The 56,394-nt window shown below is 62.5% G+C and carries 54 protein-coding genes and 1 pseudogene (2 of these 55 running past the window's edge); 30 read left to right on the top strand and 25 right to left on the bottom strand.

Features of this window, described 5'->3' with window-relative positions; all coding sequences use genetic code 11:
* Positions 1-1,439, bottom strand: the 5' portion of a protein-coding gene (locus tag CRO75_RS08495) for a 5-guanidino-2-oxopentanoate decarboxylase (RefSeq protein ID WP_097134977.1). Its footprint begins 199 nt before the window's first position; only the first 1,439 of its 1,638 coding nucleotides appear in the window; it begins with the start codon at positions 1,437-1,439; its stop codon lies off the left edge, out of view.
* A 153-nt stretch (positions 1,440-1,592) separates the two neighbouring features.
* Here CRO75_RS08495 and CRO75_RS08490 point away from each other — a divergent pair, with 153 nt between their 5' ends.
* Positions 1,593-2,474, top strand: coding sequence for a LysR substrate-binding domain-containing protein (locus tag CRO75_RS08490; RefSeq protein WP_097135011.1), 882 nt, complete (start codon positions 1,593-1,595; stop codon positions 2,472-2,474).
* A 156-nt stretch (positions 2,475-2,630) separates the two neighbouring features.
* Here CRO75_RS08490 and CRO75_RS08485 read toward each other — a convergent pair whose 3' ends face one another.
* Both CRO75_RS08485 and CRO75_RS08480 read right to left on the bottom strand, forming a co-directional pair.
* Positions 2,631-3,245 (bottom strand): NAD(P)-dependent oxidoreductase, encoded by a 615-nt coding sequence (locus tag CRO75_RS08485; protein ID WP_097134976.1) that lies wholly within the window; start codon positions 3,243-3,245, stop codon positions 2,631-2,633.
* Between the two features lie 76 nt (positions 3,246-3,321).
* Positions 3,322-4,206, bottom strand: coding sequence for an MBL fold metallo-hydrolase (locus CRO75_RS08480; RefSeq protein ID WP_097134975.1), 885 nt, complete (start codon positions 4,204-4,206; stop codon positions 3,322-3,324).
* Positions 4,207-4,333: 127 nt separating this feature from the next.
* On the opposite strand from CRO75_RS08480, the gene CRO75_RS08475 reads away from it, so the two are divergent.
* Positions 4,334-5,239 (top strand): LysR family transcriptional regulator, encoded by a 906-nt coding sequence (locus CRO75_RS08475; RefSeq protein WP_009045331.1) that lies wholly within the window; start codon positions 4,334-4,336, stop codon positions 5,237-5,239.
* 138 nt (positions 5,240-5,377) lie between these two features.
* A complete protein-coding gene (locus CRO75_RS32985; protein ID WP_009045332.1) occupies positions 5,378-5,554 on the top strand; it encodes a hypothetical protein in 177 nt (58 codons plus the stop codon).
* A 15-nt stretch (positions 5,555-5,569) separates the two neighbouring features.
* Here CRO75_RS32985 and CRO75_RS08470 read toward each other — a convergent pair whose 3' ends face one another.
* A complete protein-coding gene (locus tag CRO75_RS08470) occupies positions 5,570-6,460 on the bottom strand; it encodes a helix-turn-helix domain-containing protein (RefSeq protein WP_085532135.1) in 891 nt (296 codons plus the stop codon).
* A 186-nt stretch (positions 6,461-6,646) separates the two neighbouring features.
* Here CRO75_RS08470 and pobA point away from each other — a divergent pair, with 186 nt between their 5' ends.
* Positions 6,647-7,831: a 4-hydroxybenzoate 3-monooxygenase gene (gene pobA / locus CRO75_RS08465; protein WP_177409736.1), complete on the top strand. Its 1,185-nt coding sequence runs from the start codon at positions 6,647-6,649 to the stop codon at positions 7,829-7,831.
* Positions 7,832-7,908: 77 nt separating this feature from the next.
* Positions 7,909-9,426: an MDR family MFS transporter gene (locus tag CRO75_RS08460; RefSeq protein ID WP_097134973.1), complete on the top strand. Its 1,518-nt coding sequence runs from the start codon at positions 7,909-7,911 to the stop codon at positions 9,424-9,426.
* Positions 9,427-9,476: 50 nt separating this feature from the next.
* Here CRO75_RS08460 and CRO75_RS08455 read toward each other — a convergent pair whose 3' ends face one another.
* From CRO75_RS08455 to CRO75_RS08440, 4 genes are all read right to left on the bottom strand, one after another.
* Positions 9,477-10,313 carry a cache domain-containing protein gene (locus CRO75_RS08455; protein WP_097134972.1) on the bottom strand — a complete coding sequence of 279 codons (837 nt, stop codon included), beginning with the start codon at positions 10,311-10,313 and terminating at the stop codon, positions 9,477-9,479.
* A 133-nt stretch (positions 10,314-10,446) separates the two neighbouring features.
* Positions 10,447-11,283 carry an ATPase gene (locus CRO75_RS08450; protein ID WP_085532139.1) on the bottom strand — a complete coding sequence of 279 codons (837 nt, stop codon included), beginning with the start codon at positions 11,281-11,283 and terminating at the stop codon, positions 10,447-10,449.
* 107 nt (positions 11,284-11,390) lie between these two features.
* The gene (locus CRO75_RS08445; protein WP_009045338.1) at positions 11,391-12,383 is read right to left on the bottom strand and encodes an NAD(P)-dependent oxidoreductase; all 993 of its coding nucleotides are present in this window, start codon (positions 12,381-12,383) and stop codon (positions 11,391-11,393) included.
* A gap of 84 nt (positions 12,384-12,467) precedes the next feature.
* Positions 12,468-13,361 (bottom strand): LysR family transcriptional regulator ArgP, encoded by an 894-nt coding sequence (locus tag CRO75_RS08440; protein ID WP_009045339.1) that lies wholly within the window; start codon positions 13,359-13,361, stop codon positions 12,468-12,470.
* A 96-nt stretch (positions 13,362-13,457) separates the two neighbouring features.
* Between CRO75_RS08440 and CRO75_RS08435 the strand changes: the two genes are divergently transcribed.
* From CRO75_RS08435 to CRO75_RS08390, 10 genes are all read left to right on the top strand, one after another.
* Positions 13,458-13,859, top strand: coding sequence for an ACT domain-containing protein (locus CRO75_RS08435; RefSeq protein WP_097134971.1), 402 nt, complete (start codon positions 13,458-13,460; stop codon positions 13,857-13,859).
* Positions 13,860-13,864: 5 nt separating this feature from the next.
* Positions 13,865-14,467, top strand: coding sequence for a LysE/ArgO family amino acid transporter (locus tag CRO75_RS08430; protein WP_009045341.1), 603 nt, complete (start codon positions 13,865-13,867; stop codon positions 14,465-14,467).
* Positions 14,468-14,643: 176 nt separating this feature from the next.
* Positions 14,644-15,240 (top strand): Fe-Mn family superoxide dismutase, encoded by a 597-nt coding sequence (locus CRO75_RS08425; RefSeq protein ID WP_007929765.1) that lies wholly within the window; start codon positions 14,644-14,646, stop codon positions 15,238-15,240.
* A 305-nt stretch (positions 15,241-15,545) separates the two neighbouring features.
* Positions 15,546-17,597 carry a GGDEF domain-containing phosphodiesterase gene (locus tag CRO75_RS08420; protein ID WP_007929764.1) on the top strand — a complete coding sequence of 684 codons (2,052 nt, stop codon included), beginning with the start codon at positions 15,546-15,548 and terminating at the stop codon, positions 17,595-17,597.
* A gap of 163 nt (positions 17,598-17,760) precedes the next feature.
* Positions 17,761-19,104, top strand: a complete 1,344-nt coding sequence (locus tag CRO75_RS08415) for an imelysin family protein (protein ID WP_097135010.1) — start codon at positions 17,761-17,763, stop codon at positions 19,102-19,104.
* A 312-nt stretch (positions 19,105-19,416) separates the two neighbouring features.
* A complete protein-coding gene (locus tag CRO75_RS08410; protein WP_097134970.1) occupies positions 19,417-20,844 on the top strand; it encodes a di-heme oxidoredictase family protein in 1,428 nt (475 codons plus the stop codon).
* A 30-nt stretch (positions 20,845-20,874) separates the two neighbouring features.
* The gene (locus CRO75_RS08405) at positions 20,875-21,939 is read left to right on the top strand and encodes an imelysin family protein (protein ID WP_062824796.1); all 1,065 of its coding nucleotides are present in this window, start codon (positions 20,875-20,877) and stop codon (positions 21,937-21,939) included.
* A 2-nt stretch (positions 21,940-21,941) separates the two neighbouring features.
* Entirely contained in the window at positions 21,942-23,039 is a 1,098-nt protein-coding gene (locus CRO75_RS08400; RefSeq protein WP_097134969.1) for a DUF1513 domain-containing protein, read from the top strand.
* Positions 23,040-23,174: 135 nt separating this feature from the next.
* Positions 23,175-24,326: an efflux RND transporter periplasmic adaptor subunit gene (locus tag CRO75_RS08395; RefSeq protein ID WP_097134968.1), complete on the top strand. Its 1,152-nt coding sequence runs from the start codon at positions 23,175-23,177 to the stop codon at positions 24,324-24,326.
* 13 nt (positions 24,327-24,339) lie between these two features.
* Complete coding sequence (locus CRO75_RS08390) at positions 24,340-27,363, top strand: multidrug efflux RND transporter permease subunit (RefSeq protein ID WP_097134967.1); 3,024 nt, start codon at positions 24,340-24,342, stop codon at positions 27,361-27,363.
* Positions 27,364-27,424: 61 nt separating this feature from the next.
* On the opposite strand, the gene CRO75_RS08385 is transcribed toward CRO75_RS08390, so the two are convergent.
* The 5 genes from CRO75_RS08385 to colR form a co-directional block, all read right to left on the bottom strand.
* The gene (locus CRO75_RS08385) at positions 27,425-27,661 is read right to left on the bottom strand and encodes a hypothetical protein (RefSeq protein WP_087090164.1); all 237 of its coding nucleotides are present in this window, start codon (positions 27,659-27,661) and stop codon (positions 27,425-27,427) included.
* A gap of 2 nt (positions 27,662-27,663) precedes the next feature.
* On the bottom strand, positions 27,664-28,377 hold the full coding sequence (locus tag CRO75_RS08380; RefSeq protein ID WP_097134966.1) for a lipopolysaccharide kinase InaA family protein: 714 nt from the start codon (positions 28,375-28,377) through the stop codon (positions 27,664-27,666).
* Positions 28,378-28,381: 4 nt separating this feature from the next.
* On the bottom strand, positions 28,382-29,062 hold the full coding sequence (locus CRO75_RS08375) for a class I SAM-dependent methyltransferase (protein WP_007932714.1): 681 nt from the start codon (positions 29,060-29,062) through the stop codon (positions 28,382-28,384).
* A gap of 189 nt (positions 29,063-29,251) precedes the next feature.
* Positions 29,252-30,532 (bottom strand): HAMP domain-containing sensor histidine kinase, encoded by a 1,281-nt coding sequence (locus CRO75_RS08370; protein ID WP_097134965.1) that lies wholly within the window; start codon positions 30,530-30,532, stop codon positions 29,252-29,254.
* The gene (colR, locus tag CRO75_RS08365; RefSeq protein WP_009050537.1) at positions 30,522-31,205 is read right to left on the bottom strand and encodes a two-component system response regulator ColR; all 684 of its coding nucleotides are present in this window, start codon (positions 31,203-31,205) and stop codon (positions 30,522-30,524) included. Before colR ends, CRO75_RS08370 begins: the two co-directional genes overlap by 11 nt.
* Before the next feature lie 218 nt (positions 31,206-31,423).
* Here colR and CRO75_RS08360 point away from each other — a divergent pair, with 218 nt between their 5' ends.
* The gene (locus tag CRO75_RS08360; RefSeq protein ID WP_097134964.1) at positions 31,424-32,167 is read left to right on the top strand and encodes a phosphatase PAP2 family protein; all 744 of its coding nucleotides are present in this window, start codon (positions 31,424-31,426) and stop codon (positions 32,165-32,167) included.
* A gap of 153 nt (positions 32,168-32,320) precedes the next feature.
* On the opposite strand, the gene groL is transcribed toward CRO75_RS08360, so the two are convergent.
* From groL to CRO75_RS08340, 4 genes are all read right to left on the bottom strand, one after another.
* A complete protein-coding gene (gene groL / locus CRO75_RS08355; protein ID WP_007932705.1) occupies positions 32,321-33,964 on the bottom strand; it encodes a chaperonin GroEL in 1,644 nt (547 codons plus the stop codon).
* 49 nt (positions 33,965-34,013) lie between these two features.
* Positions 34,014-34,307, bottom strand: coding sequence for a co-chaperone GroES (locus CRO75_RS08350; protein WP_007932704.1), 294 nt, complete (start codon positions 34,305-34,307; stop codon positions 34,014-34,016).
* Between the two features lie 253 nt (positions 34,308-34,560).
* On the bottom strand, positions 34,561-35,037 hold the full coding sequence (locus CRO75_RS08345; RefSeq protein WP_009045354.1) for an FxsA family protein: 477 nt from the start codon (positions 35,035-35,037) through the stop codon (positions 34,561-34,563).
* Between the two features lie 66 nt (positions 35,038-35,103).
* Positions 35,104-35,835: a HugZ family protein gene (locus tag CRO75_RS08340; protein ID WP_097134963.1), complete on the bottom strand. Its 732-nt coding sequence runs from the start codon at positions 35,833-35,835 to the stop codon at positions 35,104-35,106.
* A 164-nt stretch (positions 35,836-35,999) separates the two neighbouring features.
* On the opposite strand from CRO75_RS08340, the pseudogene CRO75_RS08335 reads away from it, so the two are divergent.
* Positions 36,000-36,743: pseudogene (locus CRO75_RS08335) on the top strand (SDR family oxidoreductase); the annotation flags it as partial.
* A gap of 86 nt (positions 36,744-36,829) precedes the next feature.
* Here the strand turns inward: CRO75_RS08335 and apbC are convergent.
* Positions 36,830-37,924 carry an iron-sulfur cluster carrier protein ApbC gene (gene apbC / locus CRO75_RS08330; protein ID WP_009045357.1) on the bottom strand — a complete coding sequence of 365 codons (1,095 nt, stop codon included), beginning with the start codon at positions 37,922-37,924 and terminating at the stop codon, positions 36,830-36,832.
* A gap of 195 nt (positions 37,925-38,119) precedes the next feature.
* Here apbC and metG point away from each other — a divergent pair, with 195 nt between their 5' ends.
* The 8 genes from metG to CRO75_RS08290 all read left to right on the top strand — a co-directional run bounded on the left by metG (position 38,120) and on the right by CRO75_RS08290 (position 45,223).
* On the top strand, positions 38,120-40,171 hold the full coding sequence (gene metG / locus CRO75_RS08325; RefSeq protein WP_009045358.1) for a methionine--tRNA ligase: 2,052 nt from the start codon (positions 38,120-38,122) through the stop codon (positions 40,169-40,171).
* A gap of 132 nt (positions 40,172-40,303) precedes the next feature.
* Positions 40,304-40,891 carry an Rnf-Nqr domain containing protein gene (locus CRO75_RS08320; protein WP_062824789.1) on the top strand — a complete coding sequence of 196 codons (588 nt, stop codon included), beginning with the start codon at positions 40,304-40,306 and terminating at the stop codon, positions 40,889-40,891.
* Entirely contained in the window at positions 40,888-42,108 is a 1,221-nt protein-coding gene (gene rsxB / locus CRO75_RS08315) for an electron transport complex subunit RsxB (protein ID WP_097134962.1), read from the top strand. The genes CRO75_RS08320 and rsxB overlap by 4 nt, the downstream gene beginning before the upstream one ends.
* Positions 42,095-43,090 carry an RnfABCDGE type electron transport complex subunit D gene (locus CRO75_RS08310; RefSeq protein WP_097134961.1) on the top strand — a complete coding sequence of 332 codons (996 nt, stop codon included), beginning with the start codon at positions 42,095-42,097 and terminating at the stop codon, positions 43,088-43,090. Before rsxB ends, CRO75_RS08310 begins: the two co-directional genes overlap by 14 nt.
* On the top strand, positions 43,087-43,698 hold the full coding sequence (locus CRO75_RS08305; RefSeq protein ID WP_097134960.1) for an RnfABCDGE type electron transport complex subunit G: 612 nt from the start codon (positions 43,087-43,089) through the stop codon (positions 43,696-43,698). Before CRO75_RS08310 ends, CRO75_RS08305 begins: the two co-directional genes overlap by 4 nt.
* Positions 43,691-44,290 (top strand): Rnf-Nqr domain containing protein, encoded by a 600-nt coding sequence (locus CRO75_RS08300; RefSeq protein WP_097134959.1) that lies wholly within the window; start codon positions 43,691-43,693, stop codon positions 44,288-44,290. Before CRO75_RS08305 ends, CRO75_RS08300 begins: the two co-directional genes overlap by 8 nt.
* 7 nt (positions 44,291-44,297) lie before the next feature.
* On the top strand, positions 44,298-44,936 hold the full coding sequence (gene nth / locus CRO75_RS08295) for an endonuclease III (protein ID WP_007922445.1): 639 nt from the start codon (positions 44,298-44,300) through the stop codon (positions 44,934-44,936).
* Between the two features lie 107 nt (positions 44,937-45,043).
* Entirely contained in the window at positions 45,044-45,223 is a 180-nt protein-coding gene (locus CRO75_RS08290) for a hypothetical protein (RefSeq protein ID WP_007922443.1), read from the top strand.
* A gap of 192 nt (positions 45,224-45,415) precedes the next feature.
* On the opposite strand, the gene CRO75_RS08285 is transcribed toward CRO75_RS08290, so the two are convergent.
* From CRO75_RS08285 to CRO75_RS08275, 3 genes are all read right to left on the bottom strand, one after another.
* Positions 45,416-46,042, bottom strand: coding sequence for a response regulator transcription factor (locus CRO75_RS08285; RefSeq protein WP_007922442.1), 627 nt, complete (start codon positions 46,040-46,042; stop codon positions 45,416-45,418).
* A gap of 349 nt (positions 46,043-46,391) precedes the next feature.
* A complete protein-coding gene (locus CRO75_RS08280; protein ID WP_009045364.1) occupies positions 46,392-47,609 on the bottom strand; it encodes an argininosuccinate synthase in 1,218 nt (405 codons plus the stop codon).
* A 126-nt stretch (positions 47,610-47,735) separates the two neighbouring features.
* Positions 47,736-48,644, bottom strand: a complete 909-nt coding sequence (locus tag CRO75_RS08275) for an OmpA family protein (RefSeq protein WP_009045365.1) — start codon at positions 48,642-48,644, stop codon at positions 47,736-47,738.
* A gap of 156 nt (positions 48,645-48,800) precedes the next feature.
* Between CRO75_RS08275 and pyrC the strand changes: the two genes are divergently transcribed.
* Both pyrC and rnt read left to right on the top strand, forming a co-directional pair.
* Positions 48,801-49,847: a dihydroorotase gene (gene pyrC / locus CRO75_RS08270; RefSeq protein ID WP_009045366.1), complete on the top strand. Its 1,047-nt coding sequence runs from the start codon at positions 48,801-48,803 to the stop codon at positions 49,845-49,847.
* Positions 49,844-50,518: a ribonuclease T gene (rnt, locus tag CRO75_RS08265; RefSeq protein WP_007922434.1), complete on the top strand. Its 675-nt coding sequence runs from the start codon at positions 49,844-49,846 to the stop codon at positions 50,516-50,518. Before pyrC ends, rnt begins: the two co-directional genes overlap by 4 nt.
* A 70-nt stretch (positions 50,519-50,588) precedes the next feature.
* Here the strand turns inward: rnt and CRO75_RS08260 are convergent, their stop codons facing one another.
* Positions 50,589-51,191: a peroxiredoxin gene (locus CRO75_RS08260; RefSeq protein ID WP_007922432.1), complete on the bottom strand. Its 603-nt coding sequence runs from the start codon at positions 51,189-51,191 to the stop codon at positions 50,589-50,591.
* 326 nt (positions 51,192-51,517) lie between these two features.
* On the opposite strand from CRO75_RS08260, the gene CRO75_RS08255 reads away from it, so the two are divergent.
* Complete coding sequence (locus CRO75_RS08255) at positions 51,518-51,736, top strand: bacterioferritin-associated ferredoxin (RefSeq protein ID WP_097134958.1); 219 nt, start codon at positions 51,518-51,520, stop codon at positions 51,734-51,736.
* A 201-nt stretch (positions 51,737-51,937) separates the two neighbouring features.
* A complete protein-coding gene (gene bfr / locus CRO75_RS08250; RefSeq protein ID WP_007922427.1) occupies positions 51,938-52,411 on the top strand; it encodes a bacterioferritin in 474 nt (157 codons plus the stop codon).
* Positions 52,412-52,534: 123 nt separating this feature from the next.
* Here the strand turns inward: bfr and grxD are convergent, their stop codons facing one another.
* The 3 genes from grxD to CRO75_RS08235 all read right to left on the bottom strand — a co-directional run bounded on the left by grxD (position 52,535) and on the right by CRO75_RS08235 (position 55,498).
* The gene (gene grxD / locus CRO75_RS08245) at positions 52,535-52,873 is read right to left on the bottom strand and encodes a Grx4 family monothiol glutaredoxin (RefSeq protein ID WP_007922425.1); all 339 of its coding nucleotides are present in this window, start codon (positions 52,871-52,873) and stop codon (positions 52,535-52,537) included.
* A 96-nt stretch (positions 52,874-52,969) separates the two neighbouring features.
* Entirely contained in the window at positions 52,970-55,078 is a 2,109-nt protein-coding gene (locus CRO75_RS08240; RefSeq protein ID WP_097134957.1) for a molybdopterin oxidoreductase family protein, read from the bottom strand.
* 126 nt (positions 55,079-55,204) lie between these two features.
* Positions 55,205-55,498 carry a hypothetical protein gene (locus CRO75_RS08235; protein ID WP_097134956.1) on the bottom strand — a complete coding sequence of 98 codons (294 nt, stop codon included), beginning with the start codon at positions 55,496-55,498 and terminating at the stop codon, positions 55,205-55,207.
* A gap of 507 nt (positions 55,499-56,005) precedes the next feature.
* Between CRO75_RS08235 and argF the strand changes: the two genes are divergently transcribed.
* On the top strand, positions 56,006-56,394 hold the 5' portion of the coding sequence (argF, locus tag CRO75_RS08230; protein ID WP_009045370.1) for an ornithine carbamoyltransferase. Its footprint extends 532 nt past the window's final position; the window shows 389 of its 921 coding nt (coding positions 1-389); the start codon lies at positions 56,006-56,008; its stop codon lies off the right edge, out of view.

Below are 56,394 nucleotides of genomic sequence, written 5' to 3'. Positions count from 1 at the left end.
ACCATGTATTTCTTGATCTCTTCATAGCCCTGGTTATTCCACAGCAGCACGATGATTGGCGTGTGTGCTTCCACCGCGCAGGCCAGTTCCGACAGGGTGAACTGCAGGCCGCCGTCGCCGATCAGGCACGCCACCGGGCCCCGGGCGTTGCGTTCGGAAGCGCCACCGAGCCAGGCGCCGATCGCCGCCGGCAAGGCATAACCCAAGGTGCCGTAGCCAGTCGAGGAGTTGAACCAGCGGCGCGGACGCTCGGGGTTGAAGGTCAGATTGCCGCTGTACACCGGCTGCGTGGAGTCGCCGACGATGACGATCTGCGGCAGCTCCTGCAGGACGGTTTCGAGGAACAGAGTCTGCGCCCGGGTCGGGGCGTCCCACTGCTGCTCCAGTGTGCTACGCAGGGCAGCGGCACGGGCCGCGCCCCAGGCGCTGTCGCGCTCGCTCAGCGATTGCTTGCCCAGCTCGGCCAGCAAGGCTTCGGTTGCGCTGTGCGCGTCGGCCACCAGCGCCACTTTCGGCGGATAGTTGCGCACGGTCTGGTCAGGGTCGATGTCGATGCGCAGCAGGGCGCCAGGAATCTCGAAACCACCGGCGAAGGTCACGTCGTAATCGGTTTCGGCCAGCTCGGTGCCGATGGCCAGGACCACGTCGGCATCGGCCACCAGGGCACGGGTCGCCACCAGCGACTGGGTCGAACCGATCAGCAACGGGTGCCGGGACGGCAGCATGCCCTTGGCATTGATGGTCAGGGCCACGGGCGCCTGGAGCCATTCGGCGAGGCGGGTCAGGGACGCGGCGGCATCGATCGCGCCACCGCCGGCGAGGATCAGCGGACGCCTGGCGCCGGCCAGCAGCTGGCTCATCCGCGCGATGGCGGCGGGCGCGGCACCGGCCCGGGCGATGCTCACCGGCTCGCTGTCGAGCAGGTCGTCGGCCTCCTCCACCAGCACGTCGAGGGGGATTTCGATGTGCACCGGGCGCGGGCGGCCGGCCTGGAACAACGCGAAGGCGCGGGCCAGCACACCCGGCAGTTCCCCCGCGGACATCAGGGTATGGGAGAACGCCGCCACGCCGCCCACCAGGGCGCCCTGGTTCGGCAGTTCATGCAGCTTGCCGCGGCCGCCGCCGAGCTGGCTGCGCGATTGCACGCTGGAGATCACCAGCATCGGAATCGAGTCGGCATAGGCCTGGCCCATGGCGGTGGTGATGTTGGTCATTCCCGGGCCGGTGATGATGAAGCACACCCCCGGCTTGCCACTGGTGCGGGCATAGCCGTCGGCCATGAAACCGGCGCCCTGCTCGTGGCGGGGCGTGACATGCCGGATGCTCGAACGGGCCAGGCCGCGATACAGCTCGACGGTATGCACCCCGGGAATGCCGAAGACCTGCTCGACGCCATAACCTTCGAGTAACTTGACCAACACTTCGCCGCACGTCGCCATGTCTTGCCCTTCTTGTTCGCTTGAGACGGTGTGCCTGGCTGGCCGCTGCATGGCCAGGCACGGGGAAGGCGTCATTGGAACGGGCCGCGTGTAGCGGGAACAATGGATAAAAAGTCATACTCGCCATGTCCTCACGTCATGCCTTGGCCCTTTATGAAACGCCTCCCGCCCCTACCCGCGCTGCACACCTTTCTGATCACCGCGCGCTGCTGCAACTTCACCCACGCGGCCGAGCAGCTGCATATCACCCAGGGTGCGGTGAGCCGGCAGATCGCCGGCCTGGAGAGTCACCTGGGTTATGCCTTGTTCCAGCGCCAGGCCCGCGGCCTGAGCCTGACGGCCGAAGGACGGGAATGGCTGCCACGGGTGGAACAGGTATTCGGCCTGATCAGCGAGGGGGTGGAACAGGTCGGGGTGAACCGCGACACCCTGCAACTCAAGGCGTCCACCTGCGTGATGCGCTGGTTGTTGCCACGCCTGATGCAATGGCAGAAGGAGCGTCCGGACGTTCCCGTCCGGCTGACCACCACGGTGCAGCACGGGGTGGACTTCAGCCGCGAGCAGTTCGACGCCGCGGTGATTTACGGTGCCCCGCCCCCTTCCACCCTCGGGGCCTATCACCTGTTCGACGAACAGCTGACGCCGGTGTGTTCACCTGCATTGCTCGAAGGGGCGATACCGCTCCAGACCCCGACCGACCTGCAGCAACACATGCTGCTGCATCCGACCCTGGATACCCATGACTGGAGTACCTGGCTGAAAGCCTCTGGGACGGTGCTGAACAACATCGACAAGGGGCAGCATTTCGAAACCCTGGACCTGGCGATGTCGGTCGCCTCCCAGGGGACGGGAGTGGCCATTGGCGATTGGGCATTGATCGGCGAAGACCTGAGCGCCGGGCGGCTGGTCATGCCATTTGAACTGAAGGTCCGTACGGGGCTGGGTTATTACCTGGTGCACCCCGATCGCTCGGCACCGTCGCCGCAGTTGCGGGCGTTGCTGGACTGGCTGGTGGAACAGGCCCGGGCCAGATAGCCCTGTAGCCGCTGTAACCCTGTAGCCGCTGGCGCAGCCTGCGATCGGCTGCGCAGCAGTCGTAAAACCAGACACCGCGCTCTTGCAGGTATCACCGCGGTGCCTGGATTACGAGCGCTACGCGCTCGATCGCAGCCTGCGGCAGCGGCTACAGGCTCAGTAACCGACCGTGAAACGCTGGCGGGAATGCTTCGGTGTTTCCAGCTCATCGATCATGGCGATGGCGTAGTCGGCGAAGGTGATCCAGCTCTTGCCTTCGGCGCTCACCAGCAGGTGATCCTGGCCCAGGCGGAACTGCCCGCGGCGCTCGCCTTCGACGAACTCCGCCGATGGCGACAGGAAGGTCCAGTCCAGCTCTTGTTCCTGGCGCAGGGTATCGAGGAACGCTGCGCCGGCACTGGCTTCGGCCTTGTATTCGTCCGGAAAACCGACGGCATCGATCACCCGGCTGCCGTCGGGCAACAGCAACGAACCGGCACCGCCCACCACCAGCAGGCGTTTGACCCCAGCCTTCTTCACCGGATCGATCACGGCCTTGGGCGCGATGGTGGAAAAGTGCGCCGCGCTGATCACTGCATCGTGACCGGCGATCGCCGCTTGCAACGCCGCGCCGTCCAGCACGTCGACCGCCTTGCTCACCACACCGGCGCGATTGCCGATTTTCGCCGGGTTACGGGCAATCGCGGTAACGCTGTGACCACGACGCAGGGCTTCTTCCAGCAGTTGGCTACCGGCACGGCCGGTGGCCCCAATGATTGCGATCTTGCTCATGACAGTTCTCCAGTTTCGACAAGTGATACAAAGCCATACAGGAAATGCCCCCGCGCCAGGCGCGGGGACGGTCGAGTCACCACTTCATTTCGCCCTTGGCGACCTTGGCGCTCAGTTCCAGGGAGCTGTCTTCGCCCAGGTCCGGGTAACGTTTTTTCATTGCCGCGATCAGTTCGGCGGAATCCTTGGTCTTGGCGGTTTCTTCATCGAAGGCCTTGATGTAGTCGGCGGTGAAATGCACGGCAGCCAGGGAGCGGGCGCTTTCGCCAAGGTAATGGCCGGGCACCACGGTCTGGGGTTTCAGCGCGGCGATGGTGTCCAGGGTCGTCAGCCAATCCTTGTGGGATTGCGCGGTCTGGGTGTCGGCCATCCACACATGGATGTTTTCCGCGACCACCACGCCACCGACGACCGCCTTGATCGACGGGATCCAGACGAAGGTACGGTCAGGTTGCTTGCCGTCCAGGCCGATGATGTCCAGCTTCTGCCCTTCCAGGCTCAGGCTGTGGCCCTTGAGCACGCCCGGCACGATGGTCTTGGCCGGCACGTCGGCGCCCATTTTCGGGCCCCAGAATGCGAGCTTGCCGTCGACCGTGGCCTTGATGTGCTCGACGGTCGGCTGCGAAGCCACGACCTTGGCCTTGGGGAAGGCCTGGGTGATGGTGTCCAGGCCGAAGTAGTAGTCCGGGTCACCGTGGCTGATGTAGATGGTGGTCAGTTGCTTGCCGCTGGCGCGGATCTTTTCCACCAGTTGCTCGGCCTGGGATTTGCCGAACTGCGCATCCACCAGGATCGCTTCCTTCTTGCCGCTGACCAGCACCGAAGTCACCGGGAAGATCGCCGCGGCGCCCGGGTTGTACACATCCAGGCTCAGGGCCGGCTCGACGGCGGCGGCATGGGCGGCGAAACCCAGGGTAGCGGTGGCCAGCAGCAGGCGCTTGAGTGAGGTGAATCCGATCATGTGCAGCTCCGATGGTCTGTCGGCCGTAAGTGGCCAGGGGTAGGCGATGGAGATGAAGCTTAGTTGCCGCACTCGTTACAAAAAATGCGATGCTTGGACATAGTTTGTTTCTGAAAGCGGGCAAATCATGGATCGTCTTCAAGCAATGCGCGTCTTCGTCACCGTAGTCGATCTCGGCAGCCAGTCGGCCGCCGCCGACCACCTGGACCTCTCGCGGCCGGTGGTTTCGCGCTATCTGGCGGAACTGGAGGACTGGGTCGGCGCCCGGCTGATGCACCGCACCACCCGCAAGCTGAGCCTGACCGCGGCAGGCACGGAGATCCTGCCCCGCTGCCGGCAGATGCTCGAGTTGTCGACGGACATGCAGGCCGCCGTCAGCGAACCCGACGACGCGCCCCGCGGCTTGCTGCGCATCAGCGTCAGCACCTCGTTCGGCCAGGCCCAGCTGGCCGATGCCATGGCCACCTACGTCAAGCGTTACCCCGGCGTCAGCATCGACCTGCAGATGCTCGACCGCACGGTGAACCTGGTGGACGAGCGCATCGACCTGGCGATCCGCACCAGCAACGACCTGGACCCGAACCTGATCGCCCGGCGCCTGACGGTCTGCCGCTCGGTGATCTGCGCCTCGCCGGATTACCTGCGTGAGCACCCGGCGCCGCAACGCGTCGAGGAACTCAGCCAGCACAACTGCCTGACCCACTCCTATTTCGGCAAGAGCTTGTGGCATTTCGAGCAGGACGGCGAACAGGTTTCGGTCCCGGTGCAGGGCAATATCAGCGCCAACGAAGCCAGCACCCTGTTGCGCGCGACCATGGTCGGGGCCGGCGTGGCCATGCTGCCCAGCTTCCTGGCCGGGGTGCATATCCACAGCGGCGAACTGGTGCGCCTGCTGCCCCACGCAGAACCCCGGCAAATGAACATGTACGCGGTCTACGCCTCGCGCAAGCACATGCCGGCGGCCCTGCGCAGCATGCTGGATTTCCTGGTGCTGCGTTTCCCCGAGGAGCCGGAGTGGGACAAGGGCCTTTAAAGCCCAATAAGACCGCTGAATACCCCGTCAACACGCTGCCCGCGACCTGGCCGGCGGCCATGGCTGATCCCTATGGCTGATCTATGCTGATAACAGTACCCCCACACGCGCAGGGGTATTCGTTCAGAGGTGTTTGCCATGAACATCAAAACAAGAAGATACCTGGCCATTTTCGTTACCTGCACCGCGACCCTGGCGCTGTATGGAACAGCGGCCTATCGCGTCGAGCAGGCCCGGCAACAGCCCCGTGTCTACGCCAGTTGCAACGTCGACCAGTGCATCCCGCATACCGCGACCCTCAACTCCCTGAAATGATGCAGGCGCGCGGCGTCACTGTTCGTGATCGGTCTTCAGCCGGTCGCGGAAGGCCTTGGGCGAGATCCCGACCCGGCGGCGGAACAGCCGGGTGAAGTTGGTGGGATCGGAAAACCCCAGGGTGTCGGAAATCTCGTAGATGGTCATGCTGGTGTAGGTCAGCAGGCGCTTGGCCTCCAGCAGCTGACGCTCATGCATGATCTGCAGGGCCGGCTGGCCCGCCAGTTCACGACAGGTGCCATTGAGGTGGGAAACGGAAATCCCCAGCTTGTGCGCCAGGTCCTCGACCTTCACATGCTCGCGATAGTGAGCCTCCACCAGTTGGATATACCCATTGAAATACTCCCGTGCCCGCTGCGGTCGCTGGCTGGCGCTGCGGCGCCGGATCGCCTGGCGGCTGACCCACACCATGATCACGCTGACCAGCGAGTGCATGAGCATTTCCCGCGCCGGCTCACGTCCCTGGTACTCGTTCTGCAACGCGGCAAACAGGCTGTTCAGGTAGTCGCCGTCGGCGCCCGCCGGGTAGCTCTCGGCCACGGCCAGGGCATTTACCGAATGCCCCAGCTGGGCTTGCAGATGGGCCATCAAGGGCGCCGCCAGGGTCACCACATAACCGTCGATGTCTTCGGAAAAACGAAAGCCGTGCACCGACAGGGCCGGCAGGATCTGTAGCGCCGACTCTCCCAGCAGCGTGCGCTGGCCTTCGATCTCAAGCTCGGCCTGGCCGCGATGCACGAACAGTAATTGACAGAGATCGGCATGCCGATGCGGCTTGATTTCCCAATGGTGCTCGCGGCTGCGCTTGGAAATGGTTTCGCAGTGCAGCAGGTCCGGTGTCGGCCAATCCAGGCTTTCCCCATAGAGTTTGAACACCGGAATTGAAGGCAAGGCAGGCTTATTCATAACTGCAATCCAGGCCTCTGGGTGACGGGCGATAATCGCACCGATTGGTGAAATGAACAGGTATCGGCTCAGTTTTCACCTTCAACTGACAGCATCACAAGTGAAAAATGCAGGCACTCGAAACATAAAAATCAGTCAGCGAACCTGTTCGCGTGAAGCTTGCGAGTCATAAAAACAATGAAAACCCTGAAAACTCAAGTCGCCATCATTGGCGCCGGCCCCTCCGGACTCCTGCTTGGCCAACTGCTGCACAAGGCCGGCATCGATACCCTGATCCTCGAACGACAAACCCCGGATTACGTACTCGGACGCATCCGCGCCGGGGTGCTGGAACAAGGCATGGTCGACCTGCTGCGCCAGGCCGGGGTCAGCCAGCGCATGGACGCCGAAGGCCTGGTGCACGGCGGCTTCGAACTGGCCCTCGACGGCCGTCGGGTGGCCATCGACCTGCACGCCCTCACCAATGGCAAAAGCGTGATGATCTACGGCCAGACCGAAGTCACCCGCGACCTGATGCAAGCCCGCCAGGCCGTCGGCGCCCAGACCCTGTACCAGGCCGACAACGTGCGCCCTCACGACATGCACAGCGACCAGCCCTACCTGACCTTCGATTACCAGGGCGAACCCCATCGCCTGGACTGCGACTACATCGCCGGCTGCGACGGTTTCCACGGAGTCGCCCGGCAGTCGATCCCGGCCGACAAGCTCAAGGTGTTCGAACGCGTCTATCCGTTCGGCTGGCTCGGCATTCTCGCCGACACCCCGCCGGTCCACGACGAACTGGTCTACGCCCGCCACGAACGCGGCTTTGCCCTGTGCAGCATGCGGTCGACCACCCGCACCCGCTACTACCTGCAAGTACCGGCAGAGGAAAATGTCGCCGACTGGTCCGATCAACGCTTCTGGGACGAGTTCAAGAAGCGCCTGCCCGAGGAGCTGGCCGAGCGCCTGGTGACCGGGCCGTCGATCGAGAAAAGCATCGCGCCGCTGCGCAGCTTCGTGGTCGAGCCGATGCAATATGGGCGGCTGTTCCTGGTCGGCGATGCCGCGCACATAGTGCCGCCCACCGGGGCCAAGGGCCTGAACCTGGCCGCCAGCGATGTCAGCACGCTGTTCAACATCCTGCTCAAGGTCTACCGCGAGCAACGCACCGACCTGCTGCAGAAGTATTCGCAAATCTGCCTGCGGCGGATCTGGAAGGCCGAGCGTTTCTCCTGGTGGATGACCGCGATGCTGCACCGTTTCCCCGACTCCGACGACTTCAGCCAGCGCATCGCCGAGTCGGAGCTGGCGTACTTCGTCGACTCCGAGGCCGGGCGCAAAACCATCGCGGAAAATTACGTCGGCCTTCCTTACGAGGCTATCGAGTAGGAGCCTATCGAGTACACTGGCGAGCATTCCCGCTCGCCTTGCACCCTGCGGGTCAATCACTGCCCGCAGGTTATTTCGTGTCCAATCCCAACCAGCCTGGCCAACCCCAATTGGCTCTTCGCAGCGTACTGATCGCCCTGATGCTGGCGATCTTCCTCGGCGCCCTGGACCAGACCATAGTCGCGGTCTCCATGCCCGCCATCTCCGCGCAATTCAAGGATGTCAGCCTGCTGGCCTGGGTGATTTCCGGCTACATGGTGGCCATGACCGTGTCGGTGCCGATCTACGGCAAGCTCGGCGACCTCTATGGGCGGCGCAAGCTGATGCTGTTCGGCATGGGCTTGTTCACCCTGGCGTCGCTGTTCTGCGCCATGGCGCAGAACATGGAACAGCTGGTGCTGGCGCGGATCTTCCAGGGCATCGGCGCCGGCGGGATGATTTCGGTCAGCCAGGCGATCATCGGCGACATCGTGCCGCCTCGCGAGCGCGGGCGTTACCAGGGTTACTTCAGCAGCATGTACGCGGCGGCCAGCGTCGCCGGCCCGGTGCTCGGCGGCTACATGACCGAATACCTGTCCTGGCGCTGGGTGTTCCTGATCAACCTGCCCCTGGGCCTGGGCGCCTGGTTGGTGGCCCGGCGCAACCTGCGGGGGCTGCCGATTCCGCAGCGCAAACCGATCATCGACTACCTCGGCACGCTGCTGATGATCATCGGCCTGACAGCCCTGCTGCTGGCGATCACCCATTTCGGCCAGGGTCACGCCTGGCGCAGCAGCGAAGTGCTGGGCCTGCTGGCGTGTGCCGTCGTCGCCCTGGCCCTGTTCGCCTGGCATGAACGGCGCACGCAAGAGCCGCTGCTGCCCATGCACCTGTTCGCCAATCGCAACGCCATGTTGTGCTGGTGCACGGTGTTCTTCACCAGCTTCCAGGCCATCTCGCTGACGGTGCTGATGCCGTTGCGCTTTCAGAGCGTCACCGGCGCCGGTGCCGACAGCGCCGCCTTGCACCTGCTGCCGCTGGCCATCGGCCTGCCGATGGGCGCCTACTTCGCCGGACGCATGACCTCGGTGACCGGTCGCTACAAGCCGATGATCCTCAGTGGCGCCCTGCTGATGCCGCTGACCGTTCTCGGCATGGCCTTCAGCCCGCCCCAGGCGGTGCTGCTGAGCAGCGTGTTCATGTTGTTCAGCGGGATTGCCTCCGGCATGCAGTTCCCGACGTCGCTGGTGGGCAGCCAGAACTCGGTGGAACAACGGGACATCGGGGTCGCCACCAGCACCACCAACCTGTTCCGCTCCCTGGGCGGTGCGGTAGGCGTGGCCTTGATGTCGGCACTGTTGCTGGCGCTGTTGCAGGATTCCAGCTTCACCCAATTGAGCGGCTCGGCGCTGATCGGCGAAGGCCACTCGGGCAATGTGCTGCTCGACGGCTTGAACGCCGCGCCGGGTCCGGAACAGGGAGCCTTGCGGGCTGAGTTGCTGCTGACCTTCAAACACTTGCTGATGGTCAGTGCGGCGGTGTCGTTGCTGGGGTTGGCGGCGGCGCTGGCCATGCCCAACGCGCTGCTGCGCGGGCGCGAAGACAAGGTCAAATAACGGCATCGCCAGCCAGCTCTGCTACAGGCGAGCTGGCTGGCGACCGACCGTCACGGGCTGTAGTACCCCACCGCCACCAGGAAGTGCCCGACCTTGCGCAGGTAGGCGTGCTTGTCTTCCACCTTGGCCGTCACCGGGTTCTTCCAGCGGTACTCATACTCGCCCTGATCCTGGGTGGCCATCAGCGCCAGGATCGGCTCGCCCACCGGTTTGCCATCCGGGTCCTTGACCTTGCCGAAGTCGGTATTGATCAACCGCAGATTGGTGCCGTGGGCCACGTAGCGCTGGTTGTCCAGGTCGACCACGAACACATACAGGTCGTCCTGCAGGAAGCCGCCCTTGAGCGAGTTGATCGCTGTCAGCGTGCCCTTCTCGTCCTTGACCAGTTCGGTCGCCGCCTTGTCCAGCAAGGCTTTGGCCTGCTCGGCGGAAGCCCGTGGCAGGTAATAGCCGACCGCCAGGATCCGCTCGCCGACCCGCTGGTAATACACATGCTTGCGCTCGACCTTGCCGTCGGCCCAGTTCTGCCAGCGGTATTCGGCTTGCTGGATGCCATTGCCCTCGGGAATCTTCAGCGCGTCCTTGAAGGCCTTTTGCAGATCCGGCCCGAGCACCTCGGAAACATCGCGGCCGATCAGCGCCGACGACGGCCCGCCACTGGCCAGCATCACCCCCTGGGTGTCGACCACAAACACATAGCGGTCCTTGTCGACGAACTCGCCCTGCCGGCTGAACGCGGCGAAGGCCTTGTCACCGTGGTCGTGGTAATAGGCCAGGGCCTTCTCCAGCAGGGCCTTGGCCGCCGTGGCATCGTCCGCCGCCTGGAGCTGGCTGGCGCAGAACATCAGCAACCCTCCCAGCACCGTGGCTCTAAGCAATCCCCTCATTGCGCGTCCCTCGTTCTTGTTGGTGTTTCAAGAGCGTAGACGGCTGCGGGATATGGTCGAGTATTCAGCGAAGCAGGGAGGCGAGAAGCAAAACCGCGACCTTCCCACGCCACGCGCGGGAAGGTCGCCAGGGTCAGGGACGGGTATTGAGCTGCTGCTGCAGATTCTGGATCTGGCTCTGCAGAGTATTGATGTTGCGAGTGACCTGGCCGCGGAAAGCGTCGAACTCGGCGGTGTTGGTGCCGCCCTGGGCCGCGGCGGGACGATTGTCCTGCTGGCTCTTGAGCACGATGATGTCCTGCTCCAGACGCTCGATGGCGGCGCTCGGGTTGCCCTGTTTCTTCAAGGCGGCGATCTCGGCGTTCAGGCTCTTGAACTGGGCATCGACCTTGCTGGTGTCGGCAGGCGCGCTTTTCAGGGCGGCCAGTTCGCTGCCCAAGGTTTTCACCTGTGCCTGCAACTGGGTATTGGCCGCTTGCTGCTCGGTGGCTTGCGCGGTCATCTGGGCCAGGCGCTTGTCCAGGTCCGTGGCCTGCCCGGCCACGCCTTGCTGCTGCTTGCCCTGGTCCTGCAGGCGGCTTTCCAGCTGCTTGATCTGCAGCTTCAAGGCTTCGCTGTCGCTGTTGACGCTGGACTGGCTGGCCACCACCTTGCCGGAAATATCCTGCAGGCGTCCCGCCGCTTCTTCGCTGATGCGGGCGAAACTTTCCTGGGTAGCGACCAGTTGCTGCTCCATCAGCGAGATCTGCTGGAAGCTCCACCAGGCCAGGCCGATAAAGGCGAAGAACAAGGCGCCGACCAGCGCCCAGAGCGGCCCGGCACTCGGCGCCTTGACCTTGGCTGCCGGCACGCTGCGCGAATGCACCGAAGTACGCGCGCGCCCCGCGGCGGTGGTCGGAAAATCATCGTCGAGGGTATCGGCACGCAGGCTTGGAACATCGTCGAAGTCGTCGTTGGCATCGTTACGCATGGGGCAACCTTTCTAAAACCGCGGTGATAGCTGAATGCGGCGAGTATAAACCGCTAACCCGCCGCCCTGATCGACCCTGAACCCCGAACTCGGTTCAGTGTTTATTTTCAGCGTATGTCCTGGGCCTTCCACCAGCCACAGAACTCATCCAGGGCCGTCCACAGGCTGACCTTAGGTTCGTAATCCAGATAATGGCGGGCGCGGCTGATATCCAGGGTGAAGTTCTTGTTCATCACCTGCATGCCCAGGCGCGACAGGGTCGGCTCCGGACGGCCCGGCCAGAGCTTGCAGAAGCCTTCATTGAGGGCCGCCACGCTGTAGGCCAGGCCAAAGGAGCGGTAGCGCGTGACCTGCGGCACGCCCATCTGGCGCATCACGTAGTTCACCACGTCCCACAACGGCACGGGCGCGCCGTTACTGATGTTGTAGGCCTTGCCCAGGGCTGAGCCGCTGGCCAGCAGACTGCTGAGCAGCGCTTCGTTGAGGTTCTGCACACTGGTGAAATCGACCTTGTTCAGGCCGTTGCCGATGATCGCCAGGCGGCCCTTGCGCTGCATCTTCAACAGGCGCGGGAAAATGCTCATGTCGCCGGCGCCGGTGACAAAGCGCGGGCGCAGCGCCAGCACCTCCAGGCCGAACTCCTGGGCGCCGAACACCTTCTGCTCGGCCAGGTATTTGGTGGCGGCATAAGGGTGCTTGAAGCGCTTGGGCACCTGCTCCTCGGTCAGACCCAGATGGTCGCGACCGTCGAAATAGATCGACGGCGACGACAGATGCACCAAGCGCCGGACATGGCGCTTGAGGCAGGCTTCGACCACGTTTTCGGTGACCAGCACGTTGCCCTGATGAAAGTCCTGATAGCGCCCCCAGAGCCCCACCGCCCCCGCGCAATGCACCACTGCGTCGACGTCGCGACACAGGTCGCGCACCAGGTCCGCGTCGCTCAAGTCGCCCTGGACGAACTCGGCCCCGCGCCGCACCAGATGCTCCACACCTTCGGCCCGACGCCCGTTGACCCGTACATCCAGGCCCTGCTCAAGGGCAAAACGCGCGAAGCGTCCACCAATGAAGCCGCTTGCGCCGGTGACCAGAATTTTCATGACTTGCTCCGATTGCTTTCGTGTTTCATGCCTGTCGCACTATGTATTGCTTAACGCTATTGCCTGATGCCTTGACGCCTGGTGTCACGCCAACGGCACCAGCCATTGCGCCGAAGAACGCGCCAGGTGCTCGGTGAGCAGGCCCAGCAGTTGGCCACCATTGCGCCAATGATGCCAGTACAGCGGCACATCGATCGGCTTATCTGGCAAAAGCTCCACCAACACCCCCCGCGCCAACTGGTCGCGCACCTGCAATTCGGGCACCAACCCCCAGCCCAGACCGGCCTCGGTCAGGCGGATAAAACCCTCGGACGAGGGACACAGGTGATGCTCGAACCCGCCATCGACACCCAGCGCCGCCAGGTAGCGGTGCTGCAGGAAATCGTCCGGGCCGAACACCAGGGCTGGCGTGCGGGCCAGGCGCTCGGCTTGCACGCCTTGCGGAAAATGCCGCGCAAGGAAGGCCGGGCTGGCCAGGGCACGGTAGCGCATGGCCCCCAGCAGCACGCTGCGGGCGCCCGCCACCGGCCGCTCGCTGGCGCAGACACAGGCTGCCACTTCGCCGGCGCGCATGCGCTTGAGGCCCACGGTCTGGTCTTCGACGATCAGGTCGAGGAGCAAATGCTGCTCGGCACAGAAGTCGCCCACCGCCTCGGCCCACCAGGTGGCCAGGCTGTCGGCGTTGAGGGCAATGCGCAGACGCTCCGGCAAACCTTCCTCGTCCAGGGCCGGCACCTGGCTCTGCAAGTCGCGCTCGAGCAGGCGTACCTGCTGCACATGGTTGAGCAGGCGCCGGCCGATTTCCGTCGGCGCCGGCGGCGTGACCCGTACCAGCACCGGCTGGCCGATCCGCGCTTCGAGCAGCTTGATCCGCTGGGAAATGGCCGACTGCGACAACCCCAGCACCTGCGCGGCACGCTCGAATCCGGCCTGTTCGATCACCGCGGCCAGGGCGGACAGCAATTTATAGTCGAACATCACTTTTCCTAATGAGCGATCAGCAATATTGGTTTTTCTTATACAGCCTGCCACCGGAGAATAGCCAGCATGCTTTCTCGTTCAAGGACCTTTTTCATGGCTGGCGAAACCTCCCTCGATACCCTGCTGCGCAGCATGAGCCCGCAGCTCAACCACGGCGACTACGTGTTCTGCTCCATCGCCGATCGCGCGCTGCTCGAAGGTAGCGACGTACTGGGCAGTTTTCGCGAGCAGGAAGGACTCACGGTGATCCTTGAGCGCCAGCAAGCCGAGCGGCTGGGGCTGGGTTTCGATTACGTCGCGGCCTGGATCACCCTGAACGTGCATTCGGCCCTGGAAGCCGTCGGCCTGACCGCTGCGTTCGCCAGCGCCCTGTGCAAGGCCGGGATCAGCTGCAACGTGATCGCCGGCTACTACCACGATCATCTGTTTGTCGCTAAGGCCGATGCCGAGCGCGCCATGGGCGTGCTGCGGCAACTGGCGGCGGGCAAGGAGTAAAGGCTATGTGGCAGAGCTACGTTAACGGGCTGCTGGTGGCGGCCGGGCTGATCATGGCGATCGGCAGCCAGAATGCGTTTGTCCTGGCCCAGAGCCTGCGGCGCGAACACCACCTGCCGGTGGCCGTGCTGTGCGTGACCTGCGATGCGTTGCTGGTGGCGGCCGGGGTATTCGGCCTGGCCACGGTGCTGGCGCAGAGCCCGACACTGCTGGCGGTTGCCCGCTGGGGCGGCGCCGCGTTCCTGATCTGGTACGGCAGCCAGGCCCTGCGTCGCGCCTGTTCCAGGCAGAGCCTGCAGCAGGGCGAGAACCAGACCGTGCGCTCGCTGCGCGCGGTGCTGCTCAGTGCGCTGGCGGTGACCCTGCTCAACCCCCATGTGTACCTGGACACGGTGTTGCTGATCGGCTCGCTGGGCGCACAACAGACCGAACCCGGCGCCTATGTGGTCGGGGCGGCCAGTGCTTCGCTGCTGTGGTTTTTCACCCTGGCCCTCGGCGCCGCATGGCTGGCTCCATGGCTGGCACGGCCGAGCACCTGGCGCATTCTCGACCTGCTGGTGGCGGTGATGATGTTCAGTGTCGCGGTTCAGTTGATGACCGCCGGGTGATTTATTCCAAAAGGCTCTGGAACCTCTATCCCACACAGTTGTTGCGTGGTTAAGCCGCACCCCCGGTGCTATGATCCGAACCCTGCGCCGCAAAGAGTACAAACTCCCCGGCGCTTGTCTGGCCGCCCGTGATCGGCCTTGCGCTCACCGCAACTGACCTGATTAGGAGAATCATCATGGCTTTCGAATTGCCGCCGCTGCCTTACGCACACGATGCCCTGCAGCCGCACATTTCCAAGGAAACCCTGGAATACCACCACGACAAGCACCACAACACCTATGTCGTGAACCTGAACAACCTGGTGCCAGGCACCGAGTTCGAAGGCAAGACCCTGGAAGAGATCGTCAAGTCTTCCTCGGGCGGTATCTTCAACAACGCCGCTCAGGTCTGGAACCACACTTTCTACTGGAACTGCCTGGCACCAAACGCCGGCGGTCAACCAACCGGCGCTCTGGCTGAAGCCATCAACGCCGCTTTCGGTTCGTTCGACAAGTTCAAAGAAGAATTCACCAAGACTTCCGTCGGCACCTTCGGTTCCGGTTGGGGCTGGCTGGTGAAAAAGGCTGACGGTTCCCTGGCCCTGGCCAGCACCATCGGCGCCGGCAACCCGCTGACCAGCGGCGACACCCCGCTGCTGACTTGCGACGTCTGGGAACACGCTTACTACATCGACTATCGCAACCTGCGTCCTAAATACGTCGAAGCGTTCTGGAACCTGGTCAACTGGAAATTCGTGGCCGAGCAGTTCGAAGGCAAGACCTTCGTCGCCTAAGCCCGTTTGCAGTCAAAAAACCCGGCATTGCCGGGTTTTTTCGTTTTACCGGCAAGGGGCCCGGCTTGCCGCGCCAGCCCGGCGGACTAACCTCTCTATTCAGGTAAAAAATCTCCGCCGTCCCTCAAGTTGCAAGGCTTGGCTACCGACATATAACCGATAAGCGCGGACATGCTGGCTCCCGGCATTCCAACCAAGCCTCCAGGTGAAATATCCTGGGCCTGATTGTCCCTTTGACTGCCATCACGGGATTGCCAATACTCATGGCAACTTGACGCTACCCGCACGGAACAAGGAATAACCCTTTGAAGCTGGAACTCAAAAACAGCTTGTCGGTGAAGTTGCTCCGGGTTGTGCTGCTGTCGGCACTGATAGTGGGCGTAGTGCTGAGCTGCGCACAAATCGTCTTCGATGCTTATAAGACTCGGCAGGCGGTCGCTAATGATGCCCAGCGCATTCTCGACATGTTTCGCGACCCCTCCACCCAGGCCGTCTACAGCCTGGACCGCGAAATGGGCATGCAAGTCATCGAAGGCCTGTTCCAGGACGATGCTGTGCGCATGGCCTCTATTGGCCATCCCAACGAAACCATGCTCGCGGAAAAAACCCGTGAGTTGCAGAACTCCCCCAGCCGCTGGCTGACCGATCTGATCCTCGGCAAGGAGCGCACCTTCACCACCCAACTGGTGGGTCGCGGGCCCTACAGCGAATACTACGGCGACCTGAGCATCACCCTCGACACGGCCACCTACGGCCAGGGGTTTATCGTCAGCTCGGTGATCATTTTCATTTCCGGCGTACTGCGCGCCCTGGCCATGGGCCTGGTGCTGTATCTGGTTTACCACTGGCTGCTGACCAAGCCGCTGTCGCGCATCATCGAGCACCTGACCACTATCAATCCGGACCGCCCCAGCGAACATCAGATCCCGTTGCTCAAGGGCCACGAGCGAAACGAGCTGGGGATCTGGATCAATACCGCCAACCAGCTGCTGGCATCGATCGAACGCAACACGCACCTGCGCCATGAAGCGGAAAACAGCCTGCTGCGCATGGCCCAGTACGACTTCCTCACCGGCCTGCCCAACCGCCAGCAGTTGCAGCAGCAACTGGACAAGATCCTGATCGACGCCGGCCGCCTGCAACGCCGGGTCGCGGTGCTCTGTGTCGGCCTCGACGACTTCAAGGGCATCAACGAACAGTTCAGCTACCAGACCGGCGACCAGTTGCTGCTGGCCCTGGCCGATCGCCTGCGAGCCCACAGTGGCCGCCTGGGCGCCCTCGCCCGCCTTGGCGGCGACCAGTTCGCCCTGGTCCAGGCCGATATCGAACAACCCTACGAAGCCGCCGAACTGGCGCAGAGCATTCTCGACGACCTGGAAGCACCGTTCGCCCTCGACCACCAGGAAATCCGCCTGCGCGCCACCATCGGCATCACCCTGTTCCCGGAAGACGGCGACAGCACCGAGAAGCTGCTGCAGAAAGCCGAGCAGACCATGACCCTGGCCAAGAGCCGGTCGCGCAACCGTTATCAGTTCTATATCGCCAGCGTCGACAGCGAGATGCGCCGGCGCCGCGAACTGGAAAAAGACCTGCGCGAAGCCCTGAGCCGCGAGCAGTTCCACCTGGTCTACCAGCCGCAGATCAGCTACCGCGATCATCGGGTGGTCGGGGTCGAGGCGCTGCTGCGCTGGCAGCACCCGGAACACGGCTTCGTCCCGCCGGACCTGTTCATTCCACTGGCCGAGCAGAACGGCACCATCATCGCCATCGGCGAATGGGTGCTGGACCAGGCCTGCCGCCAACTGCGCGAATGGCATGACCTGGGCTTCAGCGACCTGCGCATGGCGGTCAACCTGTCCACCGTGCAACTGCACCACGCCGAGCTGCCGCGGGTGGTCAACAACCTGCTGCAGATCTATCGCCTGCCGCCGCGCAGCCTGGAGCTGGAAGTCACCGAAACCGGCCTGATGGAAGACATCAGCACCGCCGCCCAGCACCTGTTGAGCCTGCGCCGCTCGGGGGCGCTGATCGCCATCGACGACTTCGGTACCGGCTACTCGTCCCTGAGCTACCTCAAGAGCCTGCCGCTGGACAAGATCAAGATCGACAAGAGCTTCGTCCAGGACCTGCTGGATGACGACGACGATGCGACCATCGTGCGGGCGATCATCCAGCTGGGCAAAAGCCTGGGCATGCAGGTGATCGCCGAGGGCGTGGAAACCGCCGAACAAGAGGCCTACATCATCTCCGAAGGCTGCCACGAAGGTCAGGGCTATCACTACAGCAAACCCCTGCCGGCACGGGAGCTGAGCGCCTACCTGAAACAGGCCCAGCGCAGTAACGCGGCCATCCTCTGAAGACCCGATTGCGCGCATAAGCCTGATCCAGCGCAATCGCGTTCTGAATAGGAAATATTTACAACCGCAACCCTTTACACATAATGCAAATCTTTCGCATTATGTCGCAGTTTTGCGCGTCCCCCGCGCCACTCCACCCCTCTCTCGAAGCAGGATGTTCGCCATGATTCGTATGCCTCTGGCTACCGCCAGTCTGTTGGCCATCGCTATTTCCCTCGCCGGTTGCGGCGAAGGCAAAGACCAGGCTGCCGCGCCGCAAGCCGCTACCCCAGCCGCCAGCACCGCAGCCCCGGCCACCGCGCCTGCGGCCGGCAAGGTCGATGAAGCGGCGGCCAAGGCGGTCGTCGCGCATTACGCCGACATGGTCTTCGCCGTGTACAGCGATGCCGAATCCACCGCGAAGACCCTGCAGACCGCGATCGACGCCTTCCTCGCCAAGCCCAACGCCGACACCCTGAAAGCCGCCAAGGCTGCCTGGGTCGCGGCTCGCGTGCCTTACCTGCAGAGCGAAGTGTTCCGCTTCGGCAACACCATCGTCGACGACTGGGAAGGCCAGGTGAACTCCTGGCCGCTGGACGAAGGCCTGATCGACTACGTCGACAAGTCCTACGAGCACGCGCTGGGTAACCCGGGCGCCACCGCCAACATCATCGCCAACACTGAAGTCCAGGTCGGCGAAGACAAGGTCGACGTGAAAGACATCACCCCGGAAAAACTCGCCAGCCTCAACGAGCTGGGCGGTTCCGAGGCCAACGTCGCCACCGGCTACCACGCCATCGAATTCCTGCTCTGGGGCCAGGACCTGAACGGCACCGGCCCTGGCGCCGGCAACCGTCCGGCTTCCGACTACCTGGAAGGCGCCGGCGCCACCGGCGGCCACAACTACCGTCGCCGTGCCTACCTGAAAGCCGTGACCCAACTGCTGGTCAACGACCTGGAAGAAATGGTCGGCAACTGGAAGCCGAACGTGGCCGACAACTACCGCGCCACCCTGGAAGCCGAACCGGCTGAAAGCGGCCTGCGCAAAATGCTGTTCGGCATGGGCAGCCTGTCCCTGGGCGAACTGGCGGGCGAGCGCATGAAGGTGTCCCTGGAAGCCAACTCCCCTGAAGACGAACAGGACTGCTTCAGCGACAACACCCACAACTCGCACTTCTACGATGCCAAGGGCATCCGCAACGTGTACCTGGGCGAATATACCCGCGTCGACGGCACCAAGCTGACCGGCGCCAGCCTGTCGTCGCTGGTGGCGAAAATCGACCCGGCCGCCGACACCGCACTGAAGGCCGACCTGGCCGCCACCGAAGCCAAGATCCAGGTCATGGTCGATCACGCCAACAAGGGTGAGCACTACGACCAGCTGATCGCCGCCGGCAACGACGCGGGCAACCAGATCGTGCGTGACGCCATCGCCGCGCTGGTCAAGCAGACCGGTTCGATCGAACAGGCCGCGGGCAAGCTGGGCATCAGCGACCTGAACCCGGACAACGCCGATCACGAGTTCTGATCAGCGTTGCGGGAATGAAAAGGCGACCTTCGGGTCGCCTTTTTTGTGCCTGCCTATGACACGCCCCTGTAGCCGCTGCCGCAGGCTGCGATAAGGCCGCAGGCCTTCAGCGCTCTTTAAACCCTGCGCCCCCTGCGGTGGCGATCGCAGCCTGCGGCAGCGGCTACAGGACCAGACCAGAGCCGGGGGACAGGGACAGGCAGGCTTCGCTTGCGTTGTCCCACGTCAAGCGGAACGATAATTCCTCTTATTCAAACTCCCCTGCCCTGTTAGACTTTGCGCCCTTGTTTTGCTCGTCCCGCAGGATATCCGATGCCCCCGTCGCTGCTTCGCTGGTCTGCGCTGTTCATGGCCTTGAGCCTGAGTGCCTGCGATGACGCCCCGCGTTTTACCCAGGCCGAGCCGGGCGAAGCGCGTTCCGGCGGTGAAGCGACCGTGCGCAAGAGCGACCAGAACGCCTTTTCCATGCCGTCGGCCAACCTGTCGCCGACCCGGCGCCTGGACTTCAGCGTCGGCAACAGTTTCTTCCGCAGCCCCTGGGTGATCGCTCCCTCGACCACCACCGCCCGCGATGGCCTGGGCCCGCTGTTCAACACCAACGGCTGCCAGAACTGCCATATCAAGGACGGCCGCGGCCACCCGCCGACGCCCGACTCGGATAACGCCGTGTCGATGCTGGTGCGCCTGTCGATCCCCAATGAGCCGGCCTACGCCAAGGTCATCGAGCAGCTGGGCATAGTGCCCGAGCCGGTGTACGGCGGGCAGTTCCAGGACATGGCGGTGCCTGGCGTCGCCCCGGAAGGCAAGGTGCGGGTCGAGTACGAACCGCTGACCGTGCGCTTCAAGGACGGCAGCGAAGTCGAACTGCGCAAGCCGAAGCTGCAGATCACCCAGCTCGGTTATGGCCCGATGCATCCCGACACCCGCTTCTCGGCCCGCGTGGCGCCGCCGATGATCGGCCTGGGCCTGCTCGAAGCCATCCCCGAGGCGGCGATCCTGGCCAATGCCCAAGCACAAGCCAAGGCTGGCAATGGCATTGCCGGACGGCCGAACCGGGTCTGGGACGATGCCCAGCAAAAGACCGTACTCGGGCGTTTTGGCTGGAAAGCCGGACAACCCAACCTCAATCAACAAAATGTTCACGCGTTCTCTGGTGATATGGGCCTGACCACCAGCCTGAGACCCTTCGATGACTGCACCGACGCCCAGACCGCCTGCAAGCAAGCCCCCAACGGCAACGGGCCGGATGGCGAACCGGAAGTCAGCGACAACATCCTGCACCTGGTGCTGTTCTACAGCCGCAACCTCGGGGTGCCGGCGCGTCGCGAGGTTGATTCGCCACAGGTGCTGGCCGGCAAGAACCTGTTCTACCAGGCCGGCTGCCAGTCCTGTCATACCCCCCGGTTCACCACCGCCGCCGACGCCGCGGAACCCGAGCTGGCCAATCAAGTGATCCGCCCCTACAGCGACCTGCTGCTGCATGACATGGGCGAAGGCCTGGCCGACCACCGCAGCGAATTCCAGGCCGGCGGCCGCGACTGGCGCACGCCGCCGTTGTGGGGGATCGGCCTGACGGAAACGGTCAGCGGCCACACCCAGTTCCTGCATGACGGTCGCGCCCGCAACCTGCTCGAAGCCGTGCTCTGGCACGGCGGCGAGGCCCAGGCGGCGCAGCGACAGGTTTTATCCTTCAATGCCGAACAGCGCGCTGCGTTGCTGGCATTCCTGAATTCTCTTTAACGCCTTCTTACAAGAAACGGGAGCCCGAACATGTTCCGTCCCAAGCTGTTGTTCACCAGCCTTGCCGCGCTCGCCCTGGGCGCTTGCTCGCCGCAGGACCCACAAGCCGTAACCTCGGCGGCCATCGCCAAACAGGTGATCCTGCCGACCTACAGCCGCTGGGTCGAAGCCGACCGCCAGCTGGCGATCAGCGCCCTGGCCTTCTGTGAAGGCAAGCAAAGCCTGGACACCGCCCGCGCCGACTTCCTGCACGCGCAGAAAGCCTGGGCCGAACTGCAACCCTTGCTGATCGGTCCGCTGGCCGAGGGCAACCGCTCCTGGCAAGTGCAGTTCTGGCCGGACAAGAAGAACCTGGTCGGCCGTCAGGTCGAACAGCTGGTCAGCGCCACGCCGCAGATCGACGCCGCCGCCCTGGCCAAGTCCAGCGTCGTGGTGCAAGGCCTCTCGGCCTACGAATACATCCTGTTCGACAGCAAGATCGACATGGCCAACAGCGAGCAGAAAGCCCGCTACTGCCCGCTGCTGAGCGCCATTGGCGAACGCCAGAAGCAGCTCGCCGAAGAGATCCTGTCGCGCTGGAACACCAGCGACGGCATGCTCGCGCAGATGAGCAAGTTCCCCAACCAGCGCTACGCCGACTCCCATGAGGCCATCGCCGACCTGCTGCGGGTCCAGGTCACCGCGCTGGACACCCTGAAGAAGAAGCTCGGCACGCCGATGGGCCGTCAGAGCAAGGGCATTCCACAGCCGTTCCAGGCCGACGCCTGGCGCAGCCAGTCGTCCATGCAGAGCCTGGAAGCCAGCCTCGCCGCGGCCCAGACCGTCTGGGCCGGAGTCGACAACAAGGGCCTGCGCGGCCTGTTGCCGGCCGAGCAGAAGCCGCTGGCCGACAAAATCGATGCCGCCTACGCCGCCTCGCTGAAGCTGTTCGCCAGCACCCAGCGTTCGCTGACCGAGCTGCTGGCCGACGACGCCGGCCGCCAGCAACTGAACGATATCTACGACAGCCTCAACGTCGTCCACCGCCTGCACGAAGGCGAGCTGGCCAAGGCGCTGGGCATCCAACTGGGCTTCAACGCCAACGACGGTGACTGATCATGCTGCGACGTCAGGCTTTGGCACTCGGCAGCCTGCTGCTGAGCGCCGTCACGCTGGGTGGCTGGACGCTGTTCAAGCACAAGGACCAAGGCCCGCTGCTGCTCTCGGCGCGCGATGACGGCGACGGCAAGCACTACGCCGTCGGCTATCGCCTGGACGGCACGCAAGTGTTCGCCACCCGGGTTGGCCAACGCTGCCATGACATCGTCAACCACCCGACGCTGCCGATCGCCCTGTTCGTCGCCCGTCGCCCGGGCACCGAAAGCTACCTGATCGACCTGCGCGACGGCACCCTCCTGCAAACCCTGGCCTCGCAGCCGAACCGGCACTTCTATGGCCACGCGGTGATCCACAAGAGCGGCGACTGGCTGTACGCCACCGAGAACGACACAAGCGATCCGGGTCGTGGCCTGCTCGGGGTATACCGGTTCGAGGGCGAACGCCTGGTGCACAGCGGCGAGATCCCGACCCACGGCATCGGCCCGCACCAGGTGTCATGGATGCCGGACGGCGAAACCCTGGTGGTGGCCAACGGCGGGATTCGCACCGAGGCGGAAAGCCGCGTCGAGATGAACCTCGACGCCATGGAACCGAGCCTGGTGCTGATGCAGCGCGACGGCAACCTGCTGAGCAAGGAAACCCTGGCCCAGCAGATGAACAGCGTGCGCCACATGGGTATCGCCGGCGACGGCACCATCGTCACCGGCCAGCAGTTCATGGGCGATGCCCATGAGTCGTCGCAACTGCTGGCGATCAAGCGCCCGGGGCAGCCGTTCCAGGCCTTCCCGGTGGCCGAGCACCAGTTGCAGGCGATGGCGCATTACACCGCCAGCGTCGCGGTGCATAGCGAACTGCGCCTGGTGGCCCTCACCGCCCCGCGCGGCAACCGCTTTTTCATCTGGGACCTGGACAGCGCCGAAGTGCGCCTGGATGCCCCCTTGCCGGACTGTGCCGGGGTCGGTGCGGTGGCGGATGGTTTTGTCGTGACCTCGGGCCAGGGGCGTTGCCGCTTCTATGACTGTCGCCAGAAACAACTGGTGGCAAAACCCCTGGATTTGCCGGCAGGGCTCTGGGACAACCATTTGCACCTGGTCTAGTTTTCGCCGCCGCGCAGGATTGGAAAACAGGACTCTGGATGACCGGATTGTCATCTGGAAGCCCCCGGAAAGTCGGAGTAATGTCTTCGGCAATCAGCTTGGTTTTCCCAGCTTCGTTTTCCAAGGAACCGGAATATGCTGCGTCGCCGCATGTTTATCATGTTGGGTGTCGTCCTGCTGATCGTGCTGTTGCTGGCAGGCTACAAGGCCTTCTCCATCTATCAGCAGGTCAAGCTCTTCTCGGTGCCCAAGCCGCCGATCAGCGTGGCCGTGGCCACGGCTCGCGAACAACCGTGGCAAACCCGCCTGCCCACGGTCGGCACCCTCAAGGCCCTGCAGGGGGTCAACCTCAGCCTGGAAGTGGCCGGCACCGTCAAGGAGCTGCAGTTCGAATCCGGACAAAAGGTCAGCGCCGGGCAGCCCTTGCTGCAACTCGACAGCGACGTGGAAAGCGCCCTGCTGGAAACCGCCCAGGCCGACCTGGGCCTGTCCCGGCTGGACTTCGGCCGCGGCAGCCAACTGGTGGGCAGCCAGGCGATTTCCCGCGGCGAATACGATCGCTTGTCGGCACTGCTGCAAAAGAACAAGGCCACGGTCAATCAGCTCAAGGCTTCGCTGGCGAAAAAACGCCTGCTCGCGCCCTTCAGCGGCACCATCGGCATTCGTCATGTGGATGTCGGCGACTACCTCGCCAGCGGCACGGTGATCGCCACCCTGCAAGACCTCAGCAGCCTGTACGTGGACTTCTTCGTCCCGGAACAGGCCGTGCCGAAAATCGCCCTGGGCCAATCGGTCAGCGTGATGGTCGCCGCCTACCCGGCGGAACAGTTCACCGCCACCATCAGCGCCATCAACCCCAAGGTCGAAGACACCACGCGCAACGTGCAGGTGCGTGCCACCCTGGCCAACCCCGACGGCAAGCTGCTGCCGGGCATGTTCACCAACCTGCAGGTGCTGCTGCCCGATCCGCAGCCCCGGGTGGTGGTACCGGAAAGCGCCATCACCTACACCCTGTACGGTAACTCGCTGTACGTGGTGGCCGAGAAAAAGGCCGCCGACGGCAGCCCGGAGAAAGACGACAAGGGCCAGCCGGTGCTGATCGCCGAGCGGCGCTTCATCGAAACCGGCGAACGGCGCAACGGCCTGGTGCTGATCAACAAGGGCGTGAGCAGCGGCGAACAGGTGGTGAGCGCCGGGCAGATCAAGCTGGACCATGGCGCGCACATCGCCATCACCCCGGACAAGATGCTGCCCCCCGAACAGAGCGGCCAGCCACGCGCGAACTGATCAAGGAATCCTCATGGCTTTTACAGATCCGTTCATCCGTCGTCCGGTCCTGGCCACCGTGGTCAGCCTGCTGATCGTGTTGCTGGGCTTCCAGGCCTGGAGCAAACTGCCGCTGCGCCAGTATCCGCAAATGGAAAACGCCCTGATCACGGTAACCACCGCCTACCCCGGGGCCAACGCCGAGACCATCCAGGGCTATATCACCCAACCCATGCAGCAGAGCCTGGCCAGTGCCGAGGGCATCGACTACATGACCTCGGTCAGTCGCCAGAACTTCTCGGTGATCTCGATCTACGCCCGTATCGGCGCCAACAGCGACCGCCTGTTCACCGAGCTGCTGGCCAAGGCCAACGAGGTGAAGAACAAACTGCCCCAGGACGCCGAGGACCCGGTGCTGAGCAAGGAAGCCGCCGACGCCTCGGCGCTGATGTACATCAGCTTCTTCAGCCAGGAGCTGAGCAACCCGCAGATCACCGACTACCTGTCGCGGGTGATCCAGCCGAAGCTGGCGACCCTGCCGGGCATGGCCGAGGCCGAGATCCTCGGCAACCAAGTATTCGCCATGCGCCTGTGGCTGGACCCGGTCAAGCTCGCCGGGTACGGCCTGAGCGCCAGCGACGTGACCAGCGCGGTGCGCCGCTACAACTTCCTGTCCGCGGCCGGTGAGATCAAGGGCGAGTACGTGGTCACCAGCATCAACGCCAGCACCGAACTGAAATCCGCCGAAGCCTTCGCCGCCATTCCCCTGCGGACCGAGGGCGACAGCCGGGTGCTGCTCAGCGACGTGGCACGGGTCGAGATGGGCGCGGAGAACTACAACGCCATCAGCTCCTTTGGCGGCATTCCTTCGGTCTATATCGGCATCAAGGCGACCCCCAATGCCAACCCGCTGGACGTGATCAAGGAAGTGCGCAAGATCATGCCGGAGCTGGAGGCCCAGCTGCCGCCCAACCTCAAGTCGGAAATCGCCTACGACGCCACGCTGTTCATCCAGGCCTCGATCAACGAGGTGGTGAAGACCCTGTTCGAAGCCGTGCTGATCGTGATCGTGGTGGTGTTCCTGTTCCTCGGCGCGCTGCGTTCGGTGGTGATCCCGGTGGTCACCATTCCGCTGTCGATGATCGGCGTGATGTTCTTCATGCAGTTGATGGGCTACTCGATCAACCTGCTGACCCTGCTGGCGATGGTGCTGGCCATCGGCCTGGTGGTGGACGACGCGATCGTGGTGGTGGAAAACATCCACCGCCATATCGAGGAAGGCAAGACGCCGCTGGACGCGGCCCTCGAAGGCGCCCGGGAAATCGCCATGCCGGTGGTGTCGATGACCATCACCCTGGCGGCGGTCTACGCCCCCATCGGCTTTCTGCAGGGGCTCACCGGGGCGCTGTTCAAGGAGTTCGCCCTGACCCTGGCCGGCGCGGTGGTGATTTCCGGCATCGTCGCCCTGACCCTGTCGCCGATGATGTGCGCCCTGCTGCTGCGCCACGATGAAAACCCCAGCGGCCTGGCCCACCGCCTCGACCTGATTTTCGAAAGCCTCAAGCGTCGCTACCAGAGCCTGCTGCATGGCACCCTCAACACCCGGCCGGTGGTCCTGGTGTTCGCCCTGATCGTGCTGTGCTTGATCCCGGCCCTGCTCAAGTTCACCAAGTCGGAACTGGCCCCGGACGAGGACCAGGGCATCATTTTCATGATGGCCACCGCGCCCCAGCCGGCCAACCTGGATTACCTCAACGCCTACACCGACGAATTCCTGGAGATCTTCAAGACGTTCCCCGAGTACTACTCCTCCTTCCAGATCAACGGCTTCAACGGCGTGCAATCGGGGATCGGCGGCTTCCTGCTCAAGCCCTGGAACGAGCGCAAGCGCACGCAGATGCAGATCCTGCCCGAAGTCCAGGCCCGGCTCACGGGCATTGCCGGGCTGCAGGTCTTCGGTTTCAACCTGCCGTCCCTGCCGGGCACCGGAGAAGGGCTGCCGTTCGCCTTCATCATCAATAGCCCCAACAATTACGAGTCGCTGCTGGAACTGTCCGACCGGGTGAAGAAACGCGCCATGGAATCGGGCAAGTTCGCCTTTGTCGATATCGACCTGGCCTTCGACAAGCCGGAAGTGGTGGTCGACATCGACCGTGCCAAGGCGGCGCAGATGGGGGTGTCGATGCTGGACCTGGGCGGGACCCTGGCCACCTTGCTCGGCGAGGCGGAAATCAACCGCTTCACCATCGAGGGACGCAGCTACAAGGTCATCGCCCAGGTCGAACGGCCTTATCGCGACAACCCCGAATGGCTGAACAACTACTACGTGAAAAACGCCAAGGGCGAGGCGCTGCCGCTGTCGACCCTGATCAGCGTCCACGATCGGGCCCGCCCGCGACAGCTCAACCAGTTCCAGCAACTCAACGCCGCGACCATTTCCGGGTTCCCGGTCGTGAGCATGGGTGAAGCGATCGATACCGTGCGCCAGATCGCCGAGGAAGAAGCCCCGCCGGGCTACGCCTTCGACTATGCCGGGGCCTCACGACAGTTCGTCCAGGAAGGCAGCGCGCTGTGGGTGACCTTTGGCCTGGCGCTGGCGATCATTTTCCTGGTGCTGGCGGCGCAGTTCGAGAGTTTCCGCGATCCGGTGGTGATCCTGGTGACGGTGCCGCTGTCGATCTGCGGGGCCTTGATCCCACTGTTTCTCGGCTGGTCGAGCATGAACATCTATACCCAGGTCGGGCTGGTGACCCTGATCGGCCTGATCAGCAAGCACGGGATCCTGATCGTCGAGTTCGCCAACCAGCTGCGCAAGGATCAGGGACTGACGCCGCGCGAGGCCGTGGAAGCCGCCGCGGCCATTCGCCTGCGGCCGGTATTGATGACCACCGCGGCGATGGTCTTCGGCATGGTGCCGCTGATCCTGGCCACGGGCGCCGGCGCGGTCAGCCGGTTCGACATCGGCACGGTGATCGCCACGGGGATGTCGATCGGCACCCTGTTCACCCTGTTCGTGCTGCCCTGCATCTACACCCTGCTGGCCAGGCCGGACAAGTGAAGGACACGGGCAATAAAAAAGGCCTAGCGATGCGAGGCCTTTTTATCGGGCTTGATGGTCTTCAACTCTGTGGCCTCATTCCCTGGGTCAGGCCGAACATGAACAACAAAAGATCCTGATCGGGTCTGGCCGCCGTGCTTGTCTTGGGCACTTTGGCGACCCGTGGCAGAGGACAGTGCGCCCCCGCCTGGGTACTACTGAGAACTTCCATGCGTGGCTGCTCCCATGCAGCCACCGCCAAGGATGCAACTGCCAAGGCTCCTACTAAAAACAAACCTCGTGCAATTTCGAGCTTCATCACTATAAGCCTTTGATAGCGCTGCCAAACGCCGTTCTATAAAAATAGTAGAGTTTGTCCCAGTCCGTGGTGCTCCACGACGAGTGGCGCCGCAATTGTTTGATGTCATGGGCCGCAGCCCGTTTAGCGGTCAGGCGTTGGCGGCATTTCTCGAAATCCAGCAGCGCGATATCCACCTTCGCCGCTTCGCCCTCACCCATGACCCGCACGAACACATGCTTGCTATACAGGCAGCCATGCTGCCAGCGGCCCCGGTGCATGCGCGCCAGCGTGACCGCCAGTTCCTTGAGCACCCGCTCGTGCAAGGCCTCGCCGTGGCGCTCGCGCTCGCCAGCGGCGTACCAGTGGTCGATTTCCACGAAGCCGTCCAGCGCCTCGGTCACCAGCAAGGCACGCCACTGGCCCAGGGAATCACGCTGCGCACCGCAGAACACCAGGTGCGGCACCGCCACGTTGAGCTGGCTCAGGCCCTTGAGCGCATCCTGTTCACGCAGCACCGTGGGGCGGCCGAAGGGGTGCAACCAACTGCGATAGATATGGCCGATCTGGCGCTTGGCATACAGCACACGCCCATCAGTACCCGAAAGACGTTGAACGCCACTTTCCCCGCCGCGACGCTGATTGGGCTCTTCGACCCACTCCCCCTGTTGACTCCAGAAGTAGTCGAAACGGTCTGCAGCAGCGACTTCCATTTCCGGTGCACATTCAACGGCCATCCTGTTACCTCTTGCGTAATACGTAGACTCGCCACATGGCGTAGAGCGGAAAAAAGTCCAGATGATCCTGAACGCGAAACCCGGCCTGCTTGAATTCTTCTTCAACCGTGGCAGCCGGTAACACAAAACGGTTCTGGTAACCTTCCTGCCCGGATTCCTCCTTGCGCCGGACTTCCATGCGCTTGCGTTTCCAGGCCTTGAAATTGCCATCGACCCACAGTGAAACGATCACGCTGTCCCGGGTAACCCGCTGAAACTCCCGGAGCAGAGCCAGGCGATGGGACGACTCGCCAATGTGGTGCAGCAGCCGCATGCAGAAAATGCTGTCGACGGCGTTATCCGGCAAGTCGATGTCAAAGGCAGACGTCTGCAAGGGTTGTACCCGTTTCACCACGTCGGCCGGTTGCGCCACCGTGGCGATCTTCAACATCGCCGCGGAATTGTCCGCCCCGATGATCACGCGGTTGGGTTTCTCCGCCAGCAACGGCCAGAAACGCCCGGCACCACAAGGCAGGTCAAGCACCAGCCCCGGCTCTCCGGCCATGGCCAGCGCCGCACGCGCCAACTGCTCGTCACGCTTGTGGGACAGACGGCGAGCGACGCCATCCTGATGCTTGAGCAGATACTCCTGAGCATGCTGTTCGTCGTACTTCTCGGAAAATTCCAGCTTGATCGGGGGCGCCATCACACAGTCTCCTGAATCTGATGGCCCCACCTTAGGCAGCGGCTTGTCAGCGTCAGGTCATGTCTTTGTGAAAACTTCGTCCGGTCCAGAGCGGAAATATTTCAGAGTTTTACAGGCTCCCATAAGTGGCCTGGGGCCATCAACCGCGGAAATTCCCGTGACGACCCGCGCACCAGTCATGGAGACCCATCATGCCGTGCGGTGGTTCAACTCGACATGAAACCGGCAGCCGTTGGGCTCCATGGTGCTGAGGCTGACGCTCCAGCCCTGGTCCTCGCAGATCCGCTGCACCAGCGACAGGCCCAGGCCCAGGCCCTCGCCGCGCTTCTCGTTGCCGCGCACGAAAGGCTCGAACATCGCCTCGCGTTTCTCTTCGGGAATGCCCACCCCGCTGTCCTCGACCACAAAGCCGCTCGGCTCAAGGCTCAAGCGAATGAAGCCATGCTCGGTGTAATGCAAGGCATTGCGCAGCAGGTTGCCCATCACGGCGTGCAGGAAGGTGGCGTTATAGCGGGTGTCCAACGGCTGGCCAGCGTCGAAGATCAGCTCCAGGCCCTTTTGCCTGATCGGGTCGCCCCACAACCCCATCAGGTCCTCGGCCACCTGACTCAGGGTCGCCTGGGGCGACATGCCACCGTCTTCGCGCTGGGCGCGTGCCAGCATCAGGAAGGTCTGGACCAGCTCGCGCATTTCGCCGCATGCCCGGGCGATGCGCTCGACCTGCGCCCGACCGCGCTGATCGATCGCCGGGTTTTCCAGCAACAGCTCGCAGGAACTGGCCAGCACCATCAGCGGCGTGCGCAGTTCGTGGCTGACATCGCTGGTGAACAGGCGCTCGCGGTTCAGGGCCTGGCGCAGGCGCCCCAGGGTGGCGTCGAAGGCCACCGCCAGCTCCCCCACTTCGTCGGCCGCGTAGTCCGGTGCCAATGGCGGCGCCAGCCCCAGCAGCTGGTCGCGATGGCGCACTTGCCGCGCCAGCCTTACCACCGGCGCCATGACCCGACGCGCCAGCACCCAGCCGAGGAACACCGCCAAGGCCAGGCTCAGCACAAAGCCCACCAGCACCACCGCGAAGAGCACCCGTTCGCGCTCTTCGAAATCGCTCTGGTCCTGCAGCAGCACATAGCGTCGACCGTCGACCACTTCGACCATGGCGTGATACGACAGCTGCTCGCGAAAGACTTCATGAAAGCCCGGATCCAGATGCCGCAGATCCTTGGGCAGGTCGAAGTCGCCGCGCCCGCCGCTGAAGTAAAACAGCTGGTCCGGCTCGGGACGGTGGCTCCAGTCGGAAACGTTGTCCATCAACAGCAGACGCTGAAGGTCGCCCCCCAGGCCCGCGGAAATCAGCTTCTCTTCCACCAGGTGCACCGTCGCCACGATACCCAGGGCGAAGGCTCCAGCGACCAGCGCGCTCATCAGCGCAAAGGCGATGATGATCCGCTGGGAAAGGCTTTGCTTAAACTCCATCACGACCCTCGGCCAGGCGGTAACCGACACCGTGCACGGTATGCAGCAACGGTTTGCCGAATGGCTTGTCGATCACCTGGCGCAACTGGTGGACATGGCTGCGCAGGCTGTCGCTGTCCGGGCAGTCGTCGCCCCACAGCGCCTCTTCGAGAATTTCCCGGCGCAGCACATGGGGGCTCTTCTGCATCAGCACCGCCAGCAACTTGAGCCCCACCGGGTTGAGCTTGAGCAGGCGTCCTTCGCGGGTGACCTCCAGGGTGTCGAGGTCATAACTCAGGTCGCCGACCTGCAGGGCCCGGCGCCCGCCGCCCTGGGTACGGCGCATGACCGCCTCGACGCGCGCGGCCAGCTCGGACAAGGCGAAGGGCTTGACCAGGTAATCGTCGGCCCCGGACTTGAAGCCCTGCAGGCGATCATCCAGTTGATCGCGTGCGGTGAGCATGATCACCGGTGTATCGCGGCGGGCATCTTCGCGCAGGCGCTTGCACAGGGTGTAACCGTCGATACCCGGCAGCATGATGTCGAGCACGATCAGGTCGTAATGTTCGGTGGCGGCCAGATGCAGGCCCGACAGACCGTCCTGGGCGCAGTCCACGGTGTAGCCTTTAAGCCCCAGGTAGTCGGCCAGGTTGGCCAGAATATCGCGGTTGTCTTCAACCAGTAGAATTCGCATGGGCACTCTCTCCGCACACAGTTACGGCCGTCTTGGCTCGCGCAGCTTAAGGCCAAGCGTGGCTGACGGCTAGGGTTGTTCAAGCCCCCGTGGCGAATGCCGCCGCAGGGTTCCAGGGCCTTGACGAGTTTTTCACCCAGGGTTCACACGCCGACGACAGCAACAGGTTCAAACTCCGCGGGAACCCGCGATCACATGCTCCCTTCAAAGGATTTTCCATGGCTTCGACCCTCGCCCGCCCCACCTCCAGGGCACTGAACTGGTGGATCTGCCTGGGCATACCCGCCCTTGCCGCCGTCATCCTCCTACTGCTCGAACTGACCACCCTGGACATGGACCTGGCCCGGTACTTTTATGACCCCGCCGCTGGCGGTTTCATCGGCGGCCACAGTTATTTCCTGGAAAATATCCTGCATGACCGGGCCAAGCAGCTGGTCATCGTCTTTTCGGTGCTGGCCATTGTCGGCTTCATCAGTGCCTTCTTCGTCCAGCGTCTCAAGCCGTTCAAGCGCGAGCTGGGTTGCCTGGTGCTGTCCCTGGGCCTGGCCACCGCCTTTGTCACCCCGGTCAAGGCGGTCACCGCCGTGCAATGCCCGTGGAGCCTGAAAGAGTTCGGCGGCAAGGAAACCTACAGCGAACTGCTCAGCCCCCGGCCAGCGACCGACAAGCCTGGTCGCTGCTGGCCAGGCGGCCATGCCGCCACCGGTTTCACCCTGTTCGCGCTGTTTTTTGTCCTGCGTGACCGGCGCCCGCGCCTGGCGCGCAAGGCGCTGGTGTTCGCCTTTGCCCTCGGCACGGTGTTCTCGGTCGGGCGCATGCTGCAGGGCGCGCACTTCTTCTCCCACAACGTCTGGACCGCGATCTTCTGCTGGCTGATCTGCCTGGGGGCGTACTACTTCATTCTTTATCGACCGGCAGCCAAGGCCGAGCCGGTGATGGAGACGGAAGCGGTGAAGGCCTGAGGTCTTTTCGCGAGCAAGCTCGCTCCTACAAAACCATGCACACCTGTAGGAGCGCGCTTGCTCGCGGCGATGGCCCAGGCAAAAACTCCCGTCCATAAAAAAGCCCCGCCGGCTTTCGCCGGCGGGGCTTTTTCGTACAGGGGTAAGGCTGGCTTACATCATGCCGCCCATGCCACCCATGCCGCCCATGTCTGGCATGCCGCCAGCCGCAGGCTTGTCTTCAACGATTTCAGCAACAGCCGCTTCGGTGGTCAGGATCAGACCGCCGATGGAGGATGCCGCTTGCAGCGCCGAACGGGTCACCTTGGTTGGGTCCAGGATGCCCATTTCGATCATGTCGCCGTATTCGCTGGTAGCAGCGTTGTAACCGTAGTTACCTTCACCCTGCTTGACCTTGTCGACCACTACGCTTGGCTCATCACCGGAGTTGGCAACGATCTGGCGCAGAGGTGCTTCGACAGCGCGACGCAGAACAGCGATACCCACGTCCTGGTCGGCGTTGTCGCCTTTCAGGCCGCTGATCGATTGCAGGGCACGGATCAGGGCTACGCCACCGCCAGGTACCACGCCTTCTTCAACGGCTGCACGGGTAGCGTGCAGGGCGTCTTCAACGCGGGCTTTCTTCTCTTTCATTTCAACTTCGGAACCGGCGCCAACCTTGATCACCGCAACGCCGCCGGACAGCTTGGCCAGACGCTCTTGCAGTTTTTCACGGTCGTAGTCGGACGAAGTGTCGGCCACTTGTTGACGGATCTGGGTCACACGAGCCTGGATGTCCGCTTCAACGCCAGCACCGTCGATGATGGTGGTGTTTTCTTTGGACAGGATCACGCGCTTGGCGTTACCCAGGTGCTCCAGGGTGGTGCTTTCCAGGCTCAGGCCGATCTCTTCGGAGATGACGGTACCGCCGGTCAGGACGGCGATGTCCTGCAGCATGGCCTTGCGACGGTCGCCGAAGCCTGGTGCCTTGACGGCAGCGACTTTGACGATGCCACGCATGTTGTTCACAACCAGAGTCGCCAGGGCTTCGCCTTCAACGTCTTCAGCCACGATCAGCAGTGGGCGGCCGGCTTTGGCAACGGCTTCCAGCACTGGCAGCATTTCGCGGATGTTGGAGATCTTCTTGTCCACCAACAGGATCAGCGGGCCGTCCAGCTCGGCGACCATGGTGTCCGGCTTGTTGATGAAGTAAGGGGACAGGTAGCCACGGTCGAACTGCATGCCTTCAACGACAGACAGTTCGTTTTCCAGGCCCGAGCCTTCTTCAACGGTGATCACGCCTTCTTTACCGACTTTTTCCATGGCTTCGGCAATGATGTCGCCGATGGAGTTGTCGGAGTTGGCGGAGATGGTGCCGACCTGAGCGATGGCCTTGGAATCGGCGCATGGCTTGGACAGACCTTTGAGCTCTTTGACGATGGCGATGGTCGCCTTGTCGATGCCGCGTTTCAGGTCCATCGGGTTCATGCCGGCAGCGACGGCTTTCAGGCCTTCGTTGACGATCGACTGAGCCAGTACGGTAGCGGTGGTGGTACCGTCGCCGGCGTCATCGTTGGCACGGGAAGCAACGTCTTTTACCAGCTGCGCGCCCATGTTTTCGAAGCGATCTTTCAGCTCGATTTCTTTGGCGACGGAAACGCCGTCCTTGGTGATGGTCGGAGCGCCGAAGCTCTTCTCGATGATCACGTTACGGCCTTTCGGGCCCAGGGTCGCTTTTACCGCGTCAGCCAGGACGTTAACGCCGGTGAGCATTTTCTTGCGGGCGGAGTCGCCGAATTTAACTTCTTTAGCAGCCATGATCGATATTCCTTAAATACTTTGTAGTAACGGGAAAATGAGCGGGTAATCAGCCTTCGATAACGGCGAGAATTTCGTTCTCAGCCATTACCAGCAGGTCTTCGCCGTCTACCTTCACAGTGTTGCTGCCGGAGTAAGGGCCGAACACAACCTTGTCACCCACTTTCACGGCCAGCGCACGTACTTCACCGTTTTCCAGAGCGCGGCCTGGACCTACAGCAAGAACTTCACCGGTGTTGGCTTTTTCAGCAGCCGAACCTGGCAGAACGATACCGCCAGCGGTTTTCTTCTCTTCTTCGCTGCGACGGATGACGACGCGGTCATGCAGAGGACGAAGCTTCATTGTCGATCTCTCCTAATTATGGTTTTCAGCGGCCGGTGTCGTTACCGGCGGGTTAACAAATCCGGCGTGGCCGGTTGCGGCTCGACGAGCGAGACGCGGAAGTCTGTCTGGTGTCGCCACCAGAAACCTTGCGGTGACCGATACATGTGGGCGCATATGCTTATTACAAGGGCTGCCCAGTGAATTTTTTTAGATTTTCAGTCGGGCAAAACGAACACGGCACCCGAAGGTGCCGTGTCGATCATTGAGAGACTCAGGAATCGCGGTGCTCGAACTCGCCTTCGATCACATTCGGCTCACGCCCCAGAGGGCGCTGCGGCGCGGGACCGCCACGGGCAGCCTGCATGTCGTCGGCGAAGGCACGCTGACGAATGGCCTGTTCTTCGGCGCGCTGGCGCATCTTGTTGGCCAGCAGGCGACGAGTGATCGGCAACAGCATGAACAGGCCGAAGATGTCGCTGATGAAGCCAGGCAGGATCAACAGGCCGCCCGCCAGGGCCAGCATCAGGCCTTCGAGCATGGTCTGGGCCGGCAATTCGCCGCGGTTCAGGCTTTCACGGGCACGCAATGCCGTGGCCAGCCCCGCGACGCGCAGGACCAGCACACCCAGCATCGAACCCAGGATGATCAGCAGCAGCGCCGGGAAAAACCCGATCGCACCGCTGACTTTGACGAAGACGAACAGCTCTAGCACCGGGAACAGCAGAAAGAGCAACAGAAAAGGGCGCATCAAATGGTTTCCTCTACGGAAGAATGCCTTCCAGTAGACCCTAAATGACGTCGGCAATTCGTGAATTCAAGCCTCGGCCCCGGCATTTTTCGGCCATTGCTCGGCGTGAGCCAGAAAAACCAAGGCCTCGCGTACTTGTGTCGGCGTATTACAGGGGCTTGGGAACGGCAGCCAGTACACCCCCTGGCCGATCCGCAGGTGCATGCCTTCGGTATCGATGCCAGCCAGTTGCGCCGCGGCAGTTTTCGGCAGGCCAGCCAGGTCCACGTAATGGGCGATCGCCTTGGCGTGATCACTGTTCATGTGCTCGACCATGCTCAGCTCGGCCTTGCCGGCGAACGGATTGGCCAGCGTCACCTGGTCGATCCAGTGGATCGCGCCAAAGCCGCCGATGTAGCGATGACGCACCGGCTTGAGCCGCCAGAAATCGAAATCGTGGGCCTTGTGGTAGTTCTGCGACTCCGGGAAATACCGGTAGTAGCGTTCGGCGGCCGCCTCGATCGCCGCGGCGTCTTCGAGCTTTTCGGCTTCGGCCAGATAGGTCAGGCGCCCCACTGCCTGGACGTCCTCGGCTTCGCGTTCGCCCACCAGCAGCGAACACTTGGGATCCTTCTGCAGGTTATGGGTGTGTTGGGCAATGCGGCTGATCAGGATCAGCGGCAGCCCCTGCTCGTCCAGGCAATAAGGAACCACCGAGCCGAAGGGAAAACCCGGCATGGCCTTGGAGTGCGTCGACAGCACGCCACGGTATTCCTTGAGCAGTAATTCTCGTGCATGCTTCGCAGCTTCAACGCTCAATTTATGACTCCTTATATAGAATCCGTCTAAAACGGACGGGCGCCTGGAGCAAAGTTCCAGCGACGCCATCGGGGGCAATTCTCAATCTGCAGCCAGGCCATGCCCGACGCACAAGAGAGGCGCCTTGAAGGACACCACTCCAGTTCTGCTTTCGGAGCATGCGAATGCAACTCAATGACAAAGTAATCATTATCACCGGCAGTTGCCAGGGTCTGGGCCGCTCCATGGCGGAGTATTTCGCCAGCAAAGGCGCCAGGCTCGCGCTGGTCGACCTGAACCAGGAGAAACTCGACCAGGCCGTTGCCGCCTGCCAGGCGGCGGGAGTCGAAGCCCGCGCCTACCTGTGCAACGTTGCCCATGAAGAGCAGGTGGAACACATGGTCGCCCAGGTCGCCGCGGACTTCGGCGCCATTCACGGCCTGATCAACAACGCCGGCATCCTGCGCGACGGCCTGCTGCTCAAGGTCAAGGACGGCGAGATGAGCAAGATGAGCCTGGCCCAGTGGCAGTCGGTGATCGACGTCAACCTGACCGGCGTGTTCCTCTGCACCCGCGAAGTCGCGGCGAAGATGGTCGAGCTGAAAACCAGTGGCGCGATCATCAACATCTCGTCGATTTCCCGTGCCGGCAATATCGGCCAGACCAACTACTCCGCGGCCAAGGCCGGGGTCGCCGCGGCGACCGTGACCTGGGCCAAGGAACTGGCGCGCTACGGCATCCGCGTGGCCGGCATCGCACCGGGCTTCATCGAAACCGAAATGACCCAGGGCATGAAACCCGAGGCCCTGGAAAGAATGACCTCCGGCATCCCGCTCAAGCGCATGGGCAAGCCGGAAGAAATCGCTCATTCGGCGGCCTACATCTTCGAGAACGACTATTACACCGGCCGGATTCTCGAGCTGGACGGGCGGCCTGCGGATCTGAAACCCACCCATGAAATGCTCATAAAAAAGCCCGGTGCAGTGCACCGGGCTTTTTTGTTGGCCCAACCGGCTCAGTCGTCGCTGACGGTGATGTTCGGCATCGCCGGTGCCGCGGCTTCCTGCAACACGATGCGCGCGCCGACATGGCGGGCCAGTTCCTGATAGACCATGGCGATCTGGCTTTCCGGCTCGGCGATCACGGTCGGCTTGCCACCGTCGGCCTGCTCGCGAATCAGCATCGACAGCGGCAGCGAGGCCAGCAGCTCGACACCGTACTGGGTCGCCAGCTTCTCGCCACCGCCCTCGCCGAACAGATGCTCGGCATGGCCGCAATTGGAGCAGATATGCACGGCCATGTTTTCCACCACGCCCAGCACCGGGATGTTGACCTTGCGGAACATCTCCACGCCCTTGCGCGCATCCAGCAACGCCAGGTCCTGCGGGGTGGTGACGATGACCGCGCCGGCCACCGGGACCTTCTGCGCCAGGGTCAGCTGGATATCGCCGGTGCCCGGCGGCATGTCGATCACCAGGTAGTCCAGGTCGCCCCAGGCGGTCTGGGTCACCAGTTGCAGCAGGGCGCCGGAGACCATCGGCCCGCGCCAGACCATCGGCGTGTTGTCGTCGGTCAGGAAGGCCATGGACATGACCTCGACGCCGTGGGACTTGATCGGCACGAACCATTTCTGATCCTTGACCTGCGGCCGGGTGCCCTCGGCGATGCCGAACATGATGCCCTGGCTCGGGCCATAGATGTCGGCATCGAGAATCCCCACCTTGGCGCCTTCGCGGGCCAGGGCCAGGGCCAGGTTGGCCGCGGTGGTGGACTTGCCCACCCCGCCCTTGCCGGATGCCACCGCCACCACGTTCTTGACGTTGGCCAGGCCCGGAATCTGCGCCTGGGCCTTGTGCGCGGCAATCACGCTGGTGACATTGACGCGAGCGATAACCACGCCGTCCATGTTTTCGATGGCCAGCTTCAGCAACTGGGCCCAGCCACTCTTGAACAGACCGGCGGCATAACCGATCTCCAGTTCGACACGCACCTCGTCGCCCTGGATGTCGATGGAACGGACACAACCGGCGCTGACCGGGTCCTGGTTCAGGTAGGGGTCGGTGTATTGGCGAAGAACGGCTTCCACCGCTGCGCGATTGACGGCGCTCATGGGCAACTCCGATAACAAGACGGGAAAATCAGGCGGCTATCCTACCTGTTCCGTGGCGTGGGCGGGATGCCAAAGCATCATATAGCACGCCCGCCGATGGCTACGACGGCCGTGGAAAACCGGGCTCACGGGGTGAAATATATTTCTCGGCGCTTTATAGTGGCCGACCTCCGTTTCATCAAGTAGCCGAGCCCCATGTCCGAGCCACGCAAGATCCTCGTCACCAGCGCCCTGCCCTATGCCAATGGTTCCATCCATCTTGGCCATATGCTTGAGTACATCCAGACCGATATGTGGGTGCGCTTCCAGAAGCATCGCGGCAACCAATGCATCTATGTCTGCGCGGACGACGCTCACGGCTCGGCCATCATGCTGCGCGCGGAAAAGGAAGGCATCACCCCGGAACAACTGATCGCCAACGTCCAGGCCGAACACAGCGCCGACTTTGCCGACTTCCTGGTGGACTTCGACAATTTCCACTCGACCCACGCCGAAGAAAACCGTGAGCTGTCGAGCCAGATCTACCTGAAGCTGCGCGACGCCGGGCACATCGCCACGCGCTCGATCACCCAGTATTTCGACCCGGAAAAACAAATGTTCCTGGCCGACCGCTTCATCAAGGGCACCTGCCCGAAATGCGGCACCGAGGACCAGTACGGCGACAACTGCGAAAAATGCGGCGCCACCTACGCGCCGACCGACCTGAAGGATCCGAAGTCGGCGATTTCCGGCGCCACCCCGGTGCTCAAGGATTCCCAGCACTTCTTCTTCAAGCTGCCGGACTTCCAGCAGATGCTGCAGCAATGGACCCGCAGCGGCACCCTGCAGGACGCCGTGGCGAACAAGATCGCCGAATGGCTGGATGTCGGCCTGCAACAGTGGGACATCTCCCGCGACGCACCGTATTTCGGCTTCGAGATCCCCGACGAGCCGGGCAAGTACTTCTACGTCTGGCTGGACGCGCCGATCGGCTACATGGCCAGCTTCAAGAACCTGTGCAACCGCACGCCGGAGCTGGACTTCGATGCGTTCTGGGGCAAGGACTCGACCGCCGAGCTGTACCACTTCATCGGCAAGGACATCGTCAACTTCCACGCGCTGTTCTGGCCCGCCATGCTCGAAGGCGCCGGCTACCGCAAGCCGACCGGCATCAACGTGCACGGCTACCTGACCGTCAACGGCCAGAAGATGTCCAAGTCCCGCGGCACCTTCATCAAGGCCCGGACCTACCTCGACCACCTGTCGCCGGAATACCTGCGTTACTACTACGCGGCCAAGCTGGGCCGCGGCGTCGACGACCTGGACCTGAACCTCGAAGACTTCGTGCAGAAGGTCAACTCCGACCTGGTGGGCAAGGTGGTGAACATCGCCAGCCGTTGCGCCGGCTTCATCCACAAAGGCAACGCCGGTGTGCTGGTGGACCAGAACGCCGCGCCGGAGCTGACCGACGCCTTCCTGGCGGCCGCGCCGAGCATCGCCGACGCTTATGAGGCCCGTGACTTCGCCCGCGCCATGCGTGAAATCATGGCCCTGGCCGACCGCGCCAACGCCTGGATCGCCGACAAGGCGCCGTGGTCGTTGAACAAGCAGGAAGGCAAGCAGGATGAAGTCCAGGCCATCTGCGCCACCGGCGTCAACCTGTTCCGCCAACTGGTGATCTTCCTCAAGCCGGTGCTGCCGCTGCTGGCCGCCGACGCCGAGGCGTTCCTCAATGTCGCCCCGCTGACCTGGAACGACCACCAGCACCTGCTGAGCAACCACCAGCTGAACGCATTCAAGCCGCTGATGACGCGGATCGACCCCGTGAAAGTACAAGCCATGACCGACGCCTCGAAAGAAGACCTGACCGCCAGCCAGACCGACACCGGTGAAGCCAAGCCTGCGGGCAACGGCGAGCTGGCCAAGGATCCGCTGTCGCCGGAAATCGACTTCGACACTTTCGCCGCCGTCGACCTGCGCGTGGCGCTGATCGTCAAGGCCGAACATGTGGAAGGCGCCGACAAGCTGCTGCGCCTGACCCTGGATATCGGCGACGAGCAACGCAACGTGTTCTCCGGGATCAAGAGCGCCTACCCGGATCCGTCCAAACTCGACGGTCGCCTGACCATGATGATCGCCAACCTCAAGCCACGGAAAATGAAATTCGGCATTTCCGAAGGCATGGTGATGGCGGCCGGCCCCGGCGGCGAAGAGATCTACCTGCTGAGCCCGGACAGCGGCGCCAAGCCAGGCCAGCGGATCAAGTAACTCCGCTTGCGGGATCGATCCCCCCGTCGCGCCGCTGCGTGGCGGGGGGATTTTCATATATGGATGGGCCTGCGCCCTTGCCGGATAATTGCCTAGTCTTCAGGTATCCGCCCGCCCTCACCGGCCACGAACATGACCGAGATTGTCCTCACGCTCATCAGTGCTGCCCTGATCAACAACTTCGTGTTGCAGTGGCCGCTGGGCGTCGATCCGCTGTTGCAGGCCAGTGCCGAACCGCAGGTTGCGCGGCGGCGGATCCATGCCCTGGGGATCGCCACCAGTTGCCTGATGCTGCTCTGCAGCCTGCTGGGCTACGGGCTTTATCAGGCGCTGCTGGTACCGCTGGGCCTGACCTCGCTGCAACTGTTCGTGTTCCTGCCGCTGGGCGTGCTGCTGATCGCACCGCTGCTCAAGCTGCTGAGCCGGATGTTGCCCGGGCTGCCATTCGACGGCCTCTGGCCGCTGCTGCTGGGCAATGCCGGCGTGCTCGGCGCGTTGCTGCTGGCGGTCCAGGCCAATCGGGGAATCGGTCATAGCCTCGCCCTGGGCCTGGGTGCGGGCCTCGGTTTCTGGCTGGTGCTGAGCCTGTTCAGCGACCTGCGCCAACGCATTTTCAACAACGATGTGCCCCTGCCCTTTCGCGGCCTGCCGATCGACCTGATCAGCGCCGGCCTGATGGCGGTGGCATTTCTCGGTTTCAACGGACTGCTCAACCCATGAGTCTGATTCAACGCATCGACGCCCTGCTGCCGCAGACCCAATGCGGCAAGTGCGGCCACCCCGGATGCAAGCCCTACGCCGAAGGCATCGCCAACGGCGAGGCGATCAACAAGTGCCCGCCCGGCGGCGACGAAACCATTGCCGGCCTGGCCAGGCTGCTGAATGTCCCGGTCGTGGAACTGGACATCAGCCGTGGCCCGGCGCCGGCCCAGGTGGCCTTTATCCGCGAAGCCGAATGCATCGGCTGCACCAAGTGCATCCAGGCCTGCCCGGTGGATGCCATAGTCGGCGCGGCCAAGCAGATGCACACGGTGCTGATCGACGAATGCACCGGCTGCGATCTCTGCGTGGCGCCGTGCCCGGTGGACTGTATCGAGATGTATCCGCTGCCGCTGAATGACGTATTGCCGATCGTCGGCGGTCTGGCCACCGGTCTCGAAGAACTGCGCGCCCGGACCGCCAAGCGCGATCATGCGCGCCAGCGCTTCGAGCGCCGCAATGCCCGGCTGCAACGCGAAGAACAGCACAAGCAGGCCGAACGGGCCGCCCGCGCGCAACGTGCGGCGCAGCCCAGTGAAACCAGCCTGGACCCGGTGCAGGCGGCCATCGAGCGGGTGCGCGCGCAAAAGGCGGCCGCCGCCGATGCCGCGGTGAAAAAAGCCAAGATCGATCTGGCAATGAGCCGGGCCCAGTTGAACAAATCGCTGAAAGCCTTCGGCCATCCGCCGACCTTCGAGCAACAGTCGCAACTGATCGTCCTGCAGCGCCAGTTCGAGGCCGCCGAGCAAGCGCTCGCGCAGCTGGAAGGCGCTGTCGAAACCACCGTCGAAACCCTGGCCTCAGCGCCCCCGGCCAAAGACGCCGAGCTCAAGCGCGCGAAAATCCAGCTGGCGATGCGCCGCGCCGAACTGAAAAAGGCCCAGGACAGCCAGGCGCCCGCCGAGCAACTGGCCAGTCTGCAGCAGGCACTGAAAGACGCAGAACAGGCCTTGCATGCGACCGAAGAAGCCAGCGGGCAACCGGCGCCCAATCTGGTGCGAGTCGAAAAACGCCCGATCGACGCCCGCCTGCGGCAACTGAAAACCGAACTGGCTTACGCGCGGGCAGAAGTCAGCAAGCTGGAGCGTCACAGCGACACCCCGCCGCCACTGTTGGCCAAGGCCCGCGAGCGACTGGCCGAAGCCGAGCGCCAGGTACAAGCCCATGACGCCCCTTGAGCAACCGGACGAACGCCTGCGACAAGCCATGCAGCGTGTGCTTCTGGCGACCCTGCCGGGACTGCTGGCGCTCTTCTGGCTGTTTGGCTGGGGGATTCTGATCAACCTCCTGCTGGCCTGTGCCACCGCCCTTGCCGTCGAAGCCGCGGTGCTGCGATTGCGCCAGTGGCCATTGCGTCCTTTCCTTGGTGATGGCAGCGCCCTGGTCAGCGCCACCTTGCTGACCCTGGCCTTGCCGCCGTATTGCCCGTGGTGGCTGACGGTCAGCGCGGCCGCTTGTGCCTTGCTGTTCGGCAAGCACCTGTATGGTGGCGTCGGCAAGAATCCGTTCAACCCGGCAATGCTCGGTTATGCCCTGGTGCTGGTCTCTTTCCCCCAGCAGATGACTCATTGGCCGGCCTCCCATGGCCTGGACCTGCTGGGCGGCTTGCAGCAGATCTTCGGCATAGCCCTCGACAGAACCGCGCCCGATGCCTGGGCCCAGGCCACGGCACTCGACAGCCTGCGCATCAACAAAAGCCTGACCATCGATGAACTGTTCGCCGGCAATGCCGCCTTCGGCCATTTCGGCGGCAAGGGCTTGGAATGGGTCAACCTGGCCTTTCTCGCCGGCGGCGCCTTTTTGCTGCAGCAACGGGTATTCAGCTGGCACGCCCCGGCCGGCATGCTCGGCAGCCTGTTCGTCATCAGCCTGCTGTGCTGGAACGGTTCCGGGTCGGACTCCCACGGCTCGCCGTTTTTCCACCTGCTGAGCGGCGCGACCATGCTTGGCGCCTTTTTTATCGTCACCGAGCCGGTCTCCGGCCCCAGGAACACAAAGGCACGCCTGCTATTCGGGGTCGGCGTCGGTCTGCTGACTTACCTGATCCGCACCTGGGGCGGTTACCCGGACGGTGTCGCCTTCGCCGTACTGCTGATGAACCTCGCCGTCCCCGCCCTGGAGCGCCTGGCTGCTCCGCCGCCCGAGCCTTCCCTGCCATGAACCGCGCAACGAGCCTGGGAGTGTTGGCACTGCTGGCGGCTGTCGGCGCCACTGGCACTTTCTTCGTCCATCAGACGACGGCTCCCCGCATCGAGCGCGAACAGCGCGCCATCCAGGCACGCAACCTGCTGGATCTCCTGCCCGTCGACAGCTACGACAATCAGCCGCTGGATCAGCCGCTGGCCATCGATAACATCCAGCTCAGCCACAGCACCCTGCTCGCCGGTTATCGCGCCACCCGCAACGGCCAACCCAGCGCTGTGCTGCTACGCAGCCAGGTCAGCGGTTATGGCGGCCCGATCGAGCTGCTGATCGGCGTCGCCGCCAACGGCAAACTGCTGGGCAGCAAGGCTCTGCGGCATTCTGAAACGCCCGGGCTGGGCGCGCGCATCGCCGAGCGCCCGAATGCCTGGCTGCAGGGTTTTATCGGCAAATCACTGGGTGACCCGGGCGACGCCGGCTGGGCGCTGAAAAAAGACAATGGCCAATTCGACCAGATGGCCGGGGCCACCATCACCTCACGGGCGGTGGTCGAGGGGATTCACGACAGCCTGCGTTACTTCGATGAGCACCGCGAACAACTGCTGGGAAGTCCCGCCCATGAATAAATCCTCGACCCTGCAGAACGCCCTGATGCTCGCGCCGTTGATCGGTGCCAGCGACTCACTGGTCAAGGCCCTGGGGCTGGCCCTGGTATTTCTCTGTGTGAGCACAGTATTCGGCCTGTGCATGAATGCCCTGCGCCCACGCCTGGCTGGCCAGGGCCGCCTGGGCGCCAGTATCCTGCTCAGCGCCACGCTCACCAGCTGTGCCATGCTGGCCGCGCAGGCCTCGGCGTTCGAGCTGCAACAACAGTTGGCCCTCTACCTGGGCCTGATTGCCGTGCAATGCGTAGTGCTGGAATACCAGGATTTTTTCCAGCGCCCCGTGCGCTTGCGTCTTGCCGGCCTGTTCTGCCTGCTGCTGGTTATCCTGGGCGCGCTGCGCGAAGCCTTCGGCAGTGGCACCCTCGGCAATCATCTGCAATGGCTGCTGGGAATGAACGACGTCGACTGGCCAGGCTGGGTTCTGACCGCCCAGGGCGGCTTGCACCTGCTTACACTCGCACCTGGCGGTTTTATCCTGCTGGGGCTGTTGCTGGCCGCCAGGCAGGCCTGGGCCGCTTCTTCGACCTCACATCGACCGCCTTCAAGGAAATGACTCACCCATGAATGCCGCAAAACGCCTGGAAATTTTCCGCAGGCTGCACGAAGACAATCCGGAACCGAAAACCGAACTGGCCTATTCGTCGCCCTTCGAGCTGCTGATTGCCGTGATCCTTTCGGCCCAGTCCACCGATGTCGGGGTCAACAAGGCGACGGCCAAGCTCTTCCCCGTGGCCAATACGCCGGCCGCCATCTATGCCCTGGGCGTCGAAGGCCTGTCCGAGTACATCAAGACCATCGGCCTGTACAACAGCAAGGCCAAAAACGTGATCGAGACCTGCCGCCTGCTGGTGGAACGTCACAACAGCGAAGTCCCGCAGACCCGCGAAGAGCTCGAAGCCCTGCCAGGCGTCGGCAGGAAGACCGCCAACGTGGTACTCAACACGGCTTTCCGCCAACTGACCATGGCCGTCGATACGCACATCTTCCGGGTCAGCAACCGCACAGGGCTGGCCCCTGGAAAGAATGTCGTGGAGGTCGAAAAGAAACTGATGAAATTCGTGCCCAAGGAGTATCTCCTCGACTCCCATCACTGGCTGATCCTCCATGGCCGCTATGTGTGCCTGGCCCGCAAGCCGCGCTGCGGAAGCTGCCGGATCGAGGACCTGTGCGAATACAAGCACAAGACCTCTGACGATTGAGCAATCATTGATTTTGATGATAGGTCGATTGAAAAAATCTTTTTTACCAGTCCCGAGAATATCGATATAAGGAGCGCCAATGGCAGTCTTAGCCTGGAGTTAACCTTATGAGTACTGGCAAAGAACAACTGGACGTAGAAGACGACTTCACCCCTGTTGAAACAGAAGATGCGGAGCCTGTGGTAGAGGTGGCCAAGACCAACTTGAGCAAACGTCGGACCATCGACAACCTTCTGGAAGAGCGGCGCTTGCAAAAGCAACTGGCCGATTACGACTTTGATCTTTAGTAACAAAAAGCCTCCTTTGACGGAGGCTTTTTTGTTACACCGGCCAACATTCCAAGTCGCTTCTTTTCAAACCAGGCCATGCGCGGCTGAGGGATCCAACATCGCCGACAGACCGGCAGGCCCGCAACGCGATGAAAGCTCGCAAAAGCCGCTGTTTTTTTCCTTCCGCGCCTTGTTGTAGCGCCTTAACCTTCATACCAGCTGATGGCGCTTGGCAAACTCGATCAGGTCCACCAGCGAGCGGGCGTTGAGTTTCCCCAACAGCCGCCTTTTGTAGGTGCTTACCGTTTTACTGCTCAAGCACAGGCCCTCGGCAATCTCCTTGTTGGTCTGCCCACCGGCGAGTTGCTTCAGGACCATCAACTCTCGACCCGACAGGCTGGACAACATCCCCTCCTCGCTGGCGATGCCCAGGCTCGAGCGCAAGGTATGCAAGGCTTCGTTGGGAAAATAACTGTAGCCGGCCAGGACGGCCCTGACGGCGCTGATCAATTCAGTGATGTCCTGCTGCTTGCACACATAACCGGCCGCACCAGCCTGCATGCAGCGCATGGAGAAAGGGCCAGGTACTTGCAGGCTCAATACCAGCACTTTGGTCGACATGGCTTTTGACGAAAGTCTGGCGATAACTTCCAGGCCATCGAGTTTGGGAATACCAATATCAAGAATAAGGATGTCTGGAACATGTTCATAAGACAGTTTCAGGGCATCCATGCCATTGTCCGCCTCGGCAACTACTTCAAAGCCGTGCCGCTCCATCAGCATGCGCACAGCCAGACGAGTGACGGGATGATCATCTACGATCAAAACTTTCTTCATGGGTAAGTCCAGAGTCCGCTATTGGTTTTTCAAGCAAACACCATAACCCAGTCATTTAGCCCGTGGCATGGCCATGCCCTTGGCCAGCATCGCCCCGAGAAGTTCCTTACAAACAATACGGATTTGCCCTACAAGGAAAAATTGAACGTCGCCCCCTATATATAACTACTCCTGACTTTCCTACACTTCGTATTGAAAATAGCGGACTGAAAGATAGTCGAGATCCCATTGAAACAATGGCCAGTGGAAACTTTTAGTTAGGGTCTCCAGACACCCGTTTGATCGATTAAAACATCAGGCATAAAAAAGCCCCGCTCATGGCGGGGCTCTTTTAAAACGACTCAAGGCATCAGAACAGAGTCCGACCCTTGTTGGCCGCAATACGCATGCGCAGGGCATTGAGCTTGATGAAACCAGCCGCATCCGCCTGGTTGTAGGCGCCGCCGTCTTCTTCGAAGGTCGCAATGTTGGCATCGAACAGCGACTCATCGGACTTGCGACCGGTGACGATCACATTGCCCTTGTACAGCTTCAGGCGAACCACGCCGTTCACGTGGGCCTGGGAGGCGTCGATCATCTGTTGCAGCATCAGACGCTCAGGGCTCCACCAGTAGCCGGTGTAGATCAGGCTGGCGTACTTGGGCATCAGCTCGTCTTTCAGGTGAGCGACTTCACGATCCAGGGTGATCGATTCGATCGCCCGGTGAGCGCGCAGCATGATGGTGCCGCCAGGGGTTTCGTAGCAGCCGCGGGACTTCATGCCGACATAGCGGTTTTCCACGATGTCCAGACGACCGATGCCGTTTTCACCGCCGATGCGGTTCAGGGTCGCCAGCACGGTGGCCGGGGTCATCTCGACGCCGTCGATCGCCACGATGTCGCCGTTGCGGTAGGTCAGCTCGATGTAGGTCGGGGTGTTGGGAGCCTTCTCCGGGGAGACGGTCCAGCGCCACATGTCTTCTTCGTGCTCGGTCCAGGTGTCTTCCAGCACGCCGCCTTCATAGGAGATGTGCAGCAGGTTGGCATCCATCGAGTACGGGGATTTCTTCTTGCCGTGACGCTCGATCGGGATCGCGTGCTTCTCGGCATAGTCCATCAGCTTCTCGCGGGACAGCAGGTCCCACTCACGCCAGGGAGCGATCACTTTCACCCCTGGTTTCAAGGCGTAGGCGCCCAGTTCGAAACGAACCTGATCGTTGCCCTTGCCGGTAGCTCCGTGGGAAATGGCGTCGGCACCGGTTTCGTTGGCGATCTCGATCAGGCGCTTGGCGATCAACGGACGAGCGATGGAGGTACCCAGCAGGTACTCACCTTCGTAAACGGTGTTGGCGCGGAACATCGGGAAAACGAAATCGCGCACGAACTCTTCGCGCAGATCGTCGATGTAGATCTCTTTCACGCCCATGGCTTGCGCCTTGGCTCGTGCAGGTTCGACCTCTTCGCCCTGACCCAGGTCAGCGGTGAACGTCACCACTTCACAGTTATAAGTATCCTGCAGCCACTTGAGGATCACCGAAGTGTCCAGGCCGCCGGAATACGCCAGAACGACCTTGTTTACGTCCGCCATGCCATCACTCCACGGGGTTCTACGGAAAGCCGTCAAGTCTACCGATCAACGCGGATAATTTACAGAGGCGCGACAGCTTATGACGACGAAGCGACAGATTATGTCGAGCGGGCGACGACAGCCGTTTCAGGACGTCGCCGCGGCGTTGGCGGGGGCAGCGGCCTGGGGTGCCGGTTTTTCTGCGACCGGGACACGCTGCAGCTGTACGTTGACCCGACGATTCTTGGCCCGGTTCGCCGCGTTGGTGTTGGGCGCCAACGGGTAGCGCTCACCGTGGAAACGCATCTCGATCTGCGACTCGGGAATGCCATTGGCCTTGAAGAACTCCATCACCGCCAGCGCCCGGCGCCGCGACAGGTCACGGTTGGTCAAGCGGTTGCCGCTGTTGTCCGAGTGGCCATCGAGCTGGATGTGATTGACCGTCGGATCGGCCTTGAGAAACTCGAGCATCACCTGCAGCCTGGCCTTGGCTTTGGCGTCCAGGTCGATACCGCCCCCGGGGAAGCCGACCTCGGATTGCCTGACCTGATCGAAGTTCTGCGGCAGCAACTTGGCGACACAGCGTTGGTAGTCGCCATACGCCTTGCTGAACTTGACCGGCAACAAGCGCACCTCGGACACCCCGCCCTCACGGGAATAGTGGCGAACCACCGGGCTGCGCCCATCCATCAATCCACCGATCAGTCGCCCGGCCTGCAGTTGCGAACTGTTGAACAGCACATCGCCGCTGCCGAGCCGTACCGAACCCAGGTTGATGTCGCCCCGACCCGGCTGCCACGGCGCGGCCGCCGCGAGCAGCGTGGCCGAACCGCCAGCGAGCATCGGGTTGTAGGCCTTGAGGCGAAAGGTCGCCTGCTCGCCGGCGCGACGCACGAACTCCCCGGAACCGAAATCAGTGATCGGCTGGCTCAGACGGCACTCGAATTTATCGCCTTCGACCGTCCACTCAATGCTCTCCAGACGGGTCTGGAAAGTCAGCGCCATCGCGGGAAGACTGGCGAACACACTGAGCAAGGCTAGATAACGCTGGCGCACGGGAGGCTCCACTGACTTGTACATCACGAAAATCGAAATGCCTGTTTATGGCATACCTTCGGGATATCGGAAGCTTCACGCAAAACTTGATAGCGAGTGCCTGGAAGAGTCTTTTCCGGTAGCATTCACTGGAGTTTGACCCGCCTGGAATCCCCAATGTCCGACCGCCTGACCCTGCTGCGTCCCGACGACTGGCATATTCATCTTCGCGATGGTGCCGTGTTGACCAATACTGTCGCGGATGTCGCGCGCACCTTTGGTCGCGCCATCATCATGCCTAACCTGGTACCTCCAGTGCGCAACGCCGCTGAAGCCGATGCCTATCGCCAGCGCATTCTCGCTGCGCGGCCGGCCGGCAGCCGCTTCGAGCCGCTGATGGTGCTCTACCTTACCGATCGCACCCAGCCCGAAGAAATTCGCGCGGCCAAGGCCAGTGGTTTCGTCCATGCCGCCAAGCTCTACCCGGCCGGTGCGACCACCAACTCGGACTCGGGCGTCACCAGCATCGACAAGATCTTCCCGGCGCTGGAGGCCATGGCCGAAGTCGGCCTGCCGCTGCTGATCCACGGTGAAGTCACCCGCGGTGAAGTCGACGTGTTCGACCGCGAGAAGCTGTTCATCGACGAGCACATGCGCCGTGTCGTCGAGCGCTTCCCGACGCTCAAGGTGGTGTTCGAACACATCACCACCCGTGACGCCGTGCAGTTCGTCAACGAGGCCTCGGCCAACGTTGGAGCAACCATCACCGCCCATCACCTGCTGTACAACCGCAACCACATGCTGGTTGGCGGCATTCGCCCGCACTTCTATTGCCTGCCGATTCTCAAGCGCAACGTGCACCAGGAAGCGCTGCTCGACGCCGCCGCCAGCGGCAGCCAGAAGTTCTTTCTCGGCACCGACTCCGCGCCCCACGCCCAGCATGCCAAAGAAGCGGCCTGCGGCTGTGCCGGCTGCTACACCGCCTATGCCGCGATCGAGTTGTACGCCGAAGCCTTCGAACAGCGCAACGCGCTGGACAAGCTGGAAGCCTTCGCCAGCCTCAACGGCCCGCGCTTCTACGGCCTGCCAGCCAACACCGATCGCATCACCCTGGTTCGTGAAGAATGGACCGCCCCTGCCAGCCTGCCTTTCGGCGAGCTGACTGTCATCCCGCTGCGCGCCGGTGAAAAACTGCGCTGGCGCCTGCTGGAGGAACACGCGTGAGTGAAGACCATTTCGACGACGAGCAGGACGGTCACAACGGTGGTGGCTCGCGTCATCCAATGGCGGCACGCTTTCGTGGTTACCTGCCGGTAGTCGTCGACGTTGAAACCGGTGGTTTCAACTCGGCCACCGACGCCTTGCTGGAAATTGCCGCGACCATCATCGGCATGGACGAAAAGGGCTTCGTGTTCCCCGAGCACACCCTGTTTTTCCGGGTAGAGCCTTTCGAAGGCGCCAACATCGAGGCCGCGGCGCTGGAGTTCACCGGGATCAAGCTCGACCATCCGCTGCGCATGGCCGTCAGTGAAGAAACCGCGCTGAACGATATCTTCCGTAGCGTGCGCAAGGCGCTGAAGGCCAACGGCTGCAAGCGCGCGATCCTGGTCGGGCACAACAGCAGCTTCGACCTGGGCTTCCTCAACGCGGCTGTCGCGCGCCTGGACATGAAGCGCAACCCGTTTCATCCGTTCTCCAGCTTCGACACCGCGACGCTTGCCGGCCTGGCTTATGGCCAAACCGTGCTGGCCAAGGCGTGCCAGGCTGCCGATATCGACTTCGATGGCCGTGAGGCGCACTCCGCCCGCTACGACACCGAGAAGACTGCCGACCTGTTCTGCGGCATCGTCAATCGCTGGAAGGAAATGGGCGGCTGGCAAGACTTCAACGACTGATACCGTCGCTGAACGACCGCGCATAAAAAAACCGGCCCTGGGGCCGGTTTTTTTATGCGTGAAGCGCGGCTTACAGCTTGCCGGCGTTCTCGCTCAGGTAAGCAGCAACGCCTTCTGGCGAAGCAGTCATACCCTTGTCGCCTTTCTTCCAGTTGGCCGGGCAAACTTCGCCGTGCTCTTCGTGGAACTGCAGAGCGTCGACCAGACGGATCAGCTCTTCCATGTTACGGCCCAGCGGCAGGTCGTTGACGATCTGCGAACGAACGACACCTTTGTCGTCGATCAGGAACGCGCCACGGAAAGCTACGCCGCCTTCGGACTCAACGTCGTAGGCCTTGGCGATGTCGTGCTTCATGTCGGCAGCCATGATGTACTGGACCTGACCGATGCCACCGGCATTGATCGGGGTGTTGCGCCAGGCGTTGTGGGTGAAGTGCGAGTCGATCGAAACAGCGATCACTTCAACGTTGCGTGCCTTGAAGTCAGCCATGCGGTGGTCCAGGGCGATCAGCTCGGACGGGCAGACGAAGGTGAAGTCCAGCGGGTAGAAGAACACCAGGCCGTATTTGCCTTTGATGGCCGAGGACAGGGTGAAGCTGTCGACGATTTCGCCATTGCCGAGAACGGCGGGAACGGTGAAGTCAGGGGCTTGTTTGCCTACGAGTACGCTCATTGGATATCTCCTGGTGTGATCGAATGAAGAATGAGATCCAGCCCAGTTTGCCGCCGCCAAGCGACAGCCCTGTGACTCGATCCCGCTTCGTAAGGACCGCACATCATACACCGCGTTTTTGAGCTGTCCTTAGTGGTTTTTCCATCCCCTGGGTTCAGGCCGCAAAAAAGCCGCCCTGCTGGACAGCTCGTCACCCGTGCTAGAAAAAACCGTTCGTCTGCCAGATACGCATCTGGCAAAAAGCCCCAGGAAACCACTTTGACAATCATTCTCGTTAACATTAAGATCCGTCGCATTGAGCCATAACCAGCGACGGTTCTCACCTTATGTATGTCTGCCTCTGCACTGGCGTCACCGACGGACAAATCCGCGATGCAATCTACGACGGTTGCTGCAGCTATCGTGAAGTACGCCAAGCGACCGGCGTGGCCAGTCAATGTGGCAAATGTGCCTGCCTCGCCAAACAGGTGGTACGTGAAACCCTGACCGAACTGCAAAGCAGCCAGTCAGCGATTCCTTACCCAGTAGAATTTAATGTTGCGTAATTAACGCCATTTAAAAGAGCCGGACTTCATGTCCGGCTTTTTTATGCCTGTAATTCAATCGTTTAGCGTCAAAACGCGGAACACAAACATTCTTATTCCGATTAATTTTCATATATTATTCAATAACTTAGGTTTGACACTAATCATCGTGCGGCTCAGACTCTGCCTTATATACCGCTAATTACAGGGCAGGACCCCATCATGAAAGGCGACGTCACAGTCATCCAGCATCTCAACAAGATCCTTGCCAATGAACTGGTCGCGATCAATCAGTACTTCCTGCACGCACGCATGTATGAAGACTGGGGCCTGAACAAGCTGGGCAAGCACGAATACCACGAGTCCATCGACGAGATGAAGCATGCGGACAAGCTGATCAAGCGCATCCTCTTCCTCGAAGGCCTGCCGAACGTCCAGGACCTGGGCAAGCTGCACATCGGCGAACACACCAAGGAAATGCTCGAGTGCGACCTGCGCATCGAGCGTACCGGCCATGCCGACCTGAAAGCCGCCATCGCCCATTGCGAATCGGTTGGCGACTTCGGTAGCCGCGAGCTGCTGGAAGACATCCTGGAATCGGAAGAAGAACATATCGACTGGCTGGAAACCCAACTGGGCCTGATCGATAAAGTCGGCCTGGAGAACTACCTGCAATCGCAGATGGGCGACGAGTAACTCCCCTCAAGGTTCAGCCCATAAAAAAGCCCCGCCTCTCTTCACGAGGGCGGGGCTTTTTATTGCGTGGATAAATCCACACAACCCGGCAGGAGCGAACTTGTCGCTCCTGCCGAGGGCGAATCAGGCTTCGGTCTTGGCAGCGGCTTTTTCAGCGGCGGCCTTGATCAGGGTCTGCAACTCACCATTGGCAAACATCTCAGCCATAATGTCGCTGCCGCCGACCAGTTCGCCGGCTACCCACAGTTGCGGGAAAGTAGGCCAGTTGGCGTATTTAGGCAGGTTGGCGCGGATTTCCGGGTTCTGCAGGATGTCCACGTAAGCGAACTTCTCACCACACCCCATCACGGCCTGAGCGGCTTTCGCGGAGAAGCCACACTGCGGGGCATTCGGCGAGCCTTTCATGTAAAGCAGAATGGTGTTGTTGGCAATCTGCTCTTTAATAGTTTCGATGATATCCATGGAGCACCTCGGCTGAACTTTCCGACTCTGTTGTCGACACGGTGGCGCATTGTAACGGAAAGCCGAGCGCCATGCTCGGCCTCTCCGACAGACTCCTCAGGCCGCCTCCACCGTCACCGGCACGCCATTGAGCGCCGCATTGCCCGATAGCTCGTCCAGCTGACGCTCGTCGGTCAGGTCATTGGCACTCGACCCGGGTTGGACCATGGCGATGCTCATCTGCACCCCCGGCCGACCATGCCCCCAGCCATGGGGCAGGCTGACCACCCCGGGCATCATCTCGCTGCTGGCAAGGACTTCCACCTCGATCGCCCCGACCCGCGAACTGACCCGCACACGCTGTCCGTCAGTCAGCCCTCGCCGGGCCAGATCATCGGGATTCATCAGCAACTGATGCCGTGGCTTGCCCTTCACCAATCGATGGTAGTTGTGCATCCACGAATTATTGCTGCGCACATGGCGCCGGCCGATCATCACCAGCTCATCGGCCGCTGGAGCCTGCAACGCGGCAAAGCGCTCGAGGTCGGCCATGATCGCCGCGGGAGCAGCCTGTACCCGGCGGTTCTCGGTTTTCAGGCGCGCTGCCAGGTTGGGCTTGAGCGGCCCCAGGTCAATCCCGTGGGGGTGGTCGGCCAGCGTCGCCACCGACAGATTGAATCCGGACGCCTCGCCATACCGCCCTGCGCGCAGCCCCCTGTCGATCATCTGCGCCGGCGGCACGGTCGGCTTGAGCTCCTTGCCGGTCCGCGCGGCGAAGGCCCTGGCCAGGCCGACGAAGATTTCCCAGTCATGCAGCGCGCCTTCCGGCTTGGGCAGGATCGCCCGGTTGAAGCGGCTGACATTGCGCACCGCGAACATATTGAACGTGGTGTCGTAGTGATCGTTCTCCAGGGCCGAGGTCGATGGCAGGATCAGGTCCGCATAACGAGTGGTTTCGTTGATGTACAGGTCGATACTGAGCATGAACTCCAGGCCATCCAGAGCCTGCTCCAGCTGCCGTCCGTTGGGGGTGGAGAGCACCGGATTGCCGGCCACCGTGATCAGCGCCCGTACCTGCCCTTCGCCTGCGGTCAGCATTTCTTCGGCCAGGGCCGAGACCGGCAGTTCGCCGCCATATTCAGGGCGTCCGGAAACTCGGCTTTGCCAGGCATTGAAGTGCCCGCCCGAAGTCGCCGCCACCAGATCCACCGCCGGCTCGGTGCACAGGGCGCCGCCGACCCGGTCCAGGTTGCCGGTCACCAGGTTGAGCAGCTGCACCAGCCAATGGCAGAGGGTACCGAACGACTGGGTGGACACGCCCATCCGGCCATAACACACCGCCCTGTCCGCCGCGGCGAAGTCGCGCGCCAACTGGCGGATCTGCTGCGCCGGCACCGAACACAAAGGACTCATGGCTTCGGCACTGAAATAGGAAATGGCCTCACGCACCTCGGCCAGGCCGTCCACCGGCAGATGGCTGTCACGCGTCAGCCCCTGCGCGAAAATCGTATGCAGCATGCCGAACAGCAGCGCCACATCCCCGCCGGGACGGACAAACACATGCTGGTCGGCCATGACCGCCGTCTCGCTGCGCCGTGGGTCGACCACTACTACTTTGCCGCCTCGCGCCTGGATCGCCTTCAGGCGCTTCTCCACGTCCGGCACGGTCATGATGCTGCCGTTGGACGCCAGCGGGTTGCCGCCCAGGATCAGCATGAAATCGGTGTTATCGATATCCGGGATCGGCAGCAGCAACCCATGGCCATACATCAGGTAGCTGCTCAGGTGCTGCGGCAACTGATCCACCGAGGTGGCGGAAAAGCGGTTCTGGGTTTTCAGCAGGCCGAGGAAATAGTTGCTGTGGGTCATCAACCCATAGTTGTGCACGCTGGGATTGCCCTGATAGACCGCCACCGCATGGTTGCCGTGCCGTTCCTGGATCGCCGCCAGGCGCTCGGCCACCAGCTTGAAGGCCTCGCCCCACTCGATCGCCTGCCAATCGCCGCCGACCCTGCGCATGGGCTGGCGCAGCCGATCCGGATCGTTCTGGATGTCCTGCAGCGCCACCGCCTTGGGGCAGATATGGCCGCGGCTGAAACTGTCCTGGGCATCGCCCTTGATCGAGGTGATCTGCGGGCCGGCGCCGTCGACTTCGGTGGTTTCGATGGTCAAGCCGCAGATGGCTTCACACAGGTGGCAGGCACGGTGATGGAGAGTCTTGGTCATGGCCAGTCTCTATTTTATTCGGGGCGGCCAGCCTCAGGCCGCGGGAACAAAACTATGGTGCCAGACCGGCATCAGCACCAGAGACGTTCGTCTTGTGAATCGGCAAGCATCAAGCCAGCCGATGACTCAGTTGGAGGGCAGCCTCGGTGGATCGTCCTGCCGGGCGATCGGCGTCATGCCGTCCATCGGCGCCTCGCCGCCCTGCACCCCGCTGAATTCGGCAAGCAGCCGCCAATGCTCATCGAGATGGCTGCTGATGGTCAGCATGCGCTCGATCATCTGTCGCGCAGCGTTGCGCGTGGTGCTGTCCTCGCTGCGTAGTAACTCGAAGGACATCGAGGTGATCGATGCCGTCAGGTCGGTCAGGGTTCGCGTCGTCAACCCCAACAGTGTCTTCAGTTGCTGTTCTTTCGAATCCATTCCAAGCACTTCCCTGTTGCCGGTGCGCATTTATAACCCCGGCCCTTTGCCTGAGGAAATATTTCTGCCGACATCCCCTGCCGCGAGCCTTCCAATTTCCCGCCCTGCTCGAAGTGCCCAAGAGCCCGGCAGAGAAAAACCCAGCCCGCGCCAGCCATATGCCTGATAGCGGCATGCGCCACGAGGCGCGTTGCAAAGCGGCCGAGGCGCAGTGTACAAATGCTGCTGCGGACCTATGCAAAGTGGATTGACTCCACATCCAACTGGGCCCATCTGAACATGCTGTAAAACGTCACGAATGGCCCACTTTTTTGGCCCAGGCCACTCGCTGCAAGTGGTGAAAGCCTTAGAAACCAAGCCTGCTATTGGTAAGACGCGACATTTAATTATAAGATCGCGCCTTCCCCTATTTCGTCGCCCCGTGCGGCTTTCGCCGCAGGTCTCGCCCGTTTCTCGATAAAACAAGGCTTTGAGTATCTGCGGTCTGTTGCAAAAAGGTAGTTAATGATGAGCGCAAGGCACTTTCTCTCCCTGATGGATTGCACGCCCGAAGAGCTGGTCAGCGTGATTCGTCGAGGCATCGAGCTGAAGGACCTGCGTAACCGCGGCGTACTCTTCGAGCCCCTGAAAAACCGCGTTCTCGGGATGATTTTCGAGAAGTCGTCTACCCGCACCCGCCTGTCCTTCGAAGCCGGCATGATCCAGCTCGGCGGCCAGGCAATCTTCCTGTCCCCGCGCGACACCCAACTGGGTCGCGGCGAGCCGATCAGCGACTGCGCCATCGTCATGTCGCGCATGCTCGACGCGGTGATGATCCGTACCTTTGCCCACAGCACCCTGACCGAGTTCGCGGCCAACTCCCGCGTACCGGTGATCAACGGCCTGTCCGACGACCT

The sequence above is a fragment of the Pseudomonas sp. LAMO17WK12:I10 genome (assembly GCF_900215185.1).
Taxonomy (GTDB): Bacteria; Pseudomonadota; Gammaproteobacteria; order Pseudomonadales; family Pseudomonadaceae; genus Aquipseudomonas; species Aquipseudomonas chlororaphis.
Note: the sequence above shows the minus strand (reverse complement) of the source record. Positions and strands in the feature narration are given on the sequence as shown.

Bases quoted from the DNA above. Each gene is read 5' to 3' on its own strand.
- CRO75_RS08490 (WP_097135011.1), top strand. From the start codon at position 1,593: ATGAAACGCCTCCCGCCCCTACCCGCGCTGCACACCTTTCTGATCACC.
- CRO75_RS08485 (WP_097134976.1), bottom strand. From the start codon at position 3,245: ATGAGCAAGATCGCAATCATTGGGGCCACCGGCCGTGCCGGTAGCCAA.
- CRO75_RS08480 (WP_097134975.1), bottom strand. From the start codon at position 4,206: ATGATCGGATTCACCTCACTCAAGCGCCTGCTGCTGGCCACCGCTACC.
- CRO75_RS08475 (WP_009045331.1), top strand. From the start codon at position 4,334: ATGGATCGTCTTCAAGCAATGCGCGTCTTCGTCACCGTAGTCGATCTC.
- CRO75_RS32985 (WP_009045332.1), top strand. From the start codon at position 5,378: ATGAACATCAAAACAAGAAGATACCTGGCCATTTTCGTTACCTGCACC.
- CRO75_RS08470 (WP_085532135.1), bottom strand. From the start codon at position 6,460: ATGAATAAGCCTGCCTTGCCTTCAATTCCGGTGTTCAAACTCTATGGG.
- CRO75_RS08455 (WP_097134972.1), bottom strand. From the start codon at position 10,313: ATGAGGGGATTGCTTAGAGCCACGGTGCTGGGAGGGTTGCTGATGTTC.
- CRO75_RS08450 (WP_085532139.1), bottom strand. From the start codon at position 11,283: ATGCGTAACGATGCCAACGACGACTTCGACGATGTTCCAAGCCTGCGT.
- CRO75_RS08445 (WP_009045338.1), bottom strand. From the start codon at position 12,383: ATGAAAATTCTGGTCACCGGCGCAAGCGGCTTCATTGGTGGACGCTTC.
- CRO75_RS08440 (WP_009045339.1), bottom strand. From the start codon at position 13,361: ATGTTCGACTATAAATTGCTGTCCGCCCTGGCCGCGGTGATCGAACAG.
- CRO75_RS08435 (WP_097134971.1), top strand. From the start codon at position 13,458: ATGGCTGGCGAAACCTCCCTCGATACCCTGCTGCGCAGCATGAGCCCG.
- CRO75_RS08430 (WP_009045341.1), top strand. From the start codon at position 13,865: ATGTGGCAGAGCTACGTTAACGGGCTGCTGGTGGCGGCCGGGCTGATC.
- CRO75_RS08425 (WP_007929765.1), top strand. From the start codon at position 14,644: ATGGCTTTCGAATTGCCGCCGCTGCCTTACGCACACGATGCCCTGCAG.
- CRO75_RS08415 (WP_097135010.1), top strand. From the start codon at position 17,761: ATGATTCGTATGCCTCTGGCTACCGCCAGTCTGTTGGCCATCGCTATT.
- CRO75_RS08410 (WP_097134970.1), top strand. From the start codon at position 19,417: ATGCCCCCGTCGCTGCTTCGCTGGTCTGCGCTGTTCATGGCCTTGAGC.
- CRO75_RS08405 (WP_062824796.1), top strand. From the start codon at position 20,875: ATGTTCCGTCCCAAGCTGTTGTTCACCAGCCTTGCCGCGCTCGCCCTG.
- CRO75_RS08400 (WP_097134969.1), top strand. From the start codon at position 21,942: ATGCTGCGACGTCAGGCTTTGGCACTCGGCAGCCTGCTGCTGAGCGCC.
- CRO75_RS08395 (WP_097134968.1), top strand. From the start codon at position 23,175: ATGCTGCGTCGCCGCATGTTTATCATGTTGGGTGTCGTCCTGCTGATC.
- CRO75_RS08390 (WP_097134967.1), top strand. From the start codon at position 24,340: ATGGCTTTTACAGATCCGTTCATCCGTCGTCCGGTCCTGGCCACCGTG.
- CRO75_RS08385 (WP_087090164.1), bottom strand. From the start codon at position 27,661: ATGAAGCTCGAAATTGCACGAGGTTTGTTTTTAGTAGGAGCCTTGGCA.
- CRO75_RS08380 (WP_097134966.1), bottom strand. From the start codon at position 28,377: ATGGCCGTTGAATGTGCACCGGAAATGGAAGTCGCTGCTGCAGACCGT.
- CRO75_RS08375 (WP_007932714.1), bottom strand. From the start codon at position 29,062: ATGGCGCCCCCGATCAAGCTGGAATTTTCCGAGAAGTACGACGAACAG.
- CRO75_RS08370 (WP_097134965.1), bottom strand. From the start codon at position 30,532: ATGGAGTTTAAGCAAAGCCTTTCCCAGCGGATCATCATCGCCTTTGCG.
- colR (WP_009050537.1), bottom strand. From the start codon at position 31,205: ATGCGAATTCTACTGGTTGAAGACAACCGCGATATTCTGGCCAACCTG.
- CRO75_RS08360 (WP_097134964.1), top strand. From the start codon at position 31,424: ATGGCTTCGACCCTCGCCCGCCCCACCTCCAGGGCACTGAACTGGTGG.
- groL (WP_007932705.1), bottom strand. From the start codon at position 33,964: ATGGCTGCTAAAGAAGTTAAATTCGGCGACTCCGCCCGCAAGAAAATG.
- CRO75_RS08350 (WP_007932704.1), bottom strand. From the start codon at position 34,307: ATGAAGCTTCGTCCTCTGCATGACCGCGTCGTCATCCGTCGCAGCGAA.
- CRO75_RS08345 (WP_009045354.1), bottom strand. From the start codon at position 35,037: ATGCGCCCTTTTCTGTTGCTCTTTCTGCTGTTCCCGGTGCTAGAGCTG.
- apbC (WP_009045357.1), bottom strand. From the start codon at position 37,924: ATGAGCGCCGTCAATCGCGCAGCGGTGGAAGCCGTTCTTCGCCAATAC.
- metG (WP_009045358.1), top strand. From the start codon at position 38,120: ATGTCCGAGCCACGCAAGATCCTCGTCACCAGCGCCCTGCCCTATGCC.
- CRO75_RS08320 (WP_062824789.1), top strand. From the start codon at position 40,304: ATGACCGAGATTGTCCTCACGCTCATCAGTGCTGCCCTGATCAACAAC.
- rsxB (WP_097134962.1), top strand. From the start codon at position 40,888: ATGAGTCTGATTCAACGCATCGACGCCCTGCTGCCGCAGACCCAATGC.
- CRO75_RS08310 (WP_097134961.1), top strand. From the start codon at position 42,095: ATGACGCCCCTTGAGCAACCGGACGAACGCCTGCGACAAGCCATGCAG.
- CRO75_RS08305 (WP_097134960.1), top strand. From the start codon at position 43,087: ATGAACCGCGCAACGAGCCTGGGAGTGTTGGCACTGCTGGCGGCTGTC.
- CRO75_RS08300 (WP_097134959.1), top strand. From the start codon at position 43,691: ATGAATAAATCCTCGACCCTGCAGAACGCCCTGATGCTCGCGCCGTTG.
- nth (WP_007922445.1), top strand. From the start codon at position 44,298: ATGAATGCCGCAAAACGCCTGGAAATTTTCCGCAGGCTGCACGAAGAC.
- CRO75_RS08290 (WP_007922443.1), top strand. From the start codon at position 45,044: ATGAGTACTGGCAAAGAACAACTGGACGTAGAAGACGACTTCACCCCT.
- CRO75_RS08285 (WP_007922442.1), bottom strand. From the start codon at position 46,042: ATGAAGAAAGTTTTGATCGTAGATGATCATCCCGTCACTCGTCTGGCT.
- CRO75_RS08280 (WP_009045364.1), bottom strand. From the start codon at position 47,609: ATGGCGGACGTAAACAAGGTCGTTCTGGCGTATTCCGGCGGCCTGGAC.
- pyrC (WP_009045366.1), top strand. From the start codon at position 48,801: ATGTCCGACCGCCTGACCCTGCTGCGTCCCGACGACTGGCATATTCAT.
- CRO75_RS08260 (WP_007922432.1), bottom strand. From the start codon at position 51,191: ATGAGCGTACTCGTAGGCAAACAAGCCCCTGACTTCACCGTTCCCGCC.
- CRO75_RS08255 (WP_097134958.1), top strand. From the start codon at position 51,518: ATGTATGTCTGCCTCTGCACTGGCGTCACCGACGGACAAATCCGCGAT.
- bfr (WP_007922427.1), top strand. From the start codon at position 51,938: ATGAAAGGCGACGTCACAGTCATCCAGCATCTCAACAAGATCCTTGCC.
- grxD (WP_007922425.1), bottom strand. From the start codon at position 52,873: ATGGATATCATCGAAACTATTAAAGAGCAGATTGCCAACAACACCATT.
- CRO75_RS08240 (WP_097134957.1), bottom strand. From the start codon at position 55,078: ATGACCAAGACTCTCCATCACCGTGCCTGCCACCTGTGTGAAGCCATC.
- CRO75_RS08235 (WP_097134956.1), bottom strand. From the start codon at position 55,498: ATGGATTCGAAAGAACAGCAACTGAAGACACTGTTGGGGTTGACGACG.